This window comes from Radiobacillus sp. PE A8.2, from assembly GCF_045635475.1.
In the GTDB taxonomy this organism is placed as follows: Bacteria; Bacillota; Bacilli; order Bacillales; family Amphibacillaceae; genus JBJGXI01.
In genome coordinates this window covers 1-47658 of record NZ_JBJGXI010000043.1, presented here as the reverse complement: position 1 = coordinate 47658, position 47658 = coordinate 1, and the positions used below count along the sequence as shown (strand labels likewise).

49 protein-coding genes, 2 riboswitches and 1 other annotated feature are annotated in these 47658 nt (G+C 38.4%); of the genes, 19 read left to right on the top strand and 30 right to left on the bottom strand.

All coding sequences use genetic code 11. The annotated features are described in order from the left end of the window. Positions 1-450: 450 nt before the first annotated feature. From leuS to ACI6MV_RS19260, 5 genes are all read right to left on the bottom strand, one after another. Positions 451-2868, bottom strand: coding sequence for a leucine--tRNA ligase (leuS, locus tag ACI6MV_RS19280; RefSeq protein WP_407271947.1), 2418 nt, complete (start codon positions 2866-2868; stop codon positions 451-453). A gap of 179 nt (positions 2869-3047) precedes the next feature. Next, positions 3048-3256 (bottom strand) — a binding site (T-box leader). Between the two features lie 190 nt (positions 3257-3446). Then, positions 3447-4139: an ATP-binding cassette domain-containing protein gene (locus ACI6MV_RS19275; RefSeq protein ID WP_407271949.1), complete on the bottom strand. Its 693-nt coding sequence runs from the start codon at positions 4137-4139 to the stop codon at positions 3447-3449. Between the two features lies 1 nt (position 4140). After that, positions 4141-4521, bottom strand: a complete 381-nt coding sequence (locus ACI6MV_RS19270) for a GntR family transcriptional regulator (RefSeq protein ID WP_407271946.1) — start codon at positions 4519-4521, stop codon at positions 4141-4143. A 5-nt stretch (positions 4522-4526) separates the two neighbouring features. After that, the gene (locus ACI6MV_RS19265) at positions 4527-5282 is read right to left on the bottom strand and encodes a hypothetical protein (protein WP_407271945.1); all 756 of its coding nucleotides are present in this window, start codon (positions 5280-5282) and stop codon (positions 4527-4529) included. A gap of 159 nt (positions 5283-5441) precedes the next feature. Beyond that, positions 5442-5729: a DUF2524 family protein gene (locus ACI6MV_RS19260; RefSeq protein ID WP_407271944.1), complete on the bottom strand. Its 288-nt coding sequence runs from the start codon at positions 5727-5729 to the stop codon at positions 5442-5444. Positions 5730-5859: 130 nt separating this feature from the next. Between ACI6MV_RS19260 and mnmL the strand changes: the two genes are divergently transcribed. Together mnmL and mnmM are read left to right on the top strand one after the other, a co-directional pair. Beyond that, positions 5860-6825 (top strand): tRNA modification radical SAM protein MnmL/YtqA, encoded by a 966-nt coding sequence (mnmL, locus tag ACI6MV_RS19255; RefSeq protein ID WP_407271943.1) that lies wholly within the window; start codon positions 5860-5862, stop codon positions 6823-6825. Continuing rightward, the gene (gene mnmM, locus ACI6MV_RS19250; protein ID WP_407271942.1) at positions 6819-7385 is read left to right on the top strand and encodes a tRNA 5-(aminomethyl)-2-thiouridylate-methyltransferase MnmM; all 567 of its coding nucleotides are present in this window, start codon (positions 6819-6821) and stop codon (positions 7383-7385) included. The genes mnmL and mnmM overlap by 7 nt, the downstream gene beginning before the upstream one ends. Before the next feature lie 91 nt (positions 7386-7476). Here mnmM and ACI6MV_RS19245 read toward each other — a convergent pair whose 3' ends face one another. After that, positions 7477-8562 (bottom strand): tetraprenyl-beta-curcumene synthase family protein, encoded by a 1086-nt coding sequence (locus ACI6MV_RS19245; protein ID WP_407271941.1) that lies wholly within the window; start codon positions 8560-8562, stop codon positions 7477-7479. An 82-nt stretch (positions 8563-8644) separates the two neighbouring features. Here ACI6MV_RS19245 and ACI6MV_RS19240 point away from each other — a divergent pair, with 82 nt between their 5' ends. Beyond that, positions 8645-9166, top strand: a complete 522-nt coding sequence (locus ACI6MV_RS19240; protein WP_407271940.1) for a gamma carbonic anhydrase — start codon at positions 8645-8647, stop codon at positions 9164-9166. Between the two features lie 618 nt (positions 9167-9784). Here ACI6MV_RS19240 and metK read toward each other — a convergent pair. From metK to ACI6MV_RS19225, 3 genes are all read right to left on the bottom strand, one after another. Then, positions 9785-10987 carry a methionine adenosyltransferase gene (gene metK / locus ACI6MV_RS19235; protein ID WP_407271939.1) on the bottom strand — a complete coding sequence of 401 codons (1203 nt, stop codon included), beginning with the start codon at positions 10985-10987 and terminating at the stop codon, positions 9785-9787. Positions 10988-11191: 204 nt separating this feature from the next. After that, positions 11192-11301: riboswitch (SAM riboswitch) on the bottom strand. Positions 11302-11402: 101 nt separating this feature from the next. Beyond that, complete coding sequence (ytkD, locus tag ACI6MV_RS19230) at positions 11403-11900, bottom strand: RNA deprotection pyrophosphohydrolase (RefSeq protein WP_407271938.1); 498 nt, start codon at positions 11898-11900, stop codon at positions 11403-11405. 195 nt (positions 11901-12095) lie between these two features. Further along, positions 12096-12410: a hydrolase gene (locus tag ACI6MV_RS19225; RefSeq protein ID WP_407271937.1), complete on the bottom strand. Its 315-nt coding sequence runs from the start codon at positions 12408-12410 to the stop codon at positions 12096-12098. A gap of 240 nt (positions 12411-12650) precedes the next feature. On the opposite strand from ACI6MV_RS19225, the gene ACI6MV_RS19220 reads away from it, so the two are divergent. After that, positions 12651-12899, top strand: coding sequence for a hypothetical protein (locus tag ACI6MV_RS19220; protein ID WP_407271936.1), 249 nt, complete (start codon positions 12651-12653; stop codon positions 12897-12899). Positions 12900-12952: 53 nt separating this feature from the next. On the opposite strand, the gene ACI6MV_RS19215 is transcribed toward ACI6MV_RS19220, so the two are convergent. Then, positions 12953-13795 carry an ABC transporter ATP-binding protein gene (locus ACI6MV_RS19215; RefSeq protein WP_407271935.1) on the bottom strand — a complete coding sequence of 281 codons (843 nt, stop codon included), beginning with the start codon at positions 13793-13795 and terminating at the stop codon, positions 12953-12955. Between the two features lie 242 nt (positions 13796-14037). Between ACI6MV_RS19215 and ACI6MV_RS19210 the strand changes: the two genes are divergently transcribed. Beyond that, complete coding sequence (locus ACI6MV_RS19210; RefSeq protein WP_407271934.1) at positions 14038-15297, top strand: Y-family DNA polymerase; 1260 nt, start codon at positions 14038-14040, stop codon at positions 15295-15297. A 17-nt stretch (positions 15298-15314) separates the two neighbouring features. Here ACI6MV_RS19210 and ACI6MV_RS19205 read toward each other — a convergent pair whose 3' ends face one another. Continuing rightward, entirely contained in the window at positions 15315-16811 is a 1497-nt protein-coding gene (locus tag ACI6MV_RS19205; protein WP_407271948.1) for an o-succinylbenzoate--CoA ligase, read from the bottom strand. 173 nt (positions 16812-16984) lie between these two features. On the opposite strand from ACI6MV_RS19205, the gene ACI6MV_RS19200 reads away from it, so the two are divergent. Beyond that, positions 16985-17221 carry a hypothetical protein gene (locus tag ACI6MV_RS19200; protein WP_407271933.1) on the top strand — a complete coding sequence of 79 codons (237 nt, stop codon included), beginning with the start codon at positions 16985-16987 and terminating at the stop codon, positions 17219-17221. A gap of 86 nt (positions 17222-17307) precedes the next feature. Here ACI6MV_RS19200 and menB read toward each other — a convergent pair whose 3' ends face one another. Genes menB through ACI6MV_RS19180 form a run of 4 tightly spaced genes read right to left on the bottom strand, consistent with a single transcriptional unit; the run spans position 17308 to position 22092 of the window. Then, the gene (gene menB / locus ACI6MV_RS19195; protein WP_407271932.1) at positions 17308-18126 is read right to left on the bottom strand and encodes a 1,4-dihydroxy-2-naphthoyl-CoA synthase; all 819 of its coding nucleotides are present in this window, start codon (positions 18124-18126) and stop codon (positions 17308-17310) included. Beyond that, positions 18116-18943: a 2-succinyl-6-hydroxy-2,4-cyclohexadiene-1-carboxylate synthase gene (gene menH, locus ACI6MV_RS19190; protein WP_407271931.1), complete on the bottom strand. Its 828-nt coding sequence runs from the start codon at positions 18941-18943 to the stop codon at positions 18116-18118. Before menH ends, menB begins: the two co-directional genes overlap by 11 nt. A 6-nt stretch (positions 18944-18949) precedes the next feature. Then, positions 18950-20695 (bottom strand): 2-succinyl-5-enolpyruvyl-6-hydroxy-3-cyclohexene-1-carboxylic-acid synthase, encoded by a 1746-nt coding sequence (menD, locus tag ACI6MV_RS19185; protein ID WP_407271930.1) that lies wholly within the window; start codon positions 20693-20695, stop codon positions 18950-18952. Between the two features lie 2 nt (positions 20696-20697). After that, positions 20698-22092, bottom strand: coding sequence for an isochorismate synthase (locus tag ACI6MV_RS19180; RefSeq protein ID WP_407271929.1), 1395 nt, complete (start codon positions 22090-22092; stop codon positions 20698-20700). Positions 22093-22393: 301 nt separating this feature from the next. Here ACI6MV_RS19180 and ACI6MV_RS19175 point away from each other — a divergent pair, with 301 nt between their 5' ends. Together ACI6MV_RS19175 and ACI6MV_RS19170 are read left to right on the top strand one after the other, a co-directional pair. Continuing rightward, complete coding sequence (locus ACI6MV_RS19175; protein WP_407271928.1) at positions 22394-23341, top strand: 1,4-dihydroxy-2-naphthoate polyprenyltransferase; 948 nt, start codon at positions 22394-22396, stop codon at positions 23339-23341. Between the two features lie 120 nt (positions 23342-23461). Further along, on the top strand, positions 23462-23845 hold the full coding sequence (locus ACI6MV_RS19170; protein WP_407271927.1) for a hotdog fold thioesterase: 384 nt from the start codon (positions 23462-23464) through the stop codon (positions 23843-23845). A gap of 394 nt (positions 23846-24239) precedes the next feature. Here the strand turns inward: ACI6MV_RS19170 and ACI6MV_RS19165 are convergent, their stop codons facing one another. Beyond that, positions 24240-24821, bottom strand: a complete 582-nt coding sequence (locus tag ACI6MV_RS19165) for an ECF transporter S component (RefSeq protein ID WP_407271926.1) — start codon at positions 24819-24821, stop codon at positions 24240-24242. 148 nt (positions 24822-24969) lie between these two features. Next, a riboswitch (FMN riboswitch) is annotated at positions 24970-25110 on the bottom strand. Positions 25111-25191: 81 nt separating this feature from the next. Continuing rightward, entirely contained in the window at positions 25192-26250 is a 1059-nt protein-coding gene (locus ACI6MV_RS19160; protein ID WP_407271925.1) for a M20/M25/M40 family metallo-hydrolase, read from the bottom strand. A 253-nt stretch (positions 26251-26503) separates the two neighbouring features. Between ACI6MV_RS19160 and ACI6MV_RS19155 the strand changes: the two genes are divergently transcribed. Beyond that, a complete protein-coding gene (locus ACI6MV_RS19155) occupies positions 26504-27505 on the top strand; it encodes a potassium channel family protein (RefSeq protein ID WP_407271924.1) in 1002 nt (333 codons plus the stop codon). On the opposite strand, the gene ACI6MV_RS19150 is transcribed toward ACI6MV_RS19155, so the two are convergent. Beyond that, positions 27497-27898, bottom strand: coding sequence for a YugN-like family protein (locus ACI6MV_RS19150; RefSeq protein ID WP_407271923.1), 402 nt, complete (start codon positions 27896-27898; stop codon positions 27497-27499). The two genes, ACI6MV_RS19155 and ACI6MV_RS19150, sit on opposite strands and share 9 nt — an antisense overlap. Before the next feature lie 554 nt (positions 27899-28452). Next, the gene (locus tag ACI6MV_RS19145) at positions 28453-29799 is read right to left on the bottom strand and encodes a glucose-6-phosphate isomerase (protein ID WP_407271922.1); all 1347 of its coding nucleotides are present in this window, start codon (positions 29797-29799) and stop codon (positions 28453-28455) included. Positions 29800-29980: 181 nt separating this feature from the next. Between ACI6MV_RS19145 and ACI6MV_RS19140 the strand changes: the two genes are divergently transcribed. After that, positions 29981-30220 carry a DUF378 domain-containing protein gene (locus ACI6MV_RS19140; RefSeq protein ID WP_407271921.1) on the top strand — a complete coding sequence of 80 codons (240 nt, stop codon included), beginning with the start codon at positions 29981-29983 and terminating at the stop codon, positions 30218-30220. 95 nt (positions 30221-30315) lie between these two features. Here ACI6MV_RS19140 and yugI read toward each other — a convergent pair whose 3' ends face one another. From yugI to ACI6MV_RS19125, 3 genes are all read right to left on the bottom strand, one after another. Further along, positions 30316-30705, bottom strand: coding sequence for a S1 domain-containing post-transcriptional regulator GSP13 (yugI, locus tag ACI6MV_RS19135; RefSeq protein ID WP_407271920.1), 390 nt, complete (start codon positions 30703-30705; stop codon positions 30316-30318). A gap of 176 nt (positions 30706-30881) precedes the next feature. Then, positions 30882-32507 carry a hypothetical protein gene (locus ACI6MV_RS19130; protein ID WP_407271919.1) on the bottom strand — a complete coding sequence of 542 codons (1626 nt, stop codon included), beginning with the start codon at positions 32505-32507 and terminating at the stop codon, positions 30882-30884. Next, on the bottom strand, positions 32500-33042 hold the full coding sequence (locus tag ACI6MV_RS19125; RefSeq protein WP_407271918.1) for an RNA polymerase sigma factor: 543 nt from the start codon (positions 33040-33042) through the stop codon (positions 32500-32502). The genes ACI6MV_RS19130 and ACI6MV_RS19125 overlap by 8 nt, the downstream gene beginning before the upstream one ends. Before the next feature lie 272 nt (positions 33043-33314). Here ACI6MV_RS19125 and ACI6MV_RS19120 point away from each other — a divergent pair, with 272 nt between their 5' ends. Both ACI6MV_RS19120 and ACI6MV_RS19115 read left to right on the top strand, forming a co-directional pair. Continuing rightward, positions 33315-34148 carry an alpha/beta fold hydrolase gene (locus tag ACI6MV_RS19120; protein ID WP_407271917.1) on the top strand — a complete coding sequence of 278 codons (834 nt, stop codon included), beginning with the start codon at positions 33315-33317 and terminating at the stop codon, positions 34146-34148. A 72-nt stretch (positions 34149-34220) separates the two neighbouring features. Continuing rightward, a complete protein-coding gene (locus tag ACI6MV_RS19115) occupies positions 34221-35387 on the top strand; it encodes a MalY/PatB family protein (protein ID WP_407271916.1) in 1167 nt (388 codons plus the stop codon). Positions 35388-35427: 40 nt separating this feature from the next. Here ACI6MV_RS19115 and ACI6MV_RS19110 read toward each other — a convergent pair whose 3' ends face one another. Both ACI6MV_RS19110 and ACI6MV_RS19105 read right to left on the bottom strand, forming a co-directional pair. Further along, a complete protein-coding gene (locus ACI6MV_RS19110; RefSeq protein ID WP_407271915.1) occupies positions 35428-36012 on the bottom strand; it encodes a superoxide dismutase family protein in 585 nt (194 codons plus the stop codon). A gap of 99 nt (positions 36013-36111) precedes the next feature. Then, positions 36112-36318, bottom strand: a complete 207-nt coding sequence (locus tag ACI6MV_RS19105; RefSeq protein ID WP_407271914.1) for a hypothetical protein — start codon at positions 36316-36318, stop codon at positions 36112-36114. A gap of 144 nt (positions 36319-36462) precedes the next feature. On the opposite strand from ACI6MV_RS19105, the gene kapB reads away from it, so the two are divergent. Continuing rightward, on the top strand, positions 36463-36843 hold the full coding sequence (gene kapB / locus ACI6MV_RS19100) for a kinase-associated lipoprotein KapB (RefSeq protein WP_407271913.1): 381 nt from the start codon (positions 36463-36465) through the stop codon (positions 36841-36843). 46 nt (positions 36844-36889) lie between these two features. Here kapB and ACI6MV_RS19095 read toward each other — a convergent pair whose 3' ends face one another. From ACI6MV_RS19095 to ACI6MV_RS19085, 3 genes are all read right to left on the bottom strand, one after another. After that, entirely contained in the window at positions 36890-38047 is a 1158-nt protein-coding gene (locus ACI6MV_RS19095; RefSeq protein ID WP_407271912.1) for a cation:proton antiporter, read from the bottom strand. 24 nt (positions 38048-38071) lie between these two features. Further along, a complete protein-coding gene (locus tag ACI6MV_RS19090) occupies positions 38072-38560 on the bottom strand; it encodes a cation:proton antiporter regulatory subunit (RefSeq protein ID WP_407271911.1) in 489 nt (162 codons plus the stop codon). Between the two features lie 146 nt (positions 38561-38706). Next, positions 38707-38970 (bottom strand): phosphocarrier protein HPr, encoded by a 264-nt coding sequence (locus tag ACI6MV_RS19085; RefSeq protein WP_407271910.1) that lies wholly within the window; start codon positions 38968-38970, stop codon positions 38707-38709. A gap of 291 nt (positions 38971-39261) precedes the next feature. On the opposite strand from ACI6MV_RS19085, the gene deoD reads away from it, so the two are divergent. The 5 genes from deoD (at position 39262) to ACI6MV_RS19060 (ending at position 43234) form a co-directional block, all read left to right on the top strand. After that, positions 39262-39969: a purine-nucleoside phosphorylase gene (gene deoD / locus ACI6MV_RS19080; protein WP_407271909.1), complete on the top strand. Its 708-nt coding sequence runs from the start codon at positions 39262-39264 to the stop codon at positions 39967-39969. An 860-nt stretch (positions 39970-40829) separates the two neighbouring features. After that, positions 40830-41246: an NAD(+)--rifampin ADP-ribosyltransferase gene (arr, locus tag ACI6MV_RS19075; protein ID WP_407271908.1), complete on the top strand. Its 417-nt coding sequence runs from the start codon at positions 40830-40832 to the stop codon at positions 41244-41246. 273 nt (positions 41247-41519) lie between these two features. Beyond that, positions 41520-41858, top strand: coding sequence for a YuzC family spore coat inner layer protein (locus tag ACI6MV_RS19070; protein WP_407271907.1), 339 nt, complete (start codon positions 41520-41522; stop codon positions 41856-41858). A gap of 83 nt (positions 41859-41941) precedes the next feature. Next, positions 41942-42541 (top strand): biotin transporter BioY, encoded by a 600-nt coding sequence (locus tag ACI6MV_RS19065; RefSeq protein ID WP_407271906.1) that lies wholly within the window; start codon positions 41942-41944, stop codon positions 42539-42541. Positions 42542-42760: 219 nt separating this feature from the next. Continuing rightward, positions 42761-43234 (top strand): divergent PAP2 family protein, encoded by a 474-nt coding sequence (locus ACI6MV_RS19060; RefSeq protein ID WP_407271905.1) that lies wholly within the window; start codon positions 42761-42763, stop codon positions 43232-43234. Positions 43235-43292: 58 nt separating this feature from the next. Here the strand turns inward: ACI6MV_RS19060 and ACI6MV_RS19055 are convergent, their stop codons facing one another. The 3 genes from ACI6MV_RS19055 to ACI6MV_RS19045 all read right to left on the bottom strand — a co-directional run bounded on the left by ACI6MV_RS19055 (position 43293) and on the right by ACI6MV_RS19045 (position 46005). Next, entirely contained in the window at positions 43293-43991 is a 699-nt protein-coding gene (locus ACI6MV_RS19055) for a 3D domain-containing protein (protein WP_407271904.1), read from the bottom strand. Between the two features lie 167 nt (positions 43992-44158). Next, positions 44159-44470 carry a YuiB family protein gene (locus ACI6MV_RS19050; RefSeq protein WP_407271903.1) on the bottom strand — a complete coding sequence of 104 codons (312 nt, stop codon included), beginning with the start codon at positions 44468-44470 and terminating at the stop codon, positions 44159-44161. Between the two features lie 314 nt (positions 44471-44784). Continuing rightward, positions 44785-46005, bottom strand: a complete 1221-nt coding sequence (locus tag ACI6MV_RS19045) for an NAD(P)/FAD-dependent oxidoreductase (RefSeq protein ID WP_407271902.1) — start codon at positions 46003-46005, stop codon at positions 44785-44787. Positions 46006-46296: 291 nt separating this feature from the next. Between ACI6MV_RS19045 and ACI6MV_RS19040 the strand changes: the two genes are divergently transcribed. Further along, positions 46297-47280 (top strand): NAD(P)/FAD-dependent oxidoreductase, encoded by a 984-nt coding sequence (locus ACI6MV_RS19040; protein WP_407271901.1) that lies wholly within the window; start codon positions 46297-46299, stop codon positions 47278-47280. Positions 47281-47658: the final 378 nt, after the last annotated feature.

Below are 47658 nucleotides of genomic sequence, written 5' to 3'. Positions count from 1 at the left end.
TACAAGATAACTTGTAAATCATTTCTTAACATACTTGATTGTTCTGTTCAGTTTTCAAGGATCAAAATGTGTTACTGCCTAGCAGCGACAGTAGATAAATTATAACACCGTTAATATGTGATGTCAATTACAATTTACAGTAGTACGACTGTTCGTTTCGTCAAGATATGACTTAATGCGACAGTAATGAATATGTTACACGTTTAAGAAAGAAAAGTCAATACTATTAATCATCTTTTCTTCACAAATTCTTTACAATACTATTTTCCCGTTAAAACACCGATTAAACTTATACACTGTAGCTAATCACATAGAAAAAAGCAGAGCTATTCCCTTCATCTAATAAAAGGAATAGCTCTGCTTATTTTAATCAACTTCATATAGACTATCTTTCCACCATCCAAAAAATGAACCACTCTAATGAAATTGTACTATTAAAACACGCTTAATTTAGTTAGCTACGATATTAACTAATTTCCCTGGAACCGCAATTACTTTCCGAACTGTTTTTCCTTCTAGGCGCTCCTTGATATCTGCGTTGTCTAAAGCATGCTGCTCTAATTCTTCTTTCGTAGCATCTTTTGGAACCATAATCTTAGCGCGCACCTTACCCATGACTTGAATAACAACTTCCACTTCATCTTCTACTAATTTAGCTTCGTCGTATGCCGGCCATGCTTCATAACTAATTGATTCATCAAACCCAAGCTTTTCCCAAAGCTCCTCTGCAAGGTGTGGCGCTACAGGAGATAGGATTTTAATAAAGCCTTCCGTATAGTCCTTCGCAATGTGATCAGCTTTATATGCTTCATTAATGAATACCATCATTTGCGAGATACCGGTATTAAAGCGTAAGTCTTCAAAGTTTTCGGTAACCTTTTTCACCGTTTCATGATAGACCTTTTCCAAACTATCTTCCTGCACACTGTCTACTACTTTGTTTACAAGTTTGCCTTGATCATCTATAAATAGTCGCCATACACGGTCAAGGAAACGTCTCGCTCCATCTAAACCATTCGTAGACCAGGCAATTGATGCATCAAGTGGGCCCATAAACATTTCATACAACCTTAGCGTGTCAGCTCCGTGAGATTCTACAATTTCATCCGGATTAACTACATTGCCTTTTGATTTACTCATTTTCTCATTGTTTTCGCCAAGAATCATGCCTTGGTTGTATAGCTTCTGAAACGGTTCTTTCGTAGGAACTACACCAATATCATAAAGGAACTTGTGCCAGAACCTAGCGTAAAGCAAGTGTAGGACCGCATGCTCTGCTCCTCCAATGTACGTGTCGACTGGTAGCCATTTGTTTAAATGATCGGTATTTGCAAGCTGTTCTTCATTATCTGGATCAATAAAACGTAGGAAATACCAACAGCTTCCTGCCCATTGTGGCATTGTATTCGTTTCTCTCCGACCTTTCAAACCGCTTTTAGGATCGACGACATGTACCCAATCATCGATATTAGCTAAAGGTGATTCCCCCGTACCTGACGGCTTAATTTCCGTTGTTTTCGGTAGAACAAGCGGCAATTCTTCTTCTGGAACACCTGTCATTGTACCGTCTTCCCAATGGATGACTGGGATTGGTTCACCCCAATAACGTTGACGGCTGAACAACCAGTCTCTCAAACGATACGTTACCTTTCGCTCACCCTTACCATGTTCCTCCAACCATTCTATCGCTTGCTTAATACCATCTTCCTTATTCAACCCATTTAAGAAATCGGAATTAATGTGCTGTCCATCACCTGTGAATGCTTCTTCCTTCACATTTCCACCTTCAAGAACAGCTGTAATTGGAAGATCAAATTTTTTCGCAAACTCATAGTCACGTTCATCATGTGCAGGTACCGCCATGATCGCACCAGAGCCATATGTCATAAGCACATAATCAGCAACCCATATCGGAAGCTTTTCTCCATTAATAGGATTCACCGCATAAGCGCCTGTAAATACACCTGTCTTATCTTTTGCTAAATCGGTACGTTCTAGATCACTTTTAGCTTGCACGTCATCTATATATTTTTCTACCGCTCCACGTTGTTGATGTGTTACTATTTTATTAACTAACGGATGCTCCGGAGCCAACACTGCATAAGTGGCACCGTACAACGTATCCGGACGAGTAGTGAACACAGTAAACGTGTCTTCATAGCCGTCGATACCAAAGTGAACTTCTGCGCCCTCGGATCTGCCAATCCAGTTACGTTGCATATCTTTGATACTTTCTGGCCAATCCAATTCTTCTAAATCTTCTAGTAAACGATCTGCATAAGCTGTTATTTTCAACATCCATTGCTTCATCGGCTTTCTAACTACCGGATGACCACCACGCTCACTTTTCCCGTCGATTACCTCTTCATTGGCAAGTACCGTTCCTAATGCCGGGCACCAGTTAACAGCAACTTCATCGATATAAGCTAAGCCTCTATCATATAGTTGCAAGAAAATCCATTGTGTCCATTTATAGTAGCCTGGATCGGTTGTGTTTATTTCACGATCCCAATCATAAGAAAAACCTAGCTCTTGAATTTGACGACGGAAAGTGTCAACATTCATTTTTGTGAATTCTGCTGGGTCATTTCCAGTATCTAACGCATACTGTTCAGCGGGAAGCCCGAATGCATCCCAACCTATCGGGTGTAACACTTCATAGCCTTGCATACGTTTCATTCTAGCGATGATATCAGTTGCCGTGTAACCTTCTGGGTGACCAACATGCAACCCAGCCCCTGACGGATACGGGAACATATCAAGAACATAAAACTTCTCTTTCTTTGTTTCTGTTTTCGTTTTAAATGTTTTGTTATTTAACCAGTGTTTACGCCACTTTTCTTCAATATTGCGATGATCAAACGACATCGATTGCGCCTCCTCTATACAACTATTAAGTATTAGTGATTATCTGAGTCAATTTCATAATTACCTTATACAGCTAGCTAATAATCAGTGTTTGAAATTGACTAATTTGTACAAGTTATAAATTATTATTGCACAAATAATGAAAAATCCAAAAAAACGAGAAAAATCCCCCATCCCACAAAAGGGACGAGAGATTTTTCCCGCGGTACCACCCAAATTAGCACATCAGCGTGCTCACTCTAATCCTTAACGCGGAATACGGCATAAGCTAATAGTTTCACTTATGCAACATCAAAGGTGAGTTCACAAAGTTCAGGGACAGCTCGCACCACCCGCTGCCTCTCTTGTGTCCTGAAACTTTGCTACTATTCCTTCTCATCGTCGTTCAAAGTTATTGTAACCGTATTGTAATGAAAGCAGGTACCTTTGTCAAGGTTTACCATGTCAGTCAATTTTATAATACTGATTTTAAGCTTTTCACATCCACTTATATGTGAATTAATCCGCTTCCAAACTATAGGTGGATATAAAAGCTGTGTAAAGTATGATGGGAATTGACCATGTACCCTCATCTTAAATTATATTTGTGTATGTTGATAATAATATTGCATCCAATCGATTACATTCATTTTGTAGCGTTCTCGAATTTCTTCGACGGGAGCCTGTGCAATCACTCTTCCTTGTTTTAATAAAATCACTTCATCTAACAACGGTTCTATATCTTTAATCTCATGTGTTGTTAAAATAACTGTTTGTTGTTCCAAATCGACAAATTGAATCATACCTTTAATAATCGATTCGCGCACCATTGGATCTAACCCAGAAAAAGGTTCATCTAACACAAGGTATGGTGCATTCCGGGATAGTGTGACCATTATTTTCACTCGACCTCGATTTCCCTTTGATAAATGACTTATCTTACTTGATGAATCTAAATTCATAAAATGCATGATTGCCTTCGCTTTTTCTCTGTCAAAATCCGGAAATTGACTTGCATAATAATCAACAAGTTGTTGGATTGTTAAATATGGATAAAAATAGTCTTGGTCAGTGGCATATGCTAGTACCTTTCTGATCTGTCTTGTGACCGGTTGTCCGCCAACCGTTATTTTGCCTCTCGTAGGCTTGAGCAGACCAGAAAGCAAACGCAACAAGGTTGATTTTCCGCTTCCATTTTCTCCAACAATACCAACAACCTTCCCTTGTCCAATCGTAATATTACAAGAGCTCAGTGCTGCAAATCGAATAAATTTCTTGCTAACGCCTTGCATCTCAATCACGCTCATTCCCCTCCCGATTATATAGCTTCTCTATACCTGCAATCATTTCATTAACGGTAAATCCTAGCTCATTCATATCATTTAAGAACGCTTCGATGTATTTACTTTTCATCTCTTCTCTTAACTGCTGTAACCTTTTTTTATCGGTTGTGACAAATGTACCTTGACCTCGTTTTGTTTCAGTTATTTGCATTTGCTCTAACTCCCTGTATACACGTTGAATCGTATTTGCATTAACCCCTGTCTCCACAGCAAAATCGCGAACAGAATCGAGCTTTTCACCTAATTGCCGCTCCCCCCGAACTATTTCACTACAAATTCGGTCAATTAATTGGAGATAGATTGGTCGATCAGGTAAGAAATCTATAGTCACCTCGTCTACACCTCCACTTTACGATTAAGGATGTAAACGGATAGAAAATATAGAAGCACACAAATAACTGCATAAAACAAAATGAAACCAAAATCAATGAATAATAAACCATTGCTCGTGCGGTCACCAACGAGAAACGGGATTTCCTCGGCTCCATTTGAACGCAAGCTGAACGTCCCCCAACTTGTAAGATTGGTGTAGATGGCCAAGCTTTTAAATGCACTAAACAAACTAGCCGCCAAATAAAGAATTCCAAACAATAGAAGTGCACTTAACCCCCAACCTACATAATGTCTAAACCATTGATGCAAGCACCATACAACAAGCACAATTGCCGTTGGATAAAAGCTATACAAAAGACCAGATAAACAAAAAAACCATAAATAATCCCACAAGCCAAGCGCACTTGACATCACATCATTATGAAACAAATAGAAAATATAAATGGACAAACTACAAATGAGGTAAAAGCTTATCGTCAGGAGTGCACCATGTACTATTTTTATAATGATTTGCTTGTGAATAGAGTGTACGGTGTGAAGAAAATGTTGTAGCTGATTCGACTCTGTATTAAAGCTAAATAAAATAGTAGCAGGCATAATAATTAAACCGAACACTAATAATCCTACAAAATCAACCAAGCTAAACGCATTCCTGGCCATTACTGCAATCCATAGAACAAGACAAATCACAAAAATGATATTAAAGTTTCGCATCATCCGCCATTCTTTTTTCCAAAGACCAATCCATTCGTTATTCACTTTCCCACATCCCCTTGTATTAGTGTACTATTTAAATAGTACACTAATACAAGGGGAAATACAAGAAAAAAAATAAAAATTGCAGGATGCCGGTTAGCGACCCGAAACAAAAAATGCCTCGCCAACCGAAATGGTCGACAAGGCTTGCCTGAGGTGAACCTATCTATCACTAAATTGTGTTGTATCAACGTGATCCAAAATCATGTCGTTCAAGCTATCACTCACGCGAAGGTGCAAGCGATGTAATTGATCTCGTTGCTGATGATTTGCACTATCCATTAGCTTTTCAATATCATCATATACGTTGGCTAATCTTTGCTGTGCTTCTGTATAGCCGTTATCTACATCATAACCATTGCGATTCGTTACATTTAACTGCGCATTGGCCTCGGCTAAACATTGGTTGGCTTTTTCAATAAGATTTTCGACCGATTGTCTCGTAGCCACTTTAATCACCTCGTGTATAGAGTGTTCGAAATGGATAACTGCATACATGGAAGATGTTGCAGAAGTCGCTTTCTGATAAGATACGGACGTGCTACAATGAAAGGCGATAACATTTAAAGGAGTTTTACCTATGGCTACAAATCCATTTCCACACGCTTTTGATCATAAACGATATCATTCATGGAATTATCATTTAAAACAAATATTTGGACATAAAGTATTTAAAGTTGCCTTAGACGGAGGATTTGATTGCCCCAATCGTGACGGCACTGTTGCTTACGGCGGATGCACCTTTTGTTCAGCAGCAGGAAGTGGTGATTTTGCCGGTGATCGCGTAGACGATCTAGAAACCCAGTTTAATGCTATTAAAAATAAAATGCACCACAAGTGGAAAGACGGCAAATACATGGCTTATTTCCAGGCCTATACGAATACGCATGCACCAATTGCAGAACTACGCGAAAAATACGAAACAGTGCTTAGGCAAGACGATGTTGTAGGTCTTTCAATCGCCACAAGACCAGACTGCTTGCCAGAAGATGTTGTGGAATACTTGGCAGAACTTAACGAACTAACGTATCTTTGGGTTGAATTAGGATTACAAACGATTCACCAGGATACATCTGATTTAATAAATCGCGCTCATGATTTGCAGTGTTATTTAGAAGGTGTGGAGAAATTAAGAAAGCACGGCATTCGCGTATGTACCCATATTATTAACGGCTTACCCGGAGAAAATTATCAACGTATGATGGAAACAGCGCGCGCTGTAAGCGAAATGGATGTACAAGGAATTAAAATCCACTTACTTCATCTGCTAAAAGGGACACCAATGGTGAAGCAATATGAAAAGGGCTTGCTCGAATTTTTAACAAAAGAAGATTATATCAAACTGGTCGTTGATCAACTTGAAATCTTGCCAGAGGATATGATTATTCACCGGATTACAGGGGATGGTCCACCAGATTTATTAATTGGACCAATGTGGAGCATGAATAAATGGGATGTTTTAAATAGTATTGATAAAGAATTAACACAACGCAATAGCTGGCAAGGAAAATATGACAACAGGAAGGACAAAAGTGTATCATGTTAAAACGTGTACTCGCTTATGCACATGAATTACTGCAACTATCTGTCGTACCTGGAGAAACTGTCATCGACGGCACATGCGGAAACGGCAACGATACAATTTTCTTAAGTAAGATTGTTGGTGAAGACGGACGCGTGTTAGCCTTCGACATTCAACAACAGGCAGTCGAATCTACAACAAACCGCATGCATGCAGAAGCAATAACGAATGTGGATGTATTCCAAGAAGATCATCAATACATCGAAAAATATATTACACCAGCGCTTGAAGGTAAAATAGGTGGTGCGATTTTTAATCTTGGCTATTTACCGCGCAGTGAGAAAACCATTATTACAAAGCCCGATAGCACGATTAAAGCTGTTGATCGCATTGCCGCTTCCTTAAAAACATGCGGAATAATCGTTTTAGTCGTCTATTACGGACATCCTGGTGGGGAATTAGAAAAAGAAGCTATTCTCGAACATCTGCACGAATATGACCAAAAGCACTTCAATGTCTTGCGATACCAATTTGTAAATCAAAAAAATAACCCGCCATTTGTACTAGCAATAGAGAAAAAATAATTACGGACACCAGATTTTCAAAAGATCTGGTGCCTTCATTATCCAATTTCACTTCTCATACGTGCGCGAACCTTTTTACCAGTTGTCGCATTCACACTTTTCTTCTTAACTTGTTATACATTCGAACATTCCAATGAAAAAAGGTTGATCGAAATCCGCCCGCTTGCAACAATGTTTTTGTTACATCTTTTCCATTATCCAACTGTTTCACCTTTGGGTCAGCTAAATATAACCCTACTAAGCCATTGTGAACCATTTCATGAAAATGTCGATCGGGTAGCTGTTGCACATTGCTGTTTGTCTGTTTGATAAAATGGAGCAACCTCACTTTCATATGTTCTTGGGTCTCATAATAATTGCAGAAGTTCAAATCACCTTCCACTTTATCCTCTTGCTGATCAATATAATAATCCAACAATATATGTAATCCTTGCATATAAGGAAAGTAGCTATTAAAAATTTCAGTTGCCATCCGCTCTGATAACGCTTGTCCCATTGCATAAGACACAAGACAAAATATCCCCAGCGTAGATCCACTGCATGCAGAGAACTCATACCAACTGAGTGATGGCCAATTGCTTTTATGCGTATTGTACCAATTTTCTAATCGAGGAATTCGCTCTTCCTCTTTTACATGTTTATGTACTTGCAGGTCACTATAAAGTTGTTCCAATTTTAATAAATGTGGCTTTATTTCTTCATAGTTCGGTATAGCCCGCAAATAGTTTTGACACGTGCGCACTAGATCTGCTAAATATTCACCATCATTTTGGTCTTCACGATACATATAATAGTTTTTTATTTCATTGTTCGGCATTAAAGCATCTTCCATCGCTTGGTGGAGCTGACGGAAATCAGTAGGGTCTAAAGACGTACTACGGTCACATAAATTATCTAAATAATCACTAATAGTTTGGTAAGCGATAATGAATTGAATTGCATCCTGCCATTTGTGTTTGGCTAAGACACTATAAACCGCACCACCCTGACAATGAAACTTCTTATCGGAAATGCTTGCTAAAGCTTGTTCTCTTAATTCTTGATTCGGAATTTCTTGTGCTCGTTTTTTCCAGTAATCTAATACTTTATTGACTTCTGGAAATACTTTTCTGTACACGAATTGTAATAATACTGGTGAGGTTTTTGGTGCAGAACGGTACAAATCGGTTTCCCCCATTTCAATTTATCGATGTCAAATTTATCTCTATTAGGAACATATGCTATCATTATTATAACACCATTTCTAAAGGAGAATTCAAATGATATATGAATATGATGGAAAAAAACCGGTAATAGATGAGACAGCATACATTGCAGAAGACACAGTCATTACAGGAGATGTAACTATCGATGCTGAAGCAAGCATTTGGTTTAAAACGGTGATTCGCGGCGACGTAGCACCTGTGCATATCGGCAAACAAAGTAACGTGCAGGACCTGTGCATGCTCCACCAAAGCCCAAATATGCCGTTAGTTATTGAAGAACAAGTCACCATTGGGCACCAAGTAACGCTACACTCTGCCATTGTTCGAACAAAAGCATTAGTAGGAATGGGATCAATTATCTTGGATGGCGCTGAGATTGGAGAGCAAGCCTTCATTGGTGCCGGAAGTCTTGTACCACCCGGAAAGAAAATACCGCCACGCACACTTGCATTCGGACGTCCAGCAAAGGTGATTCGCGAACTCACTGAAGAAGATTTCAAGGAAATGGAACGGATTAAAAATTCCTACGTTGAGAAGGGACAATATTATAAAAAGCAGCAACAGAAGAATGAGTAAAATATTTCTTTACTCGTTCAGTGCTTTTGGTGCTTTCTCACACATGGATGTTTATTGAACTGTGATGTTTTCGCGTGTTTTGTGCTAAGACTTACTCGATCACTTGCTGAACTAGTACGTTTCCACGTGTTTTGCGCTAAGACTTACTCGATCATTCGCTGAACTAGTATGTTTTCGCGTGTCTTGTGCTAAGACTTACTCGATCAGCTGCTGAACTAGTACGTTTCCACATATTTTGTGCTAAGACTTACTCGATCATCAGCTGAACTAGTACGTTTTCACGTGTTTTGTGCCTAGACTTACTCGATCATCAGCTGAACTAGTACGTTTCCACATATTTTGTGCCTAGACTTACTCGATCATCAGCTGAACTAGTACGTTTCCACATATTTTGTGCCTAGACTTACTCGATCATCAGCTGAACTAGTACGTTTTCGCGTGTTTTGTGCCAAGACTTACTCGATCACTTGCTGATCAGTGATCTTTCACTCGATCGAAGCACAGACACCCTCGTTCATAAGCTAATTCGAAGCAAAACTCACCAACACCACTAACCAACCACCCACACAAACGAAAGGAGCCTGGCACACAGCCAGGCTCCTTCACTATAAAATATAATTAATTAGCAACGACAAATTTCTTTAAGCTATCGATTTTATCTGTTTTTTCCCAAGTAAATTCGATATCTGTACGACCAAAGTGTCCGTATGCAGCTGTATCTTTGTATACGGGTTTTCTTAAATCAAGCATCTTAATAATGCCGGCTGGTCGTAAATCAAATACGGCACGTACTGCTGCAACTAAGCTTTCTTCATTTGCTTTGCCTGTTCCAAATGTATTAATTGAAATGGAAACCGGCTCGGCTACACCGATCGCGTATGCTAATTGCACTTCACAAGAATCAGCTAAATCAGCTGCGACGATGTTTTTCGCTACATAACGCGCAGCATATGCAGCTGAGCGGTCAACTTTTGTAGCGTCTTTCCCACTAAATGCACCGCCACCATGGCGCGCATAACCACCGTACGTATCTACAATAATTTTACGTCCTGTTAATCCTGCATCCCCTTGAGGTCCACCAATTACGAATCTTCCTGTTGGGTTGATGAAGTATTTTGTCTTCTCATCAAGCAATTCTTTAGGAACGATTGGATTAATAACCGCTTCTTTAATATCCTGTTGAATTTGGCTTAATTCAACTTCTGGGTGGTGCTGTGTGGAAATGACAATCGTATCAATACGAATCGGCTTGTCATTTTCATCATATTCAACGGTTACTTGTGTTTTACCGTCCGGGCGTAAGTAATCTAGTGTTTCATCTTTACGAACATCAGATAAGCGCTTAGCAAGCTTATGTGCTAATGAAATAGGTAACGGCATTAATTCTGGTGTCTCTTTATTGGCATAGCCAAACATTAAACCTTGGTCACCAGCACCAATAGATTCAATCTCACTTTCCGTCATCGTACCTTCGCGCGCCTCTAACGCCTGGTTTACCCCACCTGCAATATCAGGTGATTGCTCATCAATTGCAGTTAGCACAGCACATGTCTCCGCATCGAAACCATACTTTGCACGTGTGTACCCAATCCCTTTTATTGTCTTACGTACGATACTTGGGATATCAACATATGTACTAGTTGTGATTTCTCCAGAAACTAGTACCAAGCCAGTTGTTACCGTTGTCTCACATGCAACCCTTGCATTTGGATCACTTTTTAAAATTTCATCAAGAATGCTGTCAGAGATTTGATCACATATTTTATCCGGGTGTCCTTCTGTGACAGACTCTGAGGTAAATAATCGACGATTTGCAGCCATTCTGCATAATCCTCCTTCATGTAAACAAGTAATACGGAACTTCTCTTTTTCCCTGTCATTTGCTTTGAATTATATACATTAGCTCTTTTCAAGTTCAGAAAAAGCAGTTATATATAAGTATTAACTAATGATGTTAAAATATGAGGGTAACCCACAATTGGCTTGTATTGGCCACGGGTATAAAAGGGTTTCCCCTATCCACTCTACTTATCGTTCAAGGAACATGTCCTTGCTACAGGTTAGCACCTTTTCCTAATCTCTAGGTGGTTGCCGGGCTTCATTGGGCCTGTCCCTTCACCAGCTCAGGATAAATCGAGTCCGTTCGCACTTTATCGTAACGAAACTAGTATATATTGTCAATGATTCAAACTGCGATTTTGACATGATTTGAAAATAACTTTTATTTACGTTGTCTCTAAAACACTTTTAATTGATCGATCCGTTCTAAACTATTAGGCAGAACACCATCTTTCATCATAAAACTGAAATCTGGATCCAAGGCAATTCGATCTGGAAGGTCAGCTAAATATATCGGTCCGTCTGTTTCATAGTAAGTTTCCTGTTCAATTACCATGTCTATCGTTGCAAAATAAACATTCTTAATCACATGATCACTTTTTCCGCGCACATAATATTGACCAATATAAATTAACTCTCCCACTGATCCACCCGTCTCTTCGTGTACTTCCCGTATGGCAGCATCCTCCGCTGTTTCCCCATCCTCTACTTTTCCTCCAGGAAATTCTATGCCCCTATCTTTATGCTTCGTTAACAGCCACTGATTGTTGAACCTGCAGATTACCCAGACATGTTTTGGACCTGATGAAAAAGGATGATCGTCGAATGACAATTCGACTTCATTGTTGTAATAATCCTTAAATATTACCATAATTACTTCATCTACCTTCTTCATTAATAATAGTATTATATTCGATAATTTCCTTTGGTGATTAAATATCAACTTCTAATTACATCATCTCATAAGCATTACCTTTTTGGGAATTCATTTGAACGATATCGTTCATGAATGTCCAATTATATTTATACTGTTCTATACCTGTTTTCACTGTTTAGGTAAACATATGGTTACAAAAGAATCGGACGCAGATTACTCTGCGCCCAACACTCCCATGCTTTCTATATGGTCTCTTGTTTTTTCATCACCAAGCTTGTGTATCATTTCAAATGCCTTTTTTATTCCTTCGTCATATCGATCATTCGATTTATCGTTGTGATATGGCATCGCTGGAACGTGCGCTCTGAAAAACGATTGTATATCCGCATTGTACATATTTTTAAACAACTCTCGTAACTGGTGCACTTCTTCATGTGTTGCATTTATCGTGAAATCGTTGTTATCTCCTACTTGAACTTGTGAAATTTCTTGGGAACCAATATCAATAAAATACGTGTTTTTTTCCATCATTCACCCTCCTACCCGTTAATTTTCCTCAACTAGATAATATTTATGAACAATTTTTCAATATTTTTGCATAAGGTATGTTACATGAGTCAATTTCATATTTACCTTATAGTGAGTGCTATCTTCATCCATATATAGTTCAGAGACGGTTTAATCCGACTATACATGGGTGAAGATAGCTAAAAATCAATATTATGAAATTGACTAACATAGACATTACTTTTCGAAGGGAATGACAGGATGAGATTTGAAGAAGATCTACTGCAATTATATTTGCGACATTTTGATAACAATGACGAAGAATCGTTAGAGCACTTTATTCAGTCTGTATTAGAGCAAATGGATGAAAAAGATTTGTTAGAAGTAATTCACACGTGTAAAAAGGAGGAATTGCACAGTATATTAAGTAAACATTTGCAGGTAAACATAGAAAACAAACTTAAATTCGAACAATATGATATTGATGACAATGACCAACTTTCTATTTAATACATTAGAAAAAACCCCATCTTCATAAAAAGATGAGGTTTTAATAGACTATGTTATTGTAAACTTGCTTGGGCTTGAGCTTGTGATTCAGCAACTGCACGTTTTATTAAACAACGTCCTCTGCCATGTGGGATACACATTGGTGTACCAAACATTGGATCATAAGTAACATCACATTTCATTTGGAATACATCATGAACCATGTTACAGCTAATTATTTCTTCTGGTCGACCTTGAGCGTATACTTTTTTATCCTTAATAGCGACAATATGATGGGCGTATCTACATGCCAAATTTAAATCATGCAGCACCATCACAATTGTACGTCCATCTCGTTCATTTAGTTCAAATAACAAATCCAGAATTTCTATCTGGTGTGTCATATCTAAATACGTAGTCGGCTCGTCAAGGAGAATTGTGTCTGTTTTTTGTGCCAATGTCATTGCAATCCATGCTCGTTGGCGTTGACCGCCAGATAAAGAGTCCACCGCACGATCCTTTAGTTGAAGCATGTTGGTTGCTTGAAGCGCATCATTAACCGCCAATTCATCTTCTTGCGACCATTGTTTGAACAAACGTTTATACGGATGTCTGCCTTGCTTTACAAGGTCTGCAACTGTTAATCCCTCAGGACTAACTGGACTTTGCGGAAGAATTGCTAGTTTTCTCGCGACTTCCTTCGTCGGCATTTTGGCAATCTCTTCTCCATGCAGGATGATGTCTCCATCCATAGGCTTTAAAAGGCGCGCCATTGAACGAAGTAATGTTGATTTTCCACAACCATTTCCCCCGATTAGGACCGTTATTTCACCCTTAGGTATTGTTATGTCTAATTCATCTATGATAATTTCCTCACCGTAGCCGAGGGTTAATTCTCTAGCTGTTAATGTATCCATTTGCAATCTCTCCCTTTACGAGCAGCCTGCTTTTTAACTATCTATTTTCTAATTTATAATCATTCTAATAATTACTTTTCATAATTAACGCTATTAATAGTGTATGTGGTTTGTTCCATTTCGTCAATGAATATATGAGAATCTTTCTCATTAATTTTATCAATTGTCACTATTTAACACTTTTTTTATTAAGCCAATCGGGTTATACTATCGGTAACGAACATATGTTCTAAGTGAGGGTGATGATTTTGGTTAACTATAACCTTTATCCACGTAATGATGTGCTTTGTATTGATATGCGCTCCTTTTATGCTAGCGTCGAATGTGTGAAAAGAGGATTAGACCCTATGACTACCCTGCTCGCTGTCGTCGGGGACAAAAATCGATCCGGCAGTATTATTCTCGCCGCCTCACCCACACTTAAGAAGAAGCATGGCGTAAAAAATGTTAGCCGCTTCTTTGATTTGCCAGACGATCCCGACATTCACGTTGTAGAAGCGAAGATGGGCGATTATTTAAAGGTATCGGTTGAAATTACCAGGTTGATTAACCAATATGTGCCAAAAGAAGCGATTCACCCCTACTCCGTCGATGAGCTGTGGGTCACCGTCAATGGATTGGAAAAAAGATATGGAAGTAGAAGAAATGTCGCTCAGTTAATAAAAGACGAGCTGTACGAAACGATGGGCTTAACTTGTTCGATTGGGATTGGCGACAACAAGTTTTTGGCTAAGGTTGTGATGGATTTATATGCAAAGCAAGAAGGGATCTCAGAGTGTACATACGAGGATGTCGAAGCAAAATTGTGGCCGACTCCGATTGAAGAAATATGGGGCATCGGCAAACGCATGATGCGCAATTTAAATCGGATTGGGATTGTTACATTAGGGCAACTGGCTAACTACTCCTTGGACCGGCTAAAAAAACGATTTGGCGTCATGGGTGAACAATTATACTGGCATGCATGGGGCGTTGACCTTAGCCCAGTAATTGGTGATTTTCAAAAGCAAGACCAAAAAGGCTTTGGACACGGAATTACGTTGCTACGCGATTATAACGGCGAAGAGGTTTTTGCTTGTATTTTGGACCTTGCGGAAGAGGTTTGCCGCCGTGCTCGTACCGCAGGCAAAGCCGGACGGACGATCCATTTAGGAATTGGCTACTCGCAAGAAACGGGTGGTGGCTTTAGTCGATCACGATCGGTTGGTATCCCAACAAACGTAACCCTCGATATTTACCGGGTATGTAATCAGTTATTTCACGAATTTTATGATGGGCAAAGTAAGGTTCGTCGTGTGTTTGTAACATTAGATCATTTATATGACGACGGAGCAACACAGCTTGATTTATTTGAAGATAAAGCCAAAAGAAAAGACATTGGTTATGTGATGGATCAAATTAGAGATAAGTATGGATCTGCCTCGCTATTAAGAGCAACTAGCTTTACCGATGCTGGAGTAACATTAGAAAGAAGTAAAAAAATTGGCGGACACAAAGCGTGACCGCCATCGCCAATCAGTTAATCTTGTTCAGAGTCTTTCAACCATTCCACCAATTGATAGCGTTGCAACTTTTTAGCTGCATTGCGTGGCAATTCGTCAACAAAATAAATCTGCTTCGGCACTTTATATTTTGCTAAATAATTCGCACAATAATCAATAATTGACTCTCGATCTACATGTCCCTCTTTTTTAACGATAAAAGCAACAGGTACTTGCCCCCAACGCTTATCGACTTTACCGACTACACCAGCTTCTTTAATTCCTTTCAACCCGACTAGTACACTTTCTATTTCTGCCGGGTAAATATTTTCGCCACCAGAAATAATTAAGTCCTTTCGGCGATCCATTATATAAAGAAAACCTTCCTCATCCACATAACCTAAATCACCAGTAGAGAGCCATCCCTCATGCAAAGCTCGCTCGTTTGCCTGCGCGTTTTCATAATAGCCGTTTGTAACCATCGGACCTTTCACTATTATTTCTCCAACCTCATTGGCAGCAGCAGGCTTGTTATCTGAACCAACGATTTTTATTTGAGCAGGTAATAACGCTTTTCCCGCTGAACCAAGCTTGTCCAGTGCATAACTCGGGCTAAGGGTCACAATTTGGGAGCTTGTTTCTGTCATTCCATACGTTTGAAACACAGGAACACGAGAGACCTTAGCTGTTTCTAACAGCGGTTTAGGAGCAGGTCCACCACCAAGTAGCATACACCGGAAGCTTTCTGGATAGTTGTCATCCCCTAATTCATCGAGTAGCTCGACTAACATCACAGAAACGACCGATAACATCGTAACACCTTGATTCATGATTGCGTGATGTACCGTCTTTTCATCAAATTTTCCCATGATATAAGCAGTCATCCCGTAAACGACACTTTTCATTACAATTGATAGACCACCCACATGAAATAACGGCAGTACTAAAAGCCATTTGTCTCGATCACTCAGACCGAGATTTAGCGCCGAAGCAATAGCACTCCAGAAGTGGTTTCCATACGTGTGTGTAACCCCCTTAGGAGCCCCTGTCGTCCCTGACGTATAAATAATAGTAAATAGGTCATCGAGCGCTAATTCGTCCTGCAATCGCCCGTTAGTTTCGGATAAAGCACCTATCTTTTCAAAGTCGCATACAACAATGTTACGAGTCGTTATGGCAACGGATTGCTCTGCTGCATTCATTAGACTAGGCTGGGTGAGCACCACTGTCACATTAGCATCCTTTAATTGATACGCAATTTCAGCAGCGCTCAATCTTGTATTCAGTAATACAACAACCGCACCTACATACGATAAAGCATGGATAGCAACTACCATAGCAAGGGAATTTTGCGCATAGATTCCAACATGATCTCCTCGTTTCACACCATAGGTAATTAATTTACCAGCATAGCTCTGGCTCGCTTGTTTTAATTGTTGAAAATTCAAGGTGGTTCCATTAGGCAATTCGATCGCTATTTTATTTGGGGAAAGCTCGGCTTGTTTATTTAACCAATGTGGAATAACTTCAGACATATGTATTTCCTTTCTCAACTTAATCTAGCTTTATTTAAACACAAGCGCCATTGTTTGCCTAATCTAATATCGATAATAATCATTAATTGCTTCCTTAACACATATGCATAAGACGAGGTTTAGAAAACGAGTGCTAACAGGAAGTCTACGAAGGCAATAAAGGAGAGTTGGCAATGAAACAAACACAAGGGATCCTTGTTATACCCGCATATGTCCTGCTACTTGCTTCCCTCTATTTTGATTATAATTTAGGCGTTTTTGTTGGACTAGGAGTCATTGTGTTAACCCTAATCTTAAGACAAATAAGAATGCATAAGAGCGGTTCAACAGCCGAAAATCCGAATGCAGCGGTCGATACGAGCGAATCGACTGGAAGCAGAACAGAATTTGATATGGTAGAAGACGAATAACTACAATAATGAAAATGCGAAACAAGTATGAAGCTAGCTTGTTTCGCATTATTTTTTTAATTACTTTACTTTTTAAGCAACCTCTTTTAAGGGAAACGAGGAAACTGTTTGAAGTCCGGATCACGCTTCTCTTTAAACGCATCACGACCTTCTTTCGCTTCATCCGTTGTGTAATACAGCAGTGTCGCATCTCCTGCTAATTGTTGCAAACCAGCTAAGCCATCCGTATCAGCATTAAAGGATGCTTTTAGGAAACGAAGGGCAGTAGGTGATTTGTCTAACATTTCTAAGCACCATTGTACCGTTTCTGCTTCTAATTGATCTAGTGGAACAACCGTATTAACGAGTCCCATGTCCAACGCTTCTTGCGCATTATATTGACGGCATAAGAACCAAATTTCTTTCGCCTTTTTATGTCCAACGATTCGAGCTAAGTATCCAGCACCATAGCCAGCGTCAAAGCTTCCCACTTTTGGCCCTGTTTGTCCAAAAATAGCATTATCAGCTGCAATCGTTAAATCACATACCACATGTAACACATGACCACCGCCAATAGCGTAACCAGATACCATCGCAACGACAGGCTTTGGAATCACACGAATTAGTCTTTGCAAATCTAATACGTTTAAGCGCGGGATTTGGTCATCCCCTACATATCCACCGTGACCGCGTACCTTTTGGTCACCACCAGAACAAAATGCTTGATCTCCTGCACCAGCAAGTACAATCACGCCAACATTTGCATCATCTCTTGCATAAGCAAAAGTATCTATTAATTCGTTAACTGTTTTTGGACGAAAAGCATTTCGTACTTCTGGTCGATTAATAGTAATTTTAGCAATACCTTGGTATGTCTCGTATAAAACATCTTCGTACTTACGTTCTGAAACCCATTCAATTGTCATAATAAAATCCTCCATCTTTTGCAAATCTATTTAGAAATTCTGTTACTATTGTATCAAATAATTCCATTTGTTCCACATGAATTGCATGACCCGCTTTTGAGATCACATGTAATGCTGCAAAGGGTAGTTGTTTTTTCATCTTGTTAGCAATTGCGACAAATTTGTGATCATACGCACCTACAACTAAGAGCACTGGAACAGAACATTCGGAAAGCTTATTCCACCACGCAGGCTGACTTCCTGTTCCCATTCCTCTCAACGAGGCGGCAAGCCCACTTGGACTTTGCTGTAAGCGTTCTTCTCTTATTCGCTGTTTAATAGTTTCCGGCAATTGTTTTTGGCTGTCAAACAAAGGAATATTCTCCCACTTATCAACAAATGTGGTAATTCCTTGTTCTTCTAACATCGTAGCAAGTGTTTCATCTTTAGCTTGCCTAGCAATTTGTTCATCTACATTTGCTAATCCCGGTGACGCACTTTCCAACACAAGTAAAACAACCTGTCTTGGATAAAGCATCGCAAACGACAAGGCCATGCGACCGCCCATCGAGTAACCAACAATATGACACCGCTTGATTTCGAGCTGTGTTAAAAGCTCGGATACATCTTCACAAAAAGATTCGGTCGAAACAGGCACTTCTGTATGTGTTTGACCGTGACCAGGTAAATCGATCACAATTAACCGGTAATGCTTCCAACGCTTTACATAAGACTGCCATGTTTCCGTACTTCCGGTAAAGCCATGAAACAACAATACAGGCATACCAGTGCCATATTGCTCGACCCAATATCGATTATTGTTCAATTGATAGTACACGGCCGCTCACCCTTTTAACAGCTCCATAAGAGCCGTCTCCGCTTCCTGCCACTTTTGTTTATGCCACTCGACGTTCTCAGCACGATCGGTTTTCACCTCAATAACTGACAATCCAGTTTGCTGATAGCTCTGACGCAGTGCCTGTTGAAACTCTTGCTTATTGGTTGGTTGTTCATATGTACCACCATACATCGATACCACATTTTCTATATCGATGTTCATCGGTGTTCCAAATAAAACTTCAAAATGTTTCGGATGCTGTGCTTGTGGTAAGAAGGAAAAAATTCCTCCACCATTATTATTAATCAGCACGATTGTCAACGAAATATTGTATTGTTTAGCAACCAGCATCCCGTTAAAATCATGAAAGAAAGACAAGTCTCCAATTAATAATGTAACATTATTTCCATGTACGGCCGCCCCTAAAGCACTAGAAGTTAAACCATCAATCCCATTTGCTCCACGATTACCAAGTAGCTTGAGCGGCTTTTCATCCGCAAGAAGAAACGTATCGATATCCCTAATCGGCATGCTGTTACCTATGTAGAGCGTACTACCATCTGGTACTTCCTCCGTCAGGTATGTTACGGCATGCCCTTCTGTGATTTTATCGATCATATGATCTCGTTGCAAAATTTGTTTGGTTGTCTGATTCATTTGCTGCCACGTTTGGAGCCACTGCTGATCAAAGGATAAAGATGCTCCTTGATCGGCTAAATCCATGCAAAATCCAGCTGGGTCAGCATAGATATAACTTGTCTTAGTCCCAGTTGGTTCCCGGTGTCCTTCATGGGATTCAACAACGATATGGTTCATATTTGGATACTGTTTAACATACATCAAATAAGATTTAGAGATTGGCATCGCACCAAATCGGATAATAAATTCTGGCTCTATTTGATCTCTAATTTTGTTATTTTTTAAAATCGTATCATAACTTTCAATAATCTGCGCCTTCTCATGCCCGCCTGTTCGTAGTTGTGATAATGGATCAGCTAAAATCGGTATTTGCCACTGATTCGCTAGCCTCACTACTACTTCAGCTAATGCTTCGTCAAATTGTGGCCCACAAACGATTAAGCCTCTCTGATAGGTGGCCAATTCACTAATCATATCATCTAGTTGATGAGGTGTTACTTGTCGTTGTCCTTCCACATAGCCAAGATAGGAGCTAGCCGTAGTTTCTCCCCAAAGATCACGAATAGAGAAATCTGGCAGTAACGGTTCACGAAACGGAAAGTTAAGGTGGACAGATCCTGCATTCCCTTGGTTTGCTGTATAAACAGCACGAGATGCTCTCGCTCTCACATAACTTAACATGTTAGGACTTGCTTCAGGTAATGCCATTTCATGAAACCATTTAACGTATTTACCATACATCTCGATTTGTTCAATTGCTTGCGGAGCACCAACATCACGAAGCTCATGTGGTCGATCGGCCGTTAAGATAAGTAATGGTACACGACTATAGTATGCTTCGACGATCGCCGGATAATAATTAGCGGCAGCTGTTCCTGACGTACAAACAAGAGCAACAGCTTTATTTTGCTGTTTCGCAATTCCTAATGCAAAAAAAGCGGCAGACCGTTCATCCATGTTAACCCAATGATTAATCTCAGGATGCTCGGCAAACATCATTGCTATTGGGGTTGAACGTGACCCAGGAGAAATGACTACATCCGTTAATCCACTTTTATTTAGTTCATCAACAAAATTGCCGATATATCTGGTTAGTATTTCTGTATGTTCCATACTTAGTCCCCCAAAACTGACAGCATTGGTGCAAATTTGATATTCGTCTCTTGATATTCAGCCTCTGGATCAGAATCTTTCACTACACCACATCCTGAAAATAAAGAAGCCTGTTTTCCTTTTATTAAAGCAGAACGTATCGCCACAGCAAATTCACCATTTTGTTGTGTACCCATCCAGCCAATAGGCGCCCCGTACCAACCACGATCCATTAGCTCCTTCTCCCGAATAAACGCTAATGATTTATCTCTGGGAAGCCCACCTAATGCAGGTGTTGGATGGAGCCTTGACACAACGTCAATGATCGAATAGTTTGCTTTTATATGTCCTTTTACCGGCGTGTATAAGTGCTGTAAGTTTTTCAAAGGATATAATACCGGTTTTTCAGGAACATCAACATCGACACAGCACTCTTCCACTGCCTTCTGTATCATTTCTACAACAAACTGGTGCTCCGCGCGATTTTTTTCATCATTTAATAAATCAAGACCGATTAAGTGGTCCTCGTTTTGTGTTTCACCTCTTGGGGCTGTCCCTGCTAAGCACGTGGATAAGAGTTGCTTATCTTGCACTCGCACTAACCTCTCTGGAGATGCCCCCAAAAAACAATCCGTCCCATTTTCATACGCAAAAATAAAACTGTTCGATTGCAAGCGTGTTAATTGATACAATATCGGTGTTAGGTTGGCAGCATCCGCAAACGTGACTTGCATTTCACGTGCAAGCACAATCTTATCTGCATTACCTTCATGAATAAATTTAGTTGCTTCTTTTACTAACTCTTTCCATTGCAGTGGAGCAATTTCCTTTTTCGAACTAACACTGGGACTATCGGGCATTTTTACCGTGGTATCCTTGCATAATAATAACTGCTTATCTTTTTCTATTTCATATTGCAGTTGCTTCGGATGGTCTTCGGCTCGAACAATCACATTAACGGTAAGATAACATTGCCCCTCGTGAATCGTTAATAAATAGCTTGGTACGCGAAATTGACTTGCTTTAAATTTACTCCAAAGATGCGTCTGTTGTTTGGAAGGATCAAATGAGAATCCCCCAAAAGCAATTGGTCCAGTACCAGGCACTTCAAATGGATTATATATAATCGTATCAGCAATAATTTCTTGCCACTGCTGTTCGATTAGCGAAAATCGATTTGATTTCTCAACAGTCATTTGTTTGGCATCACCAGCACCAACTAAATAAAAATCGTCAGATGAACTTGTCCAAAAAAAGCGATTTCCTTCCATTAACTTTGCCTGTTCAAAAAACACAAATGGATCTATAGTATCAATAATTTCTGTTATACTAAGTAATTGTGGTGTCTGCCTCTGATCAGCAATTATAATCGAATCATGTAATGCTCGATTCAGCGGCATGACTTCAGTTTGAATCATAAAAAAACCTCCAATATAATTGGGAGAAACGATTAAAAAACAAAAAGCTATTGGTAACCCAATAAAAAAAGCCTAATTCATTATAGTATAAAATGACCAATTATTTAAATGAAGACTCTTAAAAAGATGAAAAGAAAAAGTGCTTTACACGGTCTATCTTATTATTTTATTCTCTTTTAAGAGGATTCTCAACATTTGTCATGATTTCCTGTAAAAATCTATTATCATCCAATTGACAGTAGTTAAAGGATTCCCTAAACTTATAATGATACTAGGCGTCAACACACAAGGAGAGAACGTCATGCAAACGCTGGAAAAAAACACGCTGAAGAGCGCCTTAAATGAAAAACCCGGATTTCATATCTGGTGTCGATTATTAAGACCACATACATTAACTGCTTCTTTTGTTCCTGTTTTTATTGGAACAATGCTAGCAGTACTTGATCAATCCTTTCACCTGCTTTTATTTTTAGCTATGCTGCTTGCTTCTATGCTAATTCAATCAGCAACAAATATGTTTAACGAATATTATGATTTCAAGCGTGGATTAGATAATGAAAACTCGGTTGGAATAGGTGGAACAATTGTACGTGATGGTGTAGCACCTAAGACGGTATTACGTTTAGCATTAAGCTTTTTTGGTACGAGCATATTACTTGGTGTATACATTTGTATACAATCAAATTGGTGGATTGCATTAATTGGGTCGTTTTGTATGTTATGCGGATATTTTTATACTGGAGGACCGTATCCGATTGCCTATACGCCTCTTGGTGAATTAGTTTCAGGATTTTTTATGGGTCCAGTCATTATTCTTATTAGTTATTTTATTCAAACAGGAGCAATCACAACTCAGACAGTATTAGTTTCCATCCCAGTCGGCATTTTTATTGGCATGATTATGCTTGCTAATAATATTCGCGACCTGCAGGGAGATAAACAAAACGGCAGAAAAACGATTGCAATATTGGTCGGTCATGACCGCGCAGTAACCCTACTGTGGAGCTGTTTTATTATTAGTTTCGCGATTACGTTTCTTTATATCCTACTGGGAATGCTCCCAGTATGGTCGTTAATAACTTTATTAGCAGTTAAAAAAGCGCATACCGCCTATCAAGGGTTCAAAGGGAAATCTAAAAGTATTGAGATGGTGCCAGCGATGATCGCAGCAGCACAAACCAATACGTTCTACGGGTTATTATTAGGATTATCGTTATTGTTACAAGTCTTGATCGATGTATCATTATAAAAGACAAGCTTATATCAGCTTGTCTTTTTTACATGATTCAATTTCGTAATCACTTACACAGATTGGAAACAGGTTAATTAAACGATATGTGGATTGGCTAATTTAGGAAGGATGGATAAGATGGATTTTTCAAATACGTTAATGGAATCGTTAGGGATGGAAACCGTGCAGATGGAGAAGGATATCGTTGCGATAAAAATGCCAGTTAACCAAAACACGCACCAGCCTTTTGGCTTCCTGCACGGAGGAGCAAGTGTAGCCTTGGCAGAGTCCGCTGCCAGTATTGGAGCAGCACTAAATGTTGATTTAGAACGCTATAATATTTTCGGTATAGAAATTAACGCTAATCATATTAAAAGTAAAAAAGACGGCTGGGTGATCGGCAAAGCAACTCCCATTCATAAAGGCAAAACAACAATGGTTTGGGAAGTACGGATTGTTGATGAGAACGACGCACTTATTTGCATATCAAGGTGTACACTTGGAGTCGTGGCACGGAAATAGGCAAGCGAAGTGTGAATAAAAGACCTACTGAAATGTCGAGCAACAGCCAGAAGCTAGTCGGCCACAGAAGCACTTATTTCACCTTAAAATCCAGTTTTTACTGATTAAGCGGACAGGAGAGCACTTATTTGCGCGAATTAGGAAAAAAGCACAACAATTTCATTCGAATAAGTGCAATAGTGGCCGTCCAATTCAATTTTTCTCCCAGTTGTCACAGATAAGAGCGGTGGTGGCCGCGAAATAATCATTCTCGGATTATCCTCAGCCTCAAAACTGGTGGACTTTATTGCTTCTTCATACCTTTCCAAACGTAGTCCACAGCCTGCCGAAATAATCAAAAAAAGGATGACCCTTCTACCGCAATAGTCAGCGGCAGATTGGATCATCCTTTTATTTATGCTTTAGATAAAGACATTCGTTTCTTTTCTAGCCATGGTCTTAACTTCACAAATAATGGGATAAATAACATACTTACGATAATCCCTTTTAAAATATTAAATGGTGTAATACCAATTAAAATCATTGACCATCTAGCAGCCGGAAGCGCTAATTGTTCGAAGCCTGCATAAGCACTGTAAATTGGTAGCAAAATAAAGTAATTAAAAACACCCATTCCCAATGTTAGTGCGATCGTTCCTGTAATCAAACCTGACACAAGACTTTTTACACCTTTCATGCGGTGATAAAAAAGAGCAACCGGTACAACAAATAGCATTCCTGCGAAAAAGTTAGCAAAAGCGCCAACCGGATCTACAAACCCTGTAAAAATAAGGTGTAGTAAATTTTTAATACCTTCGACAGCAATGCCTGCTACAGGTGTAAATAACAGTGCAGCAATGAGCGCTGGTATGTCACTAAAATCCACTTTTAAAAACGCAGGTAAAAGTGGTAGTGGGAAATCCAAAAGCATTAGCACCGTTGAAATCGTCCCCATTAAAGCTAGAATAATAAGTTTTAATAATTTTGATGATTGCATCATCATTCCTCCTCCATCTTATATCGATTCTAATCTTTCTGATGAAGGAAAGAGCGCCCTGCACACAAAAAAACCCTAAGACCTATGGGGGCTTAGGGTTGTATGTATCAGGAAATAGAGGTATTCAAATAAACAATACCATGCTGCTCCTTATCTTCTCCCATCCAGACTGTAACTGTCGGTCCCGGATTTGCACCAGGTCCACCGCTAAAATTAGCGGGTCACGGACTTAGAGTGGTAACCACTCCTCACCGTCGGTCGGGAATTTCACCCTGCCCCGAAGATAGAATCGATATTTAAATTACATACTTAGTATACAACGGATTTAGAATTTTGTGAACCAGTTTGCTTTTACAAATTTGTGATTTTTTTAACAATCTAGTGGGTTTAAGCTTTCTTTTCCTGATAAATCAGCGATCATCTTTACAAGTAACTCGATTTCATCCTCGATATCTTTAATACTTACTGTTTCCACAGGTGAATGCATGTAGCGAAGTGGTAACGATACTAAACTTACAGGAACACCTTTACCAGTTAGACGCATTTGATCGGCATCTGTACCCGTGCTTCTTGATGTTAACTCATACTGCACATTCATATTTAAAGACCGAGCTGCTTGTTCAAGCAATTTATTCATATTTCGATTTATTGGTGCACCTTTCGCTAAAACAGGACCCTTCTCTAGTCGAACATCTCCATATTTATTTTTGTTAACACCTGGATAATCGGTAGCAAATGTTACATCACAAGCGAGTGCCATCGTTGGTTCAATACCTGCTGCAGCAAAATAGGCACCACCCATATTCGTTTCTTCATTTACCGTGCTAGCAGCGTAGACCCCGACATTGATGTTCTTCTCTGACAGACGACGTAGCACTTCAGCAACTATGAAAGCTCCTGTGCGGTTATCTAATCCACGTCCAGTTATAAAGCGATTCATTAGTATTTCTGATTCACGTTTATAGACAGCTAAATCTCCAATTTGCACGATTTTTTCCATCTCTTCTTTTGATGTTGCGCCACAATCAATAAATAAGTCTTCTAGTTCAAAATCCCCTTTAATTCCTCCATGATGCTGCGCATTAACGCCAATAACACCTGTAATTGTTTTAGCAAATCCTAAAATTTCAACCTTCATTCCTATCGCTGCTTTTGGGTTAATGCCACCCATTTTATCAAAGTACAAATAACCTTGTTCATCAATTCGGTTAATTACTAACCCAATTTCATCACAATGCCCCGCAAGCAATACTTTAAAATCCGCATGCTTGTTAATAACACCGATCGCGTTTCCCGCATGGTCGGTAATGATTTCTTCGGCAAAAGGCTTCACATAATTGATCCACTTTTTTTGAATCTCCATTTCCATACTTGATGGTGATGGGGTATGTAATAATTCCATTAAAAATACTTGACTAGTTTGTTCCATTCAAACTCCTCCTTCTGTATCCTATTTATTTTATCAAAAACATAAATAATCTTGTATTTTGACCACTCAAGTTAGTCAATTTTCATCACACTGAATTTTAGCTATTCACATCCCCTACGAGGAAAATAACTTAGTTAGAATAAGTTTGAACTTGACTCGAGTTGGAACAAATACAAATAAAGATTTACATCTGCCATTATAAATTCTATTTCACTTGACGATACTGATAAGAAAAAGTTAACTGGGTGACACGATGAAACTACATATGCTACAACAAATATATTTTAGAACCCCCCTTTTCGTAAGGCTACTGATCACTGTTTGTGTATTCATGTTCTTATTCGGTGTGTTAATTCATCTATTTGAACCTGCACATTTCCCAAGTATTTTTGATGGGATTTGGTGGGCTTTTGTGACAGGTTCCACTGTTGGATATGGTGATTATGTACCATTAAGTGTTTTGGGAAAAATTATAGCGATTTTACTAATCTTAACCGGAGGAGGTTTAGTTACCTTTTATATGGCTACCGTATCAGCAAGTACAATCAAACACGAGCATGACCTGTCCGAAGGTGCAGTCACTTACAAAGGGGAAAACCACATCATGTTAATCGGCTGGAATGAACGGACAAAACAATTGCTGCATATGGTTGAAGATCACAATGTAAAGCAACAATTTGTACTAATCGATCATACATTAACCAATCTGCCGTATCGTAAGCACAACATCCATTTTGTCCGAGGAAGTGCAGCTGATGATCAAATTTTAAAAAAAGCAAATGTCGGTAAAGCAAAATATGCAATTATCACGGCTGACCCATCAAAAGAGGAATTACAAGCCGATCAATCTAGTATTTTAACAACAGTGGCAATAAGAGGAAACAATCCAGATATTAAGATCGTTACCGAAATTCTAATTACCGAACAGATTACCAATGCAACTCGTGCAGGTGCAGATACAGTAATCCGCTCCAATGATTTTATGAGTACGTTATTTTATCATGAAATTTTTCGCACAGAGCCTGTTAGACCATTCGAATTATTATTGGAGGTGTTATCGAGTCAACAGTTTAAACAATTTCCATTACCAGCAGAAATGGATGGAAAAACTTTTCTAGAATGCTCAGATTTCTATGTTGCATCTGAACAACTGCTTATCGGGATTATAAGAGAGGGTCAGCTTAAGCTCAACCCTCCGTTTAATTTGGATCTCCATGATCATGATATTTTAGTCGTGCTTACATCTCTACAATAAGATATTTTCTACCTGTTCAATGAGACGTTGCCCTTTTTCCACATACTTATCAGGTACTTCTGCGTCTGGGTCTTCTGGGGCTTGAAATTGGTTGATTGAACCTTGGATAACACCGTTATCGGCATGGTCTTCTACACCTGCTTGATATTTATGTGTCAGGATAAATGGTGTACCAAGTTTTACAGTAGCACCAGGCGAGTCTAATTGACCATCTTGGGCAATGAAAGGAATTCTAATAAACTGATACCCATCATCGTCAGCCATTTTATAGTCAAGTGAACCTTCATTATAATCCCAGTTTCCACCAATATCATAACCTAGTGGTTTAAGTTGTTTTTCTAACTCGTGCAATGGAAATATTTTATTTTCTAGTCGTGACGATACAGGAATCATGCTGTAAAACTCCTTTTTAGTTACGTTTCCCTAGGAGTATTTTTTTATCCTATCGAATCTCTTGATGACTGTTTTCTAAACGTTTGTCGTTATTACGTAAAATAGCTAATATGCGGCATAATCGAGAGAGAGTACTTGCACCGCTCCGGAAATACACTTTGCTTTCCGCGGGGGGCTAGTGAGCCTCCTCGTCGCTTCGCTCCTGCGAGGTGATTGGAGCTCCAGGCAGTCGATCCTCAAAAATGAAAACCGCATTTTCTTCGTGCGGTGTAATTCGGGGAAGATAATTCAAAGTCCTGCGGGAAAGCGCGAGCTGAAGATCCACTCAGAAGCGCATTTTGGGACTGCGATTACTCGCCCCACCGAAAACATTTGCTTATGAGTTAGCTGAAGCCGTGCCTGTTTAAGCGAAAAGCGACTGCCTGGAGCGGAAATCACGAGTACTACGACGCATTTTATTTCAAATATGAAGTTTAAAACGCAATAATCATTACGTAAAGAACCTTCTTGATCATACAAAAAACCCCCACAAATGTGAGGGTTACGCTTATAACTTATAATCTTTTTTCCAGCTCTTCTTTTTCTTTTTCAAATCCAGGTTTTCCAAGTAGTGCAAACATGTTTTTCTTGTATGCTTCAACACCTGGCTGATCAAACGGATTTACACCTAACAAATAACCGCTTAGTGCACATGCTTTTTCAAAGAAGTAAACGATATAACCGAATGTATAAGCATCAAGCTTCGGTAAATGAACAATTAAGTTAGGTACTTGTCCATCTGTATGAGCGAGCATTGTACCTTGATATGCTTTTTCATTAACAAAATCAACTGTTTTACCAGCTAAATAATTTAAACCGTCCAAATCATTTTCTTCTTTTTCCAAAGTAATGGTTGATTTTGGTTCTTCCACATGTAGTACTGTTTCAAATATATCTCTTCTGCCTTCTTGAACATATTGACCTAATGAATGCAGGTCTGTGGAAAAGTTAGCTGATGAAGGATAAATCCCTTTGAAATCTTTCCCTTCACTTTCGCCGAACAATTGCTTCCACCACTCAGAGAAATACTGAAGTGCAGGTTCGTAGTTAATAAGCATTTCAATTGTTTTCCCTTTGTTATATAGTACATTTCTAACTGCAGCATATTGGTATGCTGGATTCTCTTCAAGATTTTCATTACTTAACTCTTCACGCGCTAATGCAGCACCGTCCATCATTGTATCAATATCAACACCGCTCACTGCAATTGGTAATAAACCAACAGCTGTAAGAACTGAATAACGTCCACCAACATCATCAGGAATCACAAAACTTTCATATCCTTCTTCCGTTGCTAACGTCTTCAGTGCACCTCTAGCTTTGTCTGTTGTTGCATAAATACGACCTTTAGCTTCAGCTTCTCCATATTTTTCGATCAAGAAATTTTTAAAAATACGGAATGCCATTGCCGGCTCAGTCGTTGTCCCACTTTTAGAAATAACGTTGATTGATACGTCTTTATCCTTTAAAACATCGAATAAATCATTCATGTAAGTAGAACTAATATTGTTACCAACAAAGAGAACCTGTGGATTTTCGCGTTGATCTTTGGACAACATGTTATAGAAAGAATGGTTTAACATTTCGATGGCCGCGCGAGCACCAAGATATGAACCACCAATCCCAATAACGAGTAATACATCGGAATCAGATTTAATCTTTTCAGCAGATTGTTTAATTCGTGCAAATTCCTCTTTATCATAATCAACAGGTAAATCAACCCATCCAAGATAATCATTACCTGCTCCTGTCTTATTATGTATTGCCTGATGCGCCACTTTGACTGGCTCTTTCAAGTACGTTATCTCATGTTCTGCAAAAAATGGTAAAGCCTTTTCATACTCAAAACGAATATAGCTCATAATATATACCCTCCATAACTTAATAGTTACCTCTTTAAATGTACCGAAACAAGAGCGGTAAATCAAGTGAAGACTTGAACGAATTTGTTACAACCGAACAACTTTTTACATTTGTTATGTGTATATTTTCTTAAATTAAAGTTAAGCTACTAATGCACTTCAAACTAAGGAGGTATGCAGAATGAGCATGATTCAAAGAATTTGCTTGTTACTAATAATTGTTGGGGCAGTTAACTGGGGTCTTATTGGTTTGTTTCAGTTCGATTTAGTTGCCGCAATATTCGGCGGCGGTGAACAAAGCGGTGCTTTCGCAAGAATTATCTATACATTAGTAGGTATTAGCGGAATTGTCTGCTTATCACTATTGTTCAAACCATCAGAAGAATTAGCAGATAAAAGAGAACCAAGAATGGAACGATAAAGAAACAAAAGCGTAGAGCGCAGGTTAGTGCTGTACGGACTGGTTAAAAAGGGCTCCTTTAACATCTCTGTTTAAAGGAGCCCTCATTATTTTATTTATTTTTTAAAAGTATTCCCGCGATCATCAGATTGCTGAATCCATTCTTCAAGCTTATCCTTTAGCGTGTTGAAACCAGCTTCATTGTTATCTGATTGCTGTTGTACAACTTGCTTTGGTCTAGGATTACTCGTTTTCTTTGGTGCTTCTTCCGTTGCACGAATCGATAAAGAATACTTATTCTTTTTCTCATCAATTTCTAAAATCTTAACTTTTACTTCATCTCCAACTGTCAAATGTTCATTTATGTCTTTCACAAATCCGTGGGTTACTTCGGAAATATGAACAAGCCCTTGTACTTCGTTATCAAGTGCTACAAATGCACCATAAGGTTGAATCCCTGTTACTTTTCCTTCGACAGTCTGACCTGTCTCAAACTTTTCTGCCATACTAACAACTCCTGAATTTTATTCATATACTGAGCCAATTTCATAATTGCCTAGAACAGCCATCGTAAATGGTCATATATTGGCATTAAGAAATTGATTAACTATATACACAATTACTAATTCTAGCACAAGACAAGAGTTATGGGCAAAGATTTTTCAAATTCCCATCATTTCCCCTATTGTATCGGCATGAATGGCACCTTCCAAATGCCGTCTTTTCGCTGTTTCACTTGAAATGCCATGCGCTCTTCAGCATCCTCATTATTATCGGTTTTAAACCATAACACCACACCACGGTCAACGCCTGCATCATTTCTCGTTTGTAATACATAATTTGTACGCGCATCTAAGCCCCAGTAGTCAGCTAGGCCAAAATCACCATAATCAGCTCGTAACGATTCTTTTTCAGGTAAATCATACGGAGCTTCCTTCATGAGCAGTGCGTAATACGTCTCAAAATCATTGTCTTCCGAAGCAATCATATAAAATTGCATGATTTGAAAAGGCGTTAAGCCTTTTAATAGCTGATCATCATGTGTTTGACTATATTGTTCATACAAAGCCTGTAGCTGTTGATCTAATTGAAGCATAGACTCTACATAAACAGCTTCGTAGGCAGTACGATCTTCTAGTATATTCATTACGAGATCAAGCGATACTGGCTCTTGATTCTGACTAAATGGATTTAACCAATCGTTCGCTTGATATTGTTCAACTAGTTTATGCACCATTGGATAAAATAACGATTCCTCATGATCATTGATAAATTGTTCTATTTCCTGTTTCCTTTGCTCTGCCATTCGTTCCCCTTGCATCAAGCCGCCTGTAAATAAATCATTCAAGTAATCCATCGCATCCTGTGATAACTCGCGTTGGTACGTAATATGATTGTCACTAAATGCAACGAATTGCCGCTCAATCGCTAAAATAACTTCAAGGTGGTTTTCTTTTCTTAAACCGTCATCACGCGTCAACGATAATATATTTAAATAGCCGACTAATTCTCCTGTTAGCCATTCATCTTTAAGATTAGTTTTAATCCAATCAAAATCCAGCTGTACTGACGCTGCGTCTGTAACGTCCACATGTAACCTGTAACCTTGATTGTCTAACAATTCCAACGCCTGCTGAATATCTGGTGGCCCGACAATATTGCCATCTGCATTGTATTGTTCAACATAGTCCGCTATTACGTTATCCGATAGCTCATTTTCATCGACAACAGCTTGCCAATACTGCTCAACAGAATATTGAAAAGTTTCTAACTTACCAATTAATTCCTTCAATGTATAGTGATCGGAAATAGTACTATTAGAGGTAGACATCTGATTCATGCTTTCTAGCTTCATCTTTGGCGTGGTTAATACCGCGTAAATACTAGATGTCGCTGTACCCAACTCTTCTTCATCCTTAGAATCCTTATATTTATCAAGCAACAACTCTGCCTGCTTAACTTCATAAAAACTGTCCGTGTTACTAGTTCCTAACGATTGTTGGAACTGTTGTAAGCGAAATTCAAATCGTTCTTCTAAATCCCAGCTTTGAAGTTCTTCATCGGTTGGCGGTTCAAGCTTTTCATCTACTTGGTTGCGCTGGATTTGAGCAAACGTAAGTACTGTAAAAATGATAACTGCAACCGTGATTGCGGAGGCATATGGAATCCGCTGGGTCCAATTGTTCCGAGTTTTTTTTGTTTGCTGAAGTACACCTTTTGCAATTTCATCATCTGTTCGAAACGTTGGTAAGTGATTGTATTGATGCTTCAGTTTCCCTATTTTCTCATCAAATTGTTTATCATTCATTCGCATGATCCTCCTCTCGTTCCTCATATAACTTCTTTAGTTGCTCTTTGGCACGTCGAATTCTCGTTTTCACTGTAGAAAGATTTGCTTTGGTAATCCTTGCAATTTCCTCATATGATTTGTCATGAAAATAATAAAGAATAATTGCGATTCGATAATTCACCTTCAATTGACCTATGCATTGGTGAAGCAATTCATTTTCACCAGACATCATCACTTGATTTTGCACTTTTGTAGGATGCTGTAAAACTAATTTTTTCCATTTTTCACGTTCACGCTTATTTTTTCGATAATAATCCCTCGTAGCGTTTAAAGTAATTTGGTAGAGCCATGTCGTAAATACCCCTCCATAAAACGAATGAATGGAACGGTGTATTTTGATAAAAACTTCTTGTGTGACATCTCCCACTACTTCTGGGTGCAAACCAAACTGATAAGCAAATCGCTCGACTACTGGTTTGTACTTACTTATTAGTATACGAAAGGCATCTTCATCTCCTTGTTTAACAAGTTTTACTAATGCTGCTTCATCCACCATGTGACCTCCTGACAAAGTAACCAACTGTTAATCGTTCTTATCTGTGTAACGCAACTAGCTTCAATTTTGTTTCATTTATTATAAATTATTTCTCATTCACGTTTAAAAAGCTTCTAAAATGGATATAGATATGTATGTAAGACTTTCTCGTATTCCCCCTGTGAGAGCAAAGCGAACGCCGCTTTGCTTTTTTTTATCTATTATAGAGGATGTTCAAAAAGATCTTTTTGAACACGTACGTATAGGATATGGAAGGAGTAGTAAACCTTGTGGTGAACATTCGTGAACAAAAACAATGGATGACGTATGAGGGAAGCAACATTTGCTACAAACTTTATCAACATCCAACCGATAAACAAAAACCGTATATGATTTTCATCCATGGGTTTTTATCTTCACAATATAGCTTTCGAAAGATGATTCCAAAATTAATTGAAACGTTTAATATTGTAACTATTGATATTCCACCCTTCGGCGATAGTGACCGGGTCAAATCTTTTCACTTTTCTTATAGCAATTATGCCAAAATGATTGTTCACTTTATGGATATTCATTCGATACCACGAGCCTTCTTAACTGGACACTCGATGGGAGGACAAGTTGCTTTAACTTGCGCTTATCAATATCCAAACCGAATAGAGCAGGTGTATTTACTTGCGCCTTCTAGCTATTTAGTAAAAGCAGATCGACTCACGTATTTTTTAAGTTGGTTACCATTCTTCCCTTCCTTACTAAAAAAATTATTCCACCGTAAAGGTGTCTATCAAATTCTGCGCCAAGGTATGTATAATCAGGATTTAATAACTAAAAAAATGATTGCTACTTATGCCAAACCGTTTCTCGATAACAAGATTTACCTTTGTTTAACAAAAATGATTCGTGATCGCGAGGGTGATCTGGACAGACAGCATTTAAATAAAATAACGACAAAATGTTTTCTGTTTTGGGGAAAACAAGATGACATTCTACCAATCGCAATCGGCTACCAACTCCTTAAGGATCTCCCGCATGCAGAGCTATTAGCCTTCGATCAAGCGGGGCATTTATTGCCTGAAGAGATCCCTGCGACGATTTGCAGGAGCATCTTATCTACTTATCGATAGATAATTACTTATAGTTTTAATTGTTTCAATTCTTTACTATAATGGTATCAAATATTAAAGGGGGAACGAAGTATGAGTGATTTTGACGTAATTCACGATCGATTAGGTACAAGGTCAGCAAAATGGGACTTAACCCATACCCTATTCGGCTCAAAGGAAGTATTGCCGATGTGGGTGGCAGATATGGATTTTAAAATCCCTGAGCCAGTAATTGATGCTTTAGTCGAACGCGCCAAACATGGGATTTTCGGATATACCTTAACTGATCCAACTGTTACCGATACAGTAAAAAATTGGGTCATGAAACGGCATCAGTGGGATATTCATAAATCATGGATTATTTATAGTCCCGGTGTGATTACAACGTTACATATGGCAGTTCAATCATTAACAGCAGTTGGCGACAGTATTTTAATTCAAACTCCCGTTTATCCACCCTTTTACCAAGTGATTGAAAAACATGATCGCAAGCTTGTTAAAAACCCATTAAAGCTAGTTAATAATCGATATGAAATTGATTTCGATGATTTTGAAGAAAAGCTAAAGCGAGGGGTAAAGGCATTTATTTTATGCAATCCACATAATCCTGTCGGCCGCGTCTGGACAAAGGAAGAACTACAGAAGCTTGCTAACTTGTGTATCGCTTATGATGTACTTATTCTTTCAGACGAGATTCATGCTGACCTTATTATGCCAGCTTACACACATATCCCAATTGCGTCCTTATCCGAAAAAATAAGTGAACAAACAATTACCTGTATGTCGCCAACCAAAACTTTTAATCTTGCTGGGATACAAGTTTCTTATGCAGTGATTGCTGATCAAACAAAACGGGAAAAAATGGAAGAGTATTTTCATAAGCAAGGCTTTCATATGCTCAATACAATGGCGGTGACAGCCATAGAAGCTGCCTATACGGACGGAGAAGCTTGGCTAGACGATTTAATACATGTGATTGATCAAAATAAACAATTAGTTCATGCAGCATTCGAAAATAGAGATGAAATAGATGTTATTGAGCTAGAAGGTACGTATTTAATTTGGCTAGATTGCCGTAGTATGGGACTATCTCACGAGGAATTAAAAGCATTTATGCAGGAAAAGGCATTTATCGGTCTTAACGACGGGATCTCATTTGGAGAGGAAGGCACCGGCTTTATGCGTCTAAATATCGCCTGTCCTAAAGCTACTGTCCAAGTGGGATTGAATCGAATATTAAATGCTCTTGATGCACGTTAACAACGATAAGCATAGGTATACCACTAGGGTATGCCTATGCTTATTCTTGTTTCTCTTTATTTGATTCAGTTGGATCAGATGGCTGATCGCTTTTGTTCGATTCTTCAATTGATATCACACCACAAGCTATTCTTTCTCCTGCATCACCAGCTGGCTGACTAACGCCATCATCTTGTGCTGCATGAATGACGAGTGATGTTCCTTCGTTTGGTAACAATGTGTTTTTGCCATCCATTAAAGTGGCGCCGCTTAACATTAATTCCGCATCAACAAGGCCATCTCCACCAACTTCAATATTAGGTAAATCGCCTAAATGTGCACCTTCTGGATGCATCAAGCCGTGCTGTTTTCCATCAGGATTTAAATGATTGCCAGCAGATTTAAAATCCGGCCCTTCGCAAGTCGGATTCTCGTGCACATGAATACCGTGCAAACCCGTTTCCAACCCTTCTACACTTAATTTTATTTCAACACCGTCAGGCTGCTCTGTTAACTTCGCAGTACCAATTGAGTCACCATTTGCATTATACATGGCAATATTCAGTGGAGATCTCTCTTGATCTTGGCAAGCTGTTGTTAACCCCCCGGTCAAAAGAACCACAAATACAAACCGTAAGAATCGCATGATGCATTCTCCTTTACAACAATATTCTCTGTTAGTATTGCCATCATGCGCTAATGGTATCCCTCACAAAAACAACGCTTACGATATCTTAAGCGTTGTTTACTTATCTTTATTCCTATTTGATCGATTCCCTTGTGGAGAATCTGTTTGTCCATCAAACCTATTGGAAAACTGTTTTTCTTCTTTCTTGGCAGCTCTTTTAATTAAATACATCGTTAAAATCGCACCTGCGATAAATACTAATAAACTAATAACAGACGGGAGGTATTCCGATTTATCTTCTGGAAAATATAGAAATTCCATCATAATTATCACTTCCTTATCTTATCTAGTATACCAGACAACCTATAAACAAAGCTAACAAATATCTGCAGAGGCCCGCACCAAACTTGCCAAGCATCAAACTGTTCTGGCACAATTAAAAGTAACTTAATTACTGGAGGTAATCACATGGATAATGCAACGATTGAACAAACCGTTTTAGCCCATTACCGATCTGGTTCATACTTTGGCAAAATTATTGAAGATCGTGGTGAGCGCTATTTAGTAGAAGTTCTAGCTGTTAAAAAACATCCTTTACAAGGAGATTTACATAATTACGGAGAGACTGAGAATGTCTTTTTTCATCAGAGGAAAGCACTTAGCTACAAAGAAAAAATGAACGTATCAAAGTCTGCCGTCCATATACATGATGAAGAAATACCAATATACAAGGATTCACTAAAGCAGGCAGTTGATGCGTTAAAGACTAAATTAAGCAAAGACGATAAGCCCTTTAACCATGCAGCCTTAAACAGCCTTAAAGAATTAGAGAAATACTATTTCGAATAAACAATGACCTGCCACCCATTTCTCAAATGGGCCAGGTCATTTCTCGTTAAGAGGGGAGCTTGAGGTCTTTTTTGGATTTCTTTTTTGCCGGATATATCCGATTAGCTATTTTAGGTGCTTGATCAAACAACACCATACCGATAAAAGCCGCCACAATTATATAAATACCACCAATAATTTTAATTGGTCCTGTAGCTATGCTTGCGATTACAACGGAAAACTCTCCTCTAGCGCAAAGTGAGAGTCCTGCCCTTAACGATACTTTCTTTGACAGCCCGTACCAACGGCCACCGATTACACCAACAAGTACTTTCGCAATAATTGACCAAACTAATAATACAATTACAAACACTGCCATCGGTACGCCATTGCCTAGTTGAATGGTCGTCCCAAAATAAACAAAAAACAATGGTAGCATTAGATCTTTAATTGGTGCGACTGTTTGCTCAACTCGCTCAATCTTTCGGATATCGGCTAGCATCATACCTGCCAAAAAAGCACCAAGTACTTCTGACAACCCTAGAAAAATAGCCAGGCCACCGAAAGAAACTGCTAATCCTACTAACAATGCAATTTTGAAGTCTTCATCGTCAATTTTGTCCAGCAGCTTGTCAAAATGTTTAAATACCGTTTTCCCTAATATAATCGCCAAAGCGCCAAGTCCAACAATTTTTGCTATTAACATGGAAAAATCGCTAACTGCAAAGCTTTCACCAGAACTAATACCTATTATAATGGCAACCACAATAGGTGCGACTAAGTCCTCAAAGATTAAGATTGCTAGCATAAATTCCGTTTCCGTGTTTGCCATACGACTTTTATCATCTAAGAGCTTTGCTGTGATTGAAGAACTTGTCGCATACGCAATCCCACCAATAACAAAGGCACTAAATAGATCCATACCAAAAGCCACTGCGATTAACATCGATACCCCTAAGCTGAGAAATACATCTAATAATCCTGAAGACCAAACTTTTTTTGCAATTTTACCTAGGCGAGATACGCTAAATTCTAGTCCGAGTAAGAAAAATAACAGTACAATACCGATTTCACTTGCGAAATGTAAAATTTCATTGTGATAAAGCAGATCTACTAATACAATCCCAAATAAGATATATAGAATCACACTTGGAAAATTAATTTTCAAACTCAGAAACCCCAAATAGAATATTCCGAGTAATACTAATCCCGCACCTAGTAACATTGGAAAATCATTGAACAAGTATGATCATTCCTCTCCTTTGCATAACGCTTCTAGGCTTGCAATTTGATCTTTCTTTCCAATTGACATAAGCACATCGCCAGGCATTAATTTCCGATTAATATCTGGTATAGCGACCATTTCATCACCTTGTACGATGCCTATAATTGTTGCACCTGTTTTATTTCGAATTGCCGATTCTTCCAATGTTGTAAAGGCGATTGAAGATTTCTCAGTCAACTTGATATAATCAATCACAATTTGTTTTTTGAACATTTTAAGCTGATCTGCATTGACCGGCTGATACGTAGCACCTAACAATTGAGCACCAAGCTCTCTTGTTTCGTCTGGCGTCAGATCCATCGCAAAATCAGCTTCATCACTATCAGAGTCATCAAAGAAATACAACTCTCGCTTCCCCGTATGGTGAACAATCACCACAAGCATACTGTCTTCAGCAGTTTTCAGTGTGATTTTTTGCCCGATGCCTGGAAGCTGTGATACAGATATATTCATTGTTTTACACCTCTTATATTAGATTCTCTACTATTACCAATAATGTATTGTATGTATAAATTGTTATCCTGTTTTTCATCTAATATGCAAAAAAGCTAGAGTTATATGCTCTAGCTTTTTTTATTATACTTAAAAATTGGTAACGCTTACTCTCCAAGGTGTTCTTTAATTAATTCTTCCACACCAGCTATTGCTTGTTCTTCATCCGTTCCATCAGCAGTAACTTTAATCGCAGCACCTTTAGGTACACCTAAAGACATTACACCCATAATTGATTTCAGGTTTACTGCTTTGCCGTTGTAATGCAATTCAATCTCTGACTCATATTGCCCAGCTTTGTTAACCAATAATGTAGCTGGTCTAGCGTGAATACCTGTGTCATCGGTAATTGTAAATTGTTTCTCCTTCATAGTTAAGAAGCCTCCCTTTTCCTTATATAGATAGTATTTTGTATTATGCAAAATAATTACATATCGGGTATGTAAACCCTTTAAACATGTACTTAAGCATATTATATACGAAAAAGCCTGTTTTAGAAACAAATTAACAAATTTTTCTTCATTTTTGTCTATCATTTTCATACTAATTTGTGTTATCAAGTACATTATGATACTTTATTTGATGTACAAACATAACAAGATTATAAGATGACTATTTCAAGCAATACTAAAACATACTCACGTAAAACAGGAGGTAAACAAATGAGCGTACATATCGGAGCAAAACAAGGTGACATCGCTGATAAAATATTATTACCAGGTGATCCGCTACGAGCAAAATACATAGCGGAGAATTTCTTAGAAAACCCTGTCTGTTATAACGAAGTTCGTGGCATGTATGGATATACCGGAACGTATAAAGGGGAGAAAATATCTGTTCAAGGAACAGGCATGGGTGTTCCCTCGATTTCTATTTATGTAAATGAGCTAATCCAAAGCTACGACGTTCAAAAGCTCATACGCGTCGGTACATGCGGTGCTATCCAAAAAGATGTGAAAGTAAGAGATGTTATTTTGGCATCCACTTCTACTACTGATTCACAAATGAATCGTGTTGTTTTTGGCAATATTGACTTTGCACCTACTGCAGATTTCCAGCTATTGAAAAACGCTTACGATGTTGCAACCGAAAAAGACCAAAAGCTTCGTGTTGGTAATGTCTTCACTAGTGACAGTTTTTATCGTGATAATGCTATAGAATTAATGGAGCAATTAGCAAGCTATAATGTGCTAGCAGTCGAAATGGAGACAACAGCATTATATACACTTGCTGCCAAATATAATCGTCAGGCACTTTCTATCCTAACTGTTTCAGACCACATCTTAACAGGAGAGGAAACAACAGCAGAAGAACGCCAAACGACCTTTACAGAAATGATGGAAATCGCCTTAGAAGCGGCGATTAAGTAATAAACAAAAGTACAGATTAGCGATAATAGGGCCATCGAAACAAGTATAATGATTGTTTCGACGGCCCTATTGTTTTTTTATAAGGCTGTTTTCTAAGAGATTGTTGTTAATGCGCAAAATAGCTAATATGCGTCGTAACTTGGAGAGTGCTTGCACCGCTCCGGAAATGCACTTCGCTTTCCGCGGGGGGCTAGTGAGCCTCCTCGAACTGCGTTCTGCGGGGTCTCACTTACGCCGCTAGTCCCGCAGGAGTCGAAGTGCATTTCCTCCGCTGCTAACGGGATTATTCTTTACGTCGGGTGATTGGAGCTCCAGGCAGTCGATCCTCGAAAACGAAAACCGCATTTTCTTCGTGCGGTGTAATTCGGGGAAGATAATTCAAAGTCCTGCGGGAACAGCACGGGCTGAAGATCCACTCAGAAGCGCACTATGCTTCTGAGTTAGCTGAAGCCGTGCCCGCGGAAAGCGACTGCCTGGAGCGGAAATCACGAGCACTACGTTACGTCGCATTTTACTTCAAATATGACATAAAAAACAACAAACTCTACGAAAAGAGCCTTTTATAATAATGCTATGGGTGATTCGTTTCATGATGTATTGGTGGTTAGTGACCATAGTTCATATCTTAGTCTTAATGCCTAGAAGACGTCCAGTTATACCGTTCAGTCACAAGAATGTAGCCTCTCTGCAAAAATAATGTCAGACTCCGCACATGTACCATGTCTGGGGTCAGGCGGTTTCTGACATTACTCTCTCTACTTACATTATACTATTAATAATGAATTATTTATAGACTACACTTTCGAAAGTTCCTATCTATACTGTTATATAAAAGACAAAATTATAAGAGGTGTATCAATATGCATGACAAAAAAGCTGTCTTAGATCATGGTCCTTTCTTTCATGGTACAAAAGCAGAATTAAAAATTGCAGACCTTTTAGAACCACAACACTTATCAAATTACCAAGAAAAAAAATCAAACTATATATATTTCACCGCAACATTAGATGCGGCTAAATGGGGTGCTGAATTAGCAACATCAAAAGCAAAAGAAAGAATTTACATTGTAGAACCATTGGGTGATTTTGAAAACGATCCAAACGTAACCGACAAAAAATTCCCCGGTAACCCAACACGTTCTTATAGGTCCAAATCGCCTTTGAAAATATTAGCTGAATTAAAATCATGGGAGAGACATTCCGATGAAGCAATAAATCATATGCTTAGCTCTTTAAAAGAGTTACGCGAACAAGGGAAGGCTGTAATATATGATTAATCTTCACCATAAAATCATGATTTAAGAGAACGGTACCTGGTACTTCGTGATTCATATGAAATACCAGGTACCCAAATCTGACAGTGATCAAAGTGTACAAACTTTACACCACAAGAAGTAAACCTCAATATGAATTAAATCGTATTCAAAGGATGTACATTTGGTTTCCTATCCCTCCACTTTTCTTTTTAATCCGCCAATAAAATTATTCAATACACTTACACTAACTTAAACCTCCTATAACGCATAGATTATAGTAAGGAGGTATGTCAGATGAATCATAACTATAATTACCCAATGTATTACCAGCAACGTCCCACGTATCCCCAAGTAGACACAACACAATTAAAATCTTCTGCAAAAGCTTTTCAACCGCTAATGGATGATGCAGATAAAGTATTAAACGAATTTGTTAAGTCCGGTGATTTCGCTTACAACGTCAAGGACGCTGCCCAACGATCACAAACTGAAAAAATTAAGATATATTTAACACAATTAGGTGTATCGCATCAATTAGAAATCAATTATAATCCAGACGCTATTAAGATTACATTTATCAATCAGACAAACAGTGTAGAATGCTGTCGTTTAACTGTGTCATTAAAATGGTAACACCCATATGTTAACCTTATTAAATTTAAGGTTGACAATAAGGCAATTCTCTTCTATTATCAAATTCAGAGAGGAGAATGCTGATGAACAGACTTAAACCGATTGACATAACGATTGGTGCATTATTTATTGGACTAATGGCAATTGGAGCCAATATTGCTATCTGGTTCCCATTTTTGGCGATCCCAATCGGAGGAAAAACCGTTCCTTTATCTTTACAAACATTTTTTGCTATTTTAGCAGGTCTTATGCTCGGAAAGCGTCTTGGCAGCTTGTCTATCGTTGCTTATTTATTGGTAGGTATAGCAGGTGTGCCTGTATTTGCTCAAATGAGAGCCGGAATTTTTACTATTTTTGATTATACAGGTGGTTTTCTAATTTCTTTTATTTTTGTTGCGTTTGTGACAGGTTGGTTAGCAGAAAAATCACGAACAAAATCGCTTCCTTTTTATGTACTGGCATCGATTGTCGGCGTCGTAGTCAATTACCTAATTGGTGTTAATTACATGTATATAGCGATGAATACATGGCTTGAGTTACATATAAGTTTTACCACTGCGTGGGCAACGATGATCCCATTTTTAATTAAGGATTTAGCAATTGCTATAATCGCGGCGTTTATTACGTTAAACTTGTCAAAAAGAATTCCTAGATTTCATCGCCTCACATCCAATAGCATGTAATAAAAAACATGGGTTTCTTCCAACCCATGTTTTTTTATTTTGGAGACCGTAACCTATTATCGTAAATTTAACATCCCCTTTATTTAGTTAAAATTATACGTATGATATAATTGAAGTGAAACTTTATGGTTTGGTATAAAATTTTCTTGTGTTACTGACCAAAGAAAAGGGAAACCTACATACAAGAATGATACATATGAGAAAGGATGTTATTATTTAATGAATATATTAGCAAACTTCCCTTTATGGGCAGCGCTTATTGCTATTGTATTTGCACAAGGTGTTAAAGTTCCTATTCAATTTATTGCAACAAGGGAATTTAAGCCTGGCTTGGCATTTAGCACTGGAGGTATGCCAAGTAGTCACTCAGCAGCCGTTGCAGCTCTTACAACAGCGATAGGTATTCAACACGGACTCTCCTCAGGCTTATTTGCAGTGTCCTGCGTGTTTAGTATTATCATTATGTTTGATGCATCTGGCGTGAGACGACACGCTGGAGAACAAGCTATTTTATTGAATGAACTAGTAAAGGATTTTCAATACTTTGTCGAAGAGGCAAAGGTATGGACAGAAAAAGGGGAATATGAAAAAAGAGAAGAATTAAAAGAATTATTAGGTCACCAACCGATAGAAGTATTCTTTGGTGGTCTAACAGGGATCATTCTAGCCATCATTTTATATCCTTTATTTTAATTTTAAAAACAACCCCTTGATATCATTCGATATTCAAGGGGTTAAAAATTGTCTGTCATTAATTTATTTTTTCTCTAAATACTTGTAAAGCTTCCGTTTCATTTAATGCTTCTAATTGCTCTTCAGTTAAACTACCATTACCTTTTTTAATTACGTATACCTCAACTTGCTTTTTACCCCAATTATTATAAACATCTTCTACTGTATGGTAATACAAATCAATTTTATTTCCTTGGATTGCTGAGCCTTTATCAGCAACCACGCCATAACCGTACTCTGGAATATAAAGAATAGTTCCAATCGGATAGACATTCAAATCTGCCGCAATAGTTGAATATAAATCTCTTTTTACTTTTACACCAGAGTAAGTAATACCATACTCGGGATGACTAGGCGATTTTCCCGTTGATTCTAACCCAGCAGTGTATCCTGTAGCTGTTACAGTTGTAATTGGGTAGTTGCTCTTGCTAATATATTCTTCTAGCGTATTAGGCTCATCCACTTGCTGACTCGAAATGTAGGTAGTTTTCGCAATATGGTGATTTAGTTCCTTCATTTCCAACGCCAATTTCTTTTGTGGTTGTTCCTTAATAGCTGTCTGTGCCGATGCTGATGTATGTTCGATACTTACCAAACCAAAAAATTCATTTTTTACATCTGCAGCAGAAACATTTGTAACTGCTAGAACAGATGTATAACAGGCTCCAAGAAATAATAAAGTCATAAAACTTCTTCTCAGAATCTTTAATTTTAACATTATTAGATAACACCTCTCTGGGTGTCATCCTTTCCTTGATCGTACTTTTTTATACATTTTTAATTGTAAAAATAACTTTTAGTACGTATTTTGAGTCAATTTCATAATCACCTTATACAGCTAGCTAAAAATCAGTATTATGAAATTAATTAAGTTTAACTACCAATTTAAAACATTTGATAACCGTTTTTACGAAGCATCTTTATTACAATTCCCGAAGCAATAGCACCAATAAAACCAAACAACAATATAAGTACATCGTTAAAATTAAGACCTACTATTTTTGACCAAACAGTCGAAAAGGCCCAAGCTGGTGATGTGAAGTATTTGGTAGTTGAAAAATCATCAACGATCATCAATACAATAACAGGATAAATAAACGCCATGATCCATGTTTGTCTTAACAACATATTCAATATAAATGCGATACCAAAAAACATAACGAAATATAATACAATTAGAACGATTGACTGTAACACGATTCGTCTCCCCTTATCAAAATGCTTATCTATTGTTATTTGAGAAAAGTGCAGAGCGCCCGCTAAAAAACGTAGCGACTGGAGCGAATCACTAAGATAAAGGAATCATGCCCCTGCATAAGGGGTATGTCGACGTTGGACGACAAGTCCTCTTTTAGTCGACCTTCAATAAAACTTGAATCGATGATGACTTATCATAAGGCGATTCGTGACATCGCTACGTTTCTGGCGCTCGGAGCTAGACACATGCACAAATTTTATACTCTCTTAGATTTTAAAAAAGCAAAAGCAGAAGTTCTGCCTTTGCTTTTATATTAACCAAAGATATTAAATTTTCCTTTTTTCAACATCAGGCCGAGTCCACCGATTTTCAATAAAGATCTGTTATCAATAACTTTTTTCATTACAGATGCAGTCCAGCCAAATATTTTTTTATTTCCGAATACAACACCAAAGGCATCTGAGTGCCCTAGAGAGGCTACTGTACCTAAATTATTAAATTCAAAGTGCTCAAGCTCTCCGCTGCCACCTTTAACAATTGTAGCTAGATTATGGGCACATACTTCAGCTTCTTGCATTGCAATTTGTGCAGTTGGTGGATAAGGTCTTCCCGTCTCCTTGTCCATAATAAGTGCACAGTCACCGATAACAAAAACATTTTCATTAGCAGGATCCCGTAATTCTGGAGTTACTTCTACTTTACCTCTGTTTGTTTCTAAAGATTTTTCAACTAAACTGTTAGCACGAACACCAGCAGCCCAAACAGTTGTAAGGGAAGGAATATCCTCTTGTTCACCGTCTTTTTCAATTGTAATACCATCTGGTCTACATTCTTTTAACATAGAGCCCAGCTTGAACTCGACGCCTCTCTCTTCTAGCGTATTCATCGCATATTCTACTAATTGAGGATCAAATCCAGGCATAATGCTCGGTGCACCCTCTACGTTAATAATGCGTACTTGGTTGCGATCAATATCATATTCTTCACATAGCTTCGTAACACGATTAGTCAATTCCCCTAAGTATTCAATACCAGTAAAACCGCCACCGCCAACAATAATATTTAAACGTTCTTGCTTTTTCTCTATTTCATTGTTGTATTTTGCGAAGTGGTAATCAATATGTTCTCTTAACATTCTTGAAGAATTAATATTACCAATCATAAATGCATTCTCAAGTAATCCTGGAATACCAAATGTTGCTGCTTCAAAGCCAAGGGCAACAACAAGATAGTCATAATCAAGTTCGCCGTCTTCTAATACTACTTTCTTGTTTTCTACATCAATTGATGTTACCGTATCTTGTACAAAGTTCACTTTACTGCCATCAATTACATCTTTAATTGCAAATCGCGCACGATCTGGAGCAATTGTACCTGCAGCAACTTCATGTAACCAAGTAGCTTCATAATGGTAATCATGCTTGTTCACAAGCGTAATGTTGGCATCATTAACACCAAGCTTTTTTTGTAGTTTCACAGTCGTAGTTAATCCACCATATCCTGCGCCAAGGATTACAATATTCGGTTTCTTCATCTAGATCACTTCCAATTATATATTTTTATAAATAATAAAGACATGAAAAACAAATGATATCGTGATTTATTTCACGTAAATAGACACTTAATATATATGTAGCAAATTGTAAACAACCTATTGCTTATCTTAGACTTTTTTTCTACAATTTTCAACCCTAAAGTGTATTTACTGAAATTTTAAAATTTTCTAACTTTATGTGTGTGATTCGTTCGATACTACACATAATAAAATTTGTGTTAAAATAAAAAACATCTACTATGCACAGTATTTCTCAGGAGGATAAAATTTATGTCAGAAAAAATATATGATGTTACGATTATTGGCGCTGGTCCAGTTGGATTATTCGCCGCATTTTATGGCGGATTACGCCAAGCAAGTGTCAAAATTATTGAAAGCTTACCTCATATTGGCGGGCAATTGAGCGCACTTTATCCAGAAAAGTATATTTACGATATCGCTGGTTTTCCTAAAGTAAGAGCACAAGAGCTGGTCGATAATCTGAAAGAGCAAACGGACTTATTCAATCCTACGATCGCTCTTAACCAATCTGTTGACACGATTGAACGCCAAGCCGATGATTCGTTTAAAATTACAACAAATGATGAAGTACATTACTCCAAAACAATTATTATTACCGCAGGCAATGGTGCATTCCAGCCTCGCAAACTAAACGTTGAAGGTGCAGAAGACTTCGAAGGCAAAAATCTTCATTATTTCGTCGACAATATGCACGCTTTTACAGACAAGAAAGTTGTCTTATTTGGTGGAGGAGACTCTGCGGTGGATTGGGCATTAATGCTTGAACCGATAGCGAAGGAAGTAACCTTAGTCCATCGCCGTGACCAATTCCGCGCACATGAGCATAGTGTCGAAAATCTTCATAACTCAAGTGTTAATGTTATGACTCCATATGTACCAGAAGCCTTTATCGCCACCGAAAACATCGATCAAGTTAAGCTGAAGGAAGTAAAAGGTGACAACGAAGTCATACTCGATGTTGATGCAGTACTAGTAAATTATGGCTTTATTTCTTCCCTAGGACCAATCAAAAATTGGGGATTAGAAATTGAGAAAAATAGTATTGTTGTCAATTCGAAAATGGAAACAAACATTCCAGGCATTTATGCTGCCGGTGATATTTGCACATATCCAGGTAAAGTTAATTTAATTGCCGCTGGATTTGGTGAAGGACCTACAGCAATTAATAATGCCAAAGCATATATAGATCCAGATGCACGCGTACAGCCGAAACACTCAACTAGTATGTTTTAAAATGGAAATACCCGCGGTCGGTGGATCGGGGGTATTTTTTTGTATTAGGATGCATGTAGAGCTAAGAAGATCCTAGTCAGTAAAATTGTATACTAGGTGAGACACTTTGGCGTGCGATGGCAGCAGGACGCCCGGACATATAAGCCCTTATGTCACCGGAAATTGTTTTTTGGGGAGTTTATCGGACAAGAGAGCGCTTATTTGCTAAAAATAATACACAGCAGCAATCAATTCATTGAAATAAGTGCACTGATGTCCGCACAATTCTAATAATGCCCTTCTTGTCACAGATAAGAGCTCTGGTGTCCCCCAACAGTTCACCTGTAGGCAAACACCACTTACATTCATGGTTTAATGCCACGCATCTTTCAAAAAAAA

Excerpts from the sequence above, each read along its gene's own strand:
- leuS (WP_407271947.1), bottom strand. The coding sequence starts at position 2,868 with ATGTCGTTTGATCATCGCAATATTGAAGAAAAGTGGCGTAAACACTGG.
- ACI6MV_RS19275 (WP_407271949.1), bottom strand. The coding sequence starts at position 4,139 with ATGCAAGGCGTTAGCAAGAAATTTATTCGATTTGCAGCACTGAGCTCT.
- mnmL (WP_407271943.1), top strand. The coding sequence starts at position 5,860 with ATGGCTACAAATCCATTTCCACACGCTTTTGATCATAAACGATATCAT.
- mnmM (WP_407271942.1), top strand. The coding sequence starts at position 6,819 with ATGTTAAAACGTGTACTCGCTTATGCACATGAATTACTGCAACTATCT.
- ACI6MV_RS19245 (WP_407271941.1), bottom strand. The coding sequence starts at position 8,562 with ATGGGGGAAACCGATTTGTACCGTTCTGCACCAAAAACCTCACCAGTA.
- ACI6MV_RS19240 (WP_407271940.1), top strand. The coding sequence starts at position 8,645 with ATGATATATGAATATGATGGAAAAAAACCGGTAATAGATGAGACAGCA.
- metK (WP_407271939.1), bottom strand. The coding sequence starts at position 10,987 with ATGGCTGCAAATCGTCGATTATTTACCTCAGAGTCTGTCACAGAAGGA.
- ytkD (WP_407271938.1), bottom strand. The coding sequence starts at position 11,900 with ATGAAGAAGGTAGATGAAGTAATTATGGTAATATTTAAGGATTATTAC.
- ACI6MV_RS19225 (WP_407271937.1), bottom strand. The coding sequence starts at position 12,410 with ATGGAAAAAAACACGTATTTTATTGATATTGGTTCCCAAGAAATTTCA.
- ACI6MV_RS19220 (WP_407271936.1), top strand. The coding sequence starts at position 12,651 with ATGAGATTTGAAGAAGATCTACTGCAATTATATTTGCGACATTTTGAT.
- ACI6MV_RS19215 (WP_407271935.1), bottom strand. The coding sequence starts at position 13,795 with ATGGATACATTAACAGCTAGAGAATTAACCCTCGGCTACGGTGAGGAA.
- ACI6MV_RS19210 (WP_407271934.1), top strand. The coding sequence starts at position 14,038 with ATGATTTTGGTTAACTATAACCTTTATCCACGTAATGATGTGCTTTGT.
- ACI6MV_RS19205 (WP_407271948.1), bottom strand. The coding sequence starts at position 16,811 with ATGTCTGAAGTTATTCCACATTGGTTAAATAAACAAGCCGAGCTTTCC.
- ACI6MV_RS19200 (WP_407271933.1), top strand. The coding sequence starts at position 16,985 with ATGAAACAAACACAAGGGATCCTTGTTATACCCGCATATGTCCTGCTA.
- menB (WP_407271932.1), bottom strand. The coding sequence starts at position 18,126 with ATGACAATTGAATGGGTTTCAGAACGTAAGTACGAAGATGTTTTATAC.
- menD (WP_407271930.1), bottom strand. The coding sequence starts at position 20,695 with ATGGAACATACAGAAATACTAACCAGATATATCGGCAATTTTGTTGAT.
- ACI6MV_RS19180 (WP_407271929.1), bottom strand. The coding sequence starts at position 22,092 with ATGATTCAAACTGAAGTCATGCCGCTGAATCGAGCATTACATGATTCG.
- ACI6MV_RS19175 (WP_407271928.1), top strand. The coding sequence starts at position 22,394 with ATGCAAACGCTGGAAAAAAACACGCTGAAGAGCGCCTTAAATGAAAAA.
- ACI6MV_RS19170 (WP_407271927.1), top strand. The coding sequence starts at position 23,462 with ATGGATTTTTCAAATACGTTAATGGAATCGTTAGGGATGGAAACCGTG.
- ACI6MV_RS19165 (WP_407271926.1), bottom strand. The coding sequence starts at position 24,821 with ATGCAATCATCAAAATTATTAAAACTTATTATTCTAGCTTTAATGGGG.
- ACI6MV_RS19160 (WP_407271925.1), bottom strand. The coding sequence starts at position 26,250 with ATGGAACAAACTAGTCAAGTATTTTTAATGGAATTATTACATACCCCA.
- ACI6MV_RS19155 (WP_407271924.1), top strand. The coding sequence starts at position 26,504 with ATGAAACTACATATGCTACAACAAATATATTTTAGAACCCCCCTTTTC.
- ACI6MV_RS19150 (WP_407271923.1), bottom strand. The coding sequence starts at position 27,898 with ATGATTCCTGTATCGTCACGACTAGAAAATAAAATATTTCCATTGCAC.
- ACI6MV_RS19145 (WP_407271922.1), bottom strand. The coding sequence starts at position 29,799 with ATGAGCTATATTCGTTTTGAGTATGAAAAGGCTTTACCATTTTTTGCA.
- ACI6MV_RS19140 (WP_407271921.1), top strand. The coding sequence starts at position 29,981 with ATGAGCATGATTCAAAGAATTTGCTTGTTACTAATAATTGTTGGGGCA.
- yugI (WP_407271920.1), bottom strand. The coding sequence starts at position 30,705 with ATGGCAGAAAAGTTTGAGACAGGTCAGACTGTCGAAGGAAAAGTAACA.
- ACI6MV_RS19130 (WP_407271919.1), bottom strand. The coding sequence starts at position 32,507 with ATGAATGATAAACAATTTGATGAGAAAATAGGGAAACTGAAGCATCAA.
- ACI6MV_RS19115 (WP_407271916.1), top strand. The coding sequence starts at position 34,221 with ATGAGTGATTTTGACGTAATTCACGATCGATTAGGTACAAGGTCAGCA.
- ACI6MV_RS19110 (WP_407271915.1), bottom strand. The coding sequence starts at position 36,012 with ATGCGATTCTTACGGTTTGTATTTGTGGTTCTTTTGACCGGGGGGTTA.
- ACI6MV_RS19105 (WP_407271914.1), bottom strand. The coding sequence starts at position 36,318 with ATGATGGAATTTCTATATTTTCCAGAAGATAAATCGGAATACCTCCCG.
- kapB (WP_407271913.1), top strand. The coding sequence starts at position 36,463 with ATGGATAATGCAACGATTGAACAAACCGTTTTAGCCCATTACCGATCT.
- ACI6MV_RS19095 (WP_407271912.1), bottom strand. The coding sequence starts at position 38,047 with ATGTTACTAGGTGCGGGATTAGTATTACTCGGAATATTCTATTTGGGG.
- ACI6MV_RS19090 (WP_407271911.1), bottom strand. The coding sequence starts at position 38,560 with ATGAATATATCTGTATCACAGCTTCCAGGCATCGGGCAAAAAATCACA.
- ACI6MV_RS19085 (WP_407271910.1), bottom strand. The coding sequence starts at position 38,970 with ATGAAGGAGAAACAATTTACAATTACCGATGACACAGGTATTCACGCT.
- deoD (WP_407271909.1), top strand. The coding sequence starts at position 39,262 with ATGAGCGTACATATCGGAGCAAAACAAGGTGACATCGCTGATAAAATA.
- arr (WP_407271908.1), top strand. The coding sequence starts at position 40,830 with ATGCATGACAAAAAAGCTGTCTTAGATCATGGTCCTTTCTTTCATGGT.
- ACI6MV_RS19070 (WP_407271907.1), top strand. The coding sequence starts at position 41,520 with ATGAATCATAACTATAATTACCCAATGTATTACCAGCAACGTCCCACG.
- ACI6MV_RS19065 (WP_407271906.1), top strand. The coding sequence starts at position 41,942 with ATGAACAGACTTAAACCGATTGACATAACGATTGGTGCATTATTTATT.
- ACI6MV_RS19060 (WP_407271905.1), top strand. The coding sequence starts at position 42,761 with ATGAATATATTAGCAAACTTCCCTTTATGGGCAGCGCTTATTGCTATT.
- ACI6MV_RS19055 (WP_407271904.1), bottom strand. The coding sequence starts at position 43,991 with ATGTTAAAATTAAAGATTCTGAGAAGAAGTTTTATGACTTTATTATTT.
- ACI6MV_RS19045 (WP_407271902.1), bottom strand. The coding sequence starts at position 46,005 with ATGAAGAAACCGAATATTGTAATCCTTGGCGCAGGATATGGTGGATTA.
- ACI6MV_RS19040 (WP_407271901.1), top strand. The coding sequence starts at position 46,297 with ATGTCAGAAAAAATATATGATGTTACGATTATTGGCGCTGGTCCAGTT.